We start from the raw sequence: 57,671 nt of genomic DNA on the forward strand, positions 1-57,671 counted from the left end.
CCACAAGTGCGCATTATGTACGTTATGTTAAATTTGTTTTGGTGTTTATAAGGCAGGTATCTTTGTGCGATGCCCTGCCTTTTTATTGTGTCGATATTCTCTAATTTATACTGTGTATTTAACCATATTGGCTATTTACCATAAAATACCTAATAACCAGTGATAATAATCTTCGATTTTAACCCTGGTATTAGTTAGAGATTAGCCGCCAGAAAATTTAACTTTGTAGCCTTTCTTTTCAAGGTGAGCTTTGATCTTGTCGCGAGCGTCACCTTGAATTTCGATGTTGCCATCTTTGACTGAGCCGCCGCAGCCGCAAACTTTTTTGAGTTCTGCTGCCATTAGTTTTAATGGTGCGTCATCTAGGTCTAAGCCAGTTACGACAGAAACGCCTTTGCCTTTACGGCCTTTGGTTTCTTTTTGGATTCGAACGATACCATCGCCTTTAGGACGTTGGACTTTCTCTTCTTCAGGCTTAATGCGACCTGTTTCTGTTGAATATACTAGGCTCATAATTTACTTCTTTTGTTGCTCTGCTTTTTGTTTTGCGAGTAAGTAAGCTTCTATATGGCGTTGGATTGCAACCTTGCCGCCTTTAATTAAGCGACCGTTAAACATGCAATACCACGCATTAGGCTCACCGGTGTCATTCTTGATTTGGTAGCCGTTGAAGTTTTCAGTCGAGCCACCAGTTCCTCTCGACTTATTTAATGACGTGAATTCTTTTGGATCAATAATAGATGCGGTTTCAATCCACCAATCAATACTCTTTTTCACGGCAGCTAGGTTGCCCTGAATAACGTTGTTTTTTAACTTAGCACGCCAAACTGTGTTATTAGCATCTATCGATTGAAGATGGACGCTTCGGTAAATTGAATTAGCCATATCTATTAATCATCTTTTTGTTTTCACTACATTAATCATAAGTATACTTATAATGATATCAAGCATAATATGGTAAAAACACCTGTCGAGGTATGGTAATTTGAGAAAAAAAGTCCCTATTTTAACCGACTCTGTGATAATTAATTCATTTGTTGAAAAATTAAACAGGCACGCGACAATTGAAATTATAGATGAGTTGACAGGATTTCAATACTCTCACAATTCACTGTTGGGCATTTACAGTGATTGGAATCGCTATCATGCGTTCTGTACCAAACATCGTATTAACACACTACCCGCATCTATAACTGCTGTTCGTCGTTTTCTTGAAACTGAGTCTAACGATAGAAAATACGCATCCTTAAAACGTTACACTGCAACGCTTAGCATGTTACACACTGTGTTGAGCTTTGCTAACCCGATCAAGCACAGGCAAGTTCGCTTTACCCTGCTCCACTTACAATCTCATATGGCTGGTGACGCTAAACAAACTAATGCTATGACATCTATGCATCTCACTGATTTAAATACGTTGCTTTCCCATGATAAAGCAAACCTGAAAGAGATCAGAGACATCGCTATTTATAACGTGATGTTCGAGTGTGCTTTAAAGCGCTCGGAGCTCAAGGTGTTATCGATGAGTGATGTTGAGTACGTTGAAGATCATTACCAAGTAACAGTCAAAGATTCGGCTTATCAGTTATCACCAATAGCCAGTGTTGCACTTCAACGTTGGCTTTCGTTTACTGGTATACAAGATGAGTTGTCAGTATTTCGAGCGATAGACAAGCATGAAAATATTGGTTTGCAGCCTTTAGATGATTCGTCCATCTATAGGATATTGAGAAGAGCTAGCGACTTACTTCAATTGCCAGAAAATCACCATTTCTCTGGAAACTCGATTCGTGTTGGTGCTGCACAAGAGTTGTCGAAACAAGGTCTTAAGGTTAGAGAGATTCAGGATTTTGGCCGTTGGCTCAGCCCTGCAATGCCAGCGCAATATGTAGGTTTCACGGGAACGGCTGAGAGTGAGAAGATGAAGTTTAAGGCATTAATACCTTGGCAATGACGGGTCGTAGATTACTGGGATATTACTATTTTGATATAAGTTGTGGTTAAAACGATCGATTTTTAAAATAGCTGGCTTTAAAAACAACAAGTGCCTTGGCAGAAAGCTCAAGGCACTTGTTGGTTCAGCTCTAAGTGAACGAAAATGAGTTAGAAAACCTAAGAAAGGCTCGTTCTCACGCAGTTCTCCAAGAACTGGCTGAATTTGTGGCCGTCATACTCAACCATTTTAGGGAACATGGAGATTGGCGTCATACCTGGGAAGGTGTTGACTTCGTTCAGGTAGATTTCGTTGTCTTGCGTTAAGAAGAAGTCGATACGAGACAAATGACGAAGCTTCATCTGAGTGAAGACTTTACGAGCGCTGTCTGCAATCAATTCACGCTGTTCGTCCGTTAAGTTACTTGCTTCAACTTCAGTGATCGAGTGACTGTCTGCACTGTACTTCTCTTCGTAAGAGTAAAATGCGCCATTAGGTGCAATCACCTCACCCGGCTTGCTGATATGCAGCTCGCCATCGATTTCATAAGCAGCAATTTCTAGCTCTCTAGGCACCACTGATTTCTCAACCAATACTTGGTCCGAGAAAGTGAACGCCTTGTTGATAGCCTCGCTTAAATCTTCTACTTGGTTAACTTGGTAACAACCTACAGAAGAACCTTGACGAGCCGCTTTCACAAACACTTTACCCCACTTTTCAAATGCTTGAGTTGCTTGTGAGTGAGCTTGATCATTGTTGTCTGATAAGAACAGGTACGGCGTGTTTGGAATGCCGAGTGCGTCGTACCAAAGCTTTGACGTGATTTTGTTAAAGCTGTTATTGCTAGCTTCTGAACCACAACCTAGGTATGGAATTTTAGCCATTTCAAACAGGGATTGAATGTCACCTGTTTCACCTGGGAAGCCGTGGATGCAAGGCACAATAAAATCGACTTTAGATGCTAAATTGTCACCGCGTAAGGTTTGGTCATTAATATCAAGATAAACCAATTCACCTGAATCAAGACACCAGCCTTCGTTTTTAATTTCAACTCTTACAACGTTAAAATCTGCAACGCTATTGAGCTGTTCAAAAAGGTAATTAGCTGAAACTAAAGATACTTCATGCTCTGAAGATCCACCGCCGCAAAGTAGAAGGATGTTTGTGGTGTTCATGGGTAAATTCGGTCCTTGAAACTAGGAGTACTGACTTCAATGATAAACAAAAGTCGAGATAGGTACAGTGTTTTGATTGTTAAAATTGCGTTCGAAAGATCGAGCGATTAACTATTAAACAAAACAGCGAGTCTTAAGACAAAAGAAGGAGCATTTGCCCCTTCTTTATGAATCAAAACTTAGTTCAACTTGTTAAGCGTTGGGTATTCAGAGTTCTTGATGTCATCAATGCTCTTAACGAACGGCTTCAAGTTTTGGAAAGTGTTCGGCAGTGTTGAGATTGCCTTTTTAGCTTCTAAGCGTGTTGCGTAGTCACCATAAAGTACCGTGAACCACTTAGTGCCGTTAACCATTTTGTAGTTTTCCCAAACTGGTTGAGAAGTCGTAGGTAGCATTTTCACGAAAGAATCGACTTTACTTTGGCTGCCAACAGCAACAACTTGAACTGTGTAACCAAAACGTTGGTTCATGTCTTGTTGTTTCTTGGTTGGGCCTGTCACTACTGCAACTGGCTTAGCTTTAGTTGTTTGAGTTACTTTCTGTTCAACAGGTTCGGTTCTGATAACGTTGACAACATTTTCTTCAACAACGCTTGTTTGCTCAGATTGAGATACAACTGGAGCTTCAACTTTTGCCGTTTTGTACTCTTCTTGATAACTATCTGAAGTGACATTGGTAACGTAGTCGTCAGATACACACGCAGCCAAGAGCAGTGGCAAAGTCACAATTGCAAATTTTTTCATGGAAAGCTCTATATCCTTAATAATAATTACTATAAATCATGCCGATACGTCGGTTTAGAATCAAGTTAACTTTGAGATTATACACCATTAGTGGGTGACCTATTTCACAAACTTTATGCAGTGTTTGCTTATTCATCTGAATTCGGTGAATTTGCCATCAACCCGTGAGTGCAAAGTAAGTTACGATGAACTTACGTGCATTGCTAGGATATGTCTATGAATCATCTTGATCCCCTACTTAAACCCCGTTCAATCGCTGTTGTTGGTGCTTCTCAACGAGAAACGCGCGCAGGATATATCGTTATGAACAATTTGTTGCACGGGGATTTTAAAGGTGCGGTGATGCCGGTTACGCCGAAATATGATTCAGTGGCCGGTGTGCTTTCTTATAAGAACATTTTGTCGTTACCGATTGTTCCTGATCTCGCAATCTTGTGTACCAATGCGACACGCAATGTCGCCATTTTTGAAGAGCTGTCTGAGAAAGGGATTGCGTCTGTCATTGTGCTTTCTTCCGACATGCAACAAGAAAGCGATAATGGCGAGACGTATGATGAAAGATGCCTAGCGATTGCCAAAAAACACAACATTCGAGTGTTGGGTTCTAATAGTTTGGGGGTAATTGTCCCTTGGTTAAATTTGAACGCCTCATTCTCTCCAGTGACAGCATTACCCGGTAAGATCGCTTTTGTTTCTCAGTCGGCAGCTGTGTGTACCACTATTCTCGATTGGGCTAATGACAAAGAGATCGGTTTTTCAGCGTTTATCTCTATAGGCAATGGTAGCGATATCGAATTCTCGGAGTTATTGGATTATCTCAGTACCGACTCTCACACCGAAGCGATATTGCTTTATGTAGACAGCATTACTGATGCGAGGCGCTTTATTTCTGCAGCGCGTGCGGCTTCGCGTAACCGACGAATTTTGGTGTTGAAAGGTGGTCGAACGGCGAAAGGCAGAGCCGCAGCAATGGCTCACACTGGCGGTGCCGACACATTAGATATTATTTATGATTCCGCAATCCGACGCAGCGGCATGCTACGAGTTAAGAACTTACATGAACTGTTTGCTGCGGTAGAAACACTGACTCATTCAGTCCCCTTGCGTGGCGAGCGTTTAGCTATTGTTACCAACGGTGGCGGTCCCGCGATTATGGCGGTGGATACCCTATTTGACCGCGGTGGTAAGCTCGCTGAATTCTCTGAAGATACGCTCGATAAACTCAGTAAGGTTTTGCCATCGAGTTGGTCTCACAGTAATCCTATCGATATTGTTGGCGACGCTGGTGATCAGCGTTATATCGACACCATAAACATCTTACTCGATGGCGACGAAGCGGACGCGATTCTTATCATGCACAGCCCTTCTGCGGTCGCACATTCAGCCAAAACGGCAGAGCGAATTATTGAAGCGATTAAAAAGCACCCTCGCCACAAGCGCTTTAACATCCTGACGAATTGGTCTGGTGAGTTAACAGCAAGGCCTGCACGAAAGCTGTTTACCGAAGCGGGTTTCCCTACCTATCGAACCCCTGAAAGCTCAGTGGTCGCATTCATGCACTTAGTCGAGTACAGACGTAACCAACGTCAGTTAATGGAAACGCCGACTACTGCAGAAAAAGTACACATTGAAGATCTAGCAGATGCGAAAAGTTGGATAGAAAGACAACTACTGGATAAAAATACAGTTAGCCTTGATACTCACCAAAACAGTCAGTTTTTCAAGAGCTTCAACCTCGATGTGTTACCAACTTGGATCGCTTCTGACCCAAGTGAAGCGGTACACATCGCTGAAACGATTGGTTATCCCGTCGCAGTAAAATTACGTTCGCCGGATATTGCACATAAGTCAGACGTACAAGGCGTGATGCTCAATTTGCGAAACAGCAGTGAAGTTGCCAATGCGGCTCAGGCAATTCTCGATCGTTCTCAATTATCCTTCCCTACAGCGCACATCCATGGCTTGTTAATTCAAGGAATGGCCAAGCTCGCGGGCGGCCAAGAACTGCGTATTAAGGTTACAACAGACGAAACCTTCGGCCCAATCATTTTACTTGGACAAGGTGGTTCAGAGTGGGATGAATCGATTGATGCTGCCGCTGCTTTTCCACCGCTCAACATGACACTGGCGCGTTACTTGATTATACGGGCGATAAAAAGTGGCAAGATTCGTCTACAAAAGCTTCCTAACCCGATTGATATAGAGGGCCTTTCTGAATTATTGGTACGTATATCGCAGATGGTGGTTGATTGCCCTGAAATACATGATTTGGATATTCATCCAGTACTCGCCAACGGAGACAAATTCACGATATTAGACGCTGATATCATATTGAAAGCCTACGAAGGAGATCCGCAAGAAAGGTTGGCCATTCGCCCTTACCCAGTCGAGCTTGAAGAGCGTATCCAGCTAAAAGATGGGACCGAAGTGTTGTTACGCCCTATTCTTCCCGAAGATGAACCGTTTCATGCTGACTTCATTAACCGTGTGTCTAAGGAAGATCTCTATAAACGGTTCTTCAGTGATGTAGGTGAATTCAATCATGAGGCGTTGGCGAATTTCACTCAGATTGATTTCGATAGAGAAATCGCCTTTGTGGTCGTTCGCGAGGAACAAGGCGTTCCAGCGATCATCGGCGTGTCCCGTGCGCTGATTAACCCTGAGAACACGGACGCCGAATTCGCAATATTGATTCGATCTGACCTTAAAGGTGTTGGTCTAGGTCGCATTCTGATGACTAAGGTTATCGATTACTGCCGAGCGAAGCAGACTAAACAGATGTCGGGTATGACGATGCCAACCAATAGAGGGATGCTGACACTAGCTCAAAAGCTCGGTTTTAAGCTAGATATCAGTTTTGAAGACGGTACTGCAGATATGGTGTTACCGTTACTTTAACGCCCATGTCTTTTTAAGATGTTGGATACACCAAGACTTGGCGTCGCCCATTTTGTTGCGTCGCCAAGCCATTACGATATCAATAGGCTGCGGCTCGGTACCGGAGATCTGCTGTAGAACGCCAGATTCGATCAAAGGTTTAGCAACACTATTCGGCAAAGTGCCAATCCCTAGTCCTGATGTCAAAGCCTCTACTTTTGCATGAAAACTTGTCACAGTTAATCGTGGCTGTTTTTCTAGAATATTGATACTTAGTGCAGGCTGATCGCGCGCGGTATCTGCAATAGCAATAACCCTGTAACTTTCTCTCGCCTTTTGGTCGAATTCACCAGAACGTTTGTGAACATAGTGGTTCGATGCCGCTACCCAAACCATTTCCATTTTACCGATAACGTCACTTTTCATGTCGTTTGGGATAGTGTCAACCTTTGGGCACACCAACAAATCGGCTCGGCCGTCTGAAAGGGATTCCCAGCACCCTGCTAAGATCTCTTCTTGCAAACGAACGCGTGTTTTACTGATTTTTCCTAGTTCATCTACCAGCGGGAAAAAGTTAGCAATCGGGATAATGCCATCAAAGGCGATGGTCAAATCGAGCTCCCAACCATTGGCTAGAATGCTTGCCTCGTTAACAAGGCGTTCTGTTGCTCCAAGAATTACCCTACCTTGCTCAAGTATCAACTGGCCCGCTTCTGTGAAGTTTGCACGATGTCCAGAGCGGTCAAAAATCATGATGTCCAGATCTTGTTCAAGCTTCTGGATTTGATAACTGAGTGATGAAGGTGCTCTGTCCATTTCATTGGCTGCAGCGGCGAAACTTCCACGTCGGTCGATGGCATCTAATATGTGTAATGCTTCAAGTGTTATTGGACTATGCATCAGTTTCCTACTTTATAAATGAGAGGTTAATCACAAAAATGGAAGCATTCACCAGATAAATGGAACCATTAAAGGTCTTTCAATACAATGAGTTATACGGTTTAGGCGTATTTTCAATGACAAAAGTACAAATAAATTGAAATGCAAATAATAGTAATTATCATTTAGATCCAATATTATCTTTCGCAAATCAAGATAATACTATGGAATTAAGGTAACTATCAGATGTATAAGCAATCCCTACTCTCTGCTTCAATCGTTTTAGCGCTTTCATCAACATCAGCCTTTGCTGAAGATTATGCCCTATTTGACGAGGTTGTTGTATCGGCAACTCGTACTGAACAAAGCAAAGCAGATGTTTCAAGCTCTATTGAATCAGTATCTTCGGAAGATATTGATAATCAAATGTCTAACGACATAAAGCAAGCCCTTCAGTACACACCTGGCGTAGAAGCTCAAGGCAGTGGCCGTTTTGGTATTTCGGGCTTCAACATTCGTGGTGTTGAAGGTGACCGTGTTAAGTTGATGGTCGATGGTGTTCAACAACCTACACCGTACAACCCTGGTGCAACAGAGCAACGTAAATACTCTAATGCAATTGAAGTAGACACACTGAGTGTCATCGAGGTGAATAAAGGACCAGCTTCTACGCTTTATGGTTCTGACGCTATTGGTGGTGCTGTACTGCTAAGAACGAAGAACCCAGAGGATATGCTTAGAACAGACGGCGACGAAAACCGTTTTGGCATCAAATCTAGCTACACTTCTGCTGACGAACAGTTTAAGAACACGCTTTCTTGGGCTATGCGTAAAGACAAGCTAGAAACTATCGTAATGGCGACATACGCTCAAGGTCATGAAACTGAAACACACTCGTCAGGAAGTGATATCGAAGGCCCTGACCGTGGTGCAGCTAACCCTGCCGATACCGAACTAAGCAACTTTTTAGCAAAAGCATTTTATAATGTATCGGATTCAAACAAGATCGGCTTAACCGTAGAACATTATCAGCGTCAATATGATGAAGACGAGTTAAATTACAACGGTTATACGCTTATGCCGGGCTTTGTATACACGGATAACTACAATGAAGACACCAACAAACGCTTCCGTGCAACATTGGAGCAGCAGCTTAAACTGAACTCTTCTATTGCAGATTCTTTGGACTGGTCTTTAAGCTACCAAGATTCAAGTACTCTGAATAAAAACTACGATACAACAGGCTTTAACGGCCGTCGACTTCGTGAGCGTGATGCATCAGATGTGAACATGCAAGTCGATACACAGCTTACTAAGTTGGTGAACATTAGTGGCGCTGACCATGAGTTTACGTATGGTTTCACTTACCTGCAAAATGATTTTGAGTTAGACAACACCGATCATAAGTTCGACCAAGGCACAGTTACTCCAGGTAGTACGGGTATCCCTGACGCAAAAATTACGCAATGGGGTGTTTTCCTTCAAGATCAAGCATTCTTCATGGATGACAAACTCATAGTAACTGGTGGTCTACGTTATGACTCGTTTGTTGCTGACCCATCAACTGATGAAGGTTACACAACTGAATATGACAAGAATGAAGATGACGCGTTCACAGCCAAGTTAGGTTCGGTTTACCATATCAACGATAGCTTGTCTGTGTTTGGTCAGATTGGTCAAGGCTTCAAAGCTCCTTCTGTTTATGACCTTTACTACTTCTATAACCAAGGCGCTATCGTAGAGGCAAACCCTAACCTGAAAGCAGAAAGAAGCCTTTCTTATGAGCTAGGTCTGCGTGGTAGCAACCAATATGCTCGCTTCGAATTAAGCACGTTCTACACTGACTACACTGATTTCATCAACGAAACGAAAACAGGTGAGCAAGGTGGCAAAGACGTATTTACGAAAGAAAACTTAGATGAAGTAACTATTTATGGTGCTGAATTCTCGTCAACCATTAACCTTGATACTCTGTTTGACGCACCTTACGGCACTTACACTCGCCTAGCAGTTGCTTACGCAGATGGCGAAGACAAGTCGACTGGTAAGCCAATTGATTCAGTTGCACCTCTAACGAGTACAATCGGGTTAGGTATTGAACGTGATAACTTCGGTTCAGCGTTGAATGTCAAAATGGTTGCTTCGAAGGATGATTGGAACTCTGACGACAATGTCGATGTATCTGGATACACAGTTGTTGATTTGACTGCTTATTACCGCCCTATTACAGATTTAACTCTGCGAGCTGGTCTATTTAACGCTCTAGATAAGAAGTACTGGTTGTACAGCGACATGTCTGGTAGCGCACACGATTCTCAATTCAATACAGACATTAAGTCTCAACCTGGTCGCAACTGGGGCTTATCTGCAAACTACGAATTCTAATTCGTTAAAAACCTGAATTGCAGATACTAAAAAGCCAGCTAAATGCTGGCTTTTATTATTTCACTAAAAATTGTATCAAAAAGGGATAAAGTGAAATTACTTCTCTGCCATTTCTTTCTTAACCATTACTGCTGCAGCAATGATGAAAGTGATGATTAGGCCTAGTTCCATGATTAACTCCAAAGAAAATTAACATTAAACATATAATTCGCGTGCATAGTAACACAACGAATACAGAATGATACTTTTTAACCACTAATTTACTTTTTATTCGATTTAGATCAAAAAAGATGCCCTAAAGCATCTTTTTGTAAGTTAACTATTCATGAAACAACTAGATCAACCAGGGAAACCATCAGGATTGGTTGACTGCCAGCGCCATGTATCCTCAGTCATTTCAGTCAGTGTACGTGTTGCATTCCAACCAAGCTCTTTCTGAGCTTTAGCAGGATCTGCCCAACATTCTGCGATGTCACCCGGGCGACGCTCGACAAGCTTATAAGGGATATCTTTACCGCTCGCTTTCTCAAACGCTTTAACCATGTCTAATACACTTGAACCGTTACCAGTGCCAAGGTTGTAGATGTGAAGACCGTCTTTGCGCCCTACTTTTTCAAGCGCTGCGATGTGGCCATCAGACAGATCCATTACGTGGATGTAATCGCGAACGCCAGTACCATCTTTTGTTGGATAATCGCTACCAAATACAGATAGGAATTCACGGCGGCCTACTGCTACTTGAGAGACAAATGGCATTAGGTTATTTGGGATACCTTGCGGATCTTCACCTAACTCACCACTTGGATGTGAACCTACAGGGTTAAAGTAACGCAGCAGTGTAATGCTCCAATCCGGATTGGCTTTTTGGAAATCGGTTAAACACTCTTCAACCATTAGTTTACTACGACCATATGGGTTGGTTGCGCTTGTTGGGAAGTCTTCAGTGATTGGCACACTTGCAGGATCACCGTATACCGTTGCTGAAGAGCTAAATACCAAGGTTTTTACACCCGCATCACGCATTGCATCAACAAGAACTAAAGTGCCGTTTACGTTGTTGTCGTAGTATTCAAGAGGCTTTTCCACAGACTCTCCGACGGCTTTGAGACCAGCAAAATGGATAACCGCTTCGATGTTGTGTTGCTTCATGGTTTCAGTCAAAAGCGCTTTATCACGAACGTCACCTTCAATGAAGTTGGGACGAACGCCCGAGACTTTTTCGATACGCTCTAGAACGCTTGGTTTGCTGTTGTACAAGCTATCAAAAAGTACAGGTGTCATACCTGCGTTGATCATCTGGATACTTGTATGGCTACCAATGTAACCCATGCCACCTGTAACTAAAACATTCATGCTTAGCAGACCTTTTAATTAAAAATATTCAACCTATCACTTATGATACAACAACTTAGGGTGAGCTAACAAACACCGGTGCCTATTTACCCTCACGAGAGAACACAAACTGACCTTTTCCTTTGCGTTTCGCTTGGTACATAGCCTCATCAGCAACTTTTAGAATAACGTCAATATCACGCTCTGAGCCATCAACTAAATGGATACCTAAGCTCGCTCCAACATGAAGTGAACGTTGTTTGTAGTTTACTTGTTGCCCGATCAGGTCCAACAATCGCTCGGCTAACTTAGCTAACAAGACTTTGTTTGTCTGTTTAATAATAAGAACAAATTCATCACCCGACAAACGTGCAACCAAATCTCCCGCTCTTACCTGAGATAACAATCGGTTGGACACTTCTTTAAGGATTTCGTCACCTGCATCGTGTCCATAGTTATCATTCACTTCTTTGAAGCCATCCAAATCCAAGTAGATAACCGCAAAATGCTGATTTGAATAGTGGCTCGACGTGACAACATCATCCATAATCTTATACAGCTGTGCTCTATTCGCTAACCCGGTTAATGCATCGTGATGAGCCAAGTGTTCGAGTCTTTCCATCTCTTTAACGTTGGATAAATCAGACAGCGTTAATACCATATCAAACTCGTCTTTCTCGTTGTCTGAGGCAACTCGATTCACTTTGACAAACATTGGAACTAACGTACCAGACGCACTCTTCTCCCACACTTCGCCTTGCCATTGCCCATAATTGTCTAACGAACTGCGAATTGTCGGCATCAATGATGAAAATTGCTGCCACGAAAATACTTCAAATGGTGTTTTGCCCACCAGCAGATCAGAGTGATAACCGAGAAGTTGTGTGATCGCCGGGTTAACCATGGTTATCACATTGGACGAGTTGAGCACGATCAAGCCGTCTTTACTGTTTTCGAAAACACCCGCTGCAATACGTTGGCGACTCATGGCCGTTTCTATGTCGGTGACATCTTGGATTGCATAAAGAATACGACCATCTTTTGTCAAAGAACGACTGCTCACACGAAGCCAGCGTTTTGATTGAAAGAGATCGGTGGTTTCCAGCAATTCGTCATTAAGTTCAATATTGGCATCAATAACATCTTGTAAGTAACCAGTTTGCTTGGTCGCGATCAACTCTTGGATCCACAAGTTCTCAAGAAAGGCTTCCGAGCATTTAAAAATATCCCGAGTAGCTGCGTTCGCATGAAGAATGAGCCCTTTTTCATCCACCACCAACAAAGAGTGCTGAACGGTTTCAATGACCTCATTTGCGAATGATTTTTCTTCTTGTAACTTGTCTAACGTAAAATTGATTTGGTTATCGCGATGTTGAAGCCTTTCTAACATGGTATTGAAAGCTCGAACCAGGTCACCGATTTCATCGCGGTTCGTTACGACTAATTTAGGCTGCTTCGAACGACGCTCAACAAAGGCTTGCATCGCCTCATTGAGGTCAAACATCGGTTCGATAATCAAGCGTTGCACCAATTTGACCAGTACTCCGCCTAACATCACCAAAAACAACAGGTAGACGACCGCAACCTTGAAAATATTCGTTAAGATCGAATTAAACGTCTCTTTCGATATTGTTACTCTCAAATTCGCGATCACAGCGCCATCCAGCGTCACTGGAACGAGCAAGAAGATGAAATGCTCAGAGATGGCAAATTGATGATCGGCGATATCGTCTAATTCTTCTGCGTTTGGCCTTGGAACCAGAGTGTTGCTCACCTGATAGCTGGCAAAAAGCTGTTCGTTGATGTCATAGAGCTTCACTCTAACAATATCTTTATCTGCGACGAAAGCTGACAAGATTTCCTGAGCCGATGACTTGTCTTCAAATAAAATCGCGGCTTGCAAGTTATAAGCAACACCTTGTGCCAGCACTTTAACACGCTGAATAAGACTCTCTTTCTCCCTCTCAAACGTGACAGTGTAATTTACCGATTGAATCGTAACAAAAGTGACTGCGATGAAGATGATAATGGGTAATATCAATTTGTTTTTAATCGATATGTTATTAATGAAAGACAACATTATTGGCCCTCCACTATAGCGATTCGTAACAAGTTTGATCCAATAACGTAGTCACCGCGCCTTGCGTTCTCTAGATTGATCTTAGGTTTGAGCTTATTATCGATGTGCGTGAGCTCAATAACTCCACCTAGGTCCGTAAAGTTAGAGATATCACTGATTGTCACTGTGTGTGGCGAGTGCTCTTGACTACGGAATTGGTTATTTTCACGGTCAGACAAATACGTAATATTGCACTTAGAAGTAATCGACTGTTGAACCTGGATATCGAGTGAACGAATAGATTTCCCCTCTGTAATTGACGTTAGCACTTGGCTTACCTTTTCATCGCCAATCACACAAAAGTTCACAGCGTTCATAGAGCTTTCATCATTCCAACGTATAAAATTCGCAATTCTAAAAAGGTACACCGCTTTCACTTCATAAGGTTTGAAGCTAGCCGCTGAGGTGTTCAACGGCACAATAAGCATCGTTAAAGCAGCTAAGCCTAGTTTAGAGAAGCCGAGCTTAATACGGTGCTTAAGCCATTTAGAATTCATGAGAGATCCTCACATACACCGATTCTTGATTGACGCTTTTCTGAGATGTGAATTCAGCTTGATAGCCGTCACTCTTACCTATGTTTTCAACAACCACTTCAATTAAAGGTGCTGCGGACGATTTTTTCCATGCGATACGCGCATCAAAGGTTATTTCATGTGGGTAAGACTGCCATTCATATTGAGTGCCATCGCCTGCTACCCAATAGTCTGGGTAATTCACATTAATGTACTGGCCTATCACATCGAATTGCCAACTTTCGGTGATATTCCACATCAACTGTGCCGTGGCTAAATGTTCATTATCAATATCGTAATAAACACTCGTTTGAGGGCTAGATTTAGGGTCATCACCTTTATTCTCACCTTCTAACGTCGTATAGGCGTAACTCAGGTAACTGGCTAGATCTGGGGTGAGTTGGTAACTCGCGCCTAACTCTAAGCCATAAGTTTTTGCTTTATAATCATCAGACAGCGCACCGACATAGACATGATTCGCGGGGATATCATTCGGGTCATAGCTGTGAAAGCGAAGGTTGTCATGTTCACTCAGGTAAATCGTTGCATCGAGTTCGAAATTTGAATTGTTTGAGTAGCGATAACCCATTTCCGCCGTTACGACGTTCTCTGTTTCAAGACTCGAGCTTGATTTATATACATCTAGGTAGCTGTTGTTTGAGTCAGCATTGTAACTATTGAAATAATAGGTGGAATTGGAATCCATATAAGATGGTGCAACAACTGCACGGCTAAGCCCCGCCCATACGGAATGACGTTGAGTTAACTTATATAAACCGCGCAATTGAGGTGAAAGCTCAGTTGAATCATTCTGTGTAAAGTGTTCAACCTTGGCACCAAGAGTAATAGACAGCGCTTCCGTCATTTGAATTTGAGACTGTATAAAAGCGTTCGCAATATAATCGTTGGCAGATTGGATATTGTAGGCTCGACCGTAGTAATCAGGGTTGTACCAATCCACCTCCGAAACTTGGCTTGAGGAGAAATCAAGATACATATATCGCAGGCCACCACCGAGTGTTAGCTGATGGCTTTCCGATAGTTGGTTGATATAAGTAGAGTCAAAATCAAGGGTCGAATAGCTTCCCGGAGCGTCTGGCGCATTATCCTCATTATATTCACCCCATAACGAATATGAGAGTGTCGAACTTTCATCAAAATGGCGAGAGTCGTTGAATTGGACGTAAACAGATTGACTCTTGTTATCGAAATCATTGGCTTGTGACCCAACAAACGACCCTGAGTTATCATATTGGAACGTATACAACTCCGACTCATAAAAGCTTTTCTCACCACCAATACGTAATGACCAATTTTCTTCGGCATTACTTGGCTGAAAAACCATCCCTGCAGTTTGTGCTTTCCATTTTTCAGATTCATTTGTGCGATACGTGGGTTCTTCTCGGTACTTATAAAAGGCACGAGCATTCACACTGTCGTTTAGGCTTAATCCCTGACGAACACTAAATTCATAGTTATCAGTATTAGACGCGACACCGGAGAGATAAGTCCCCTGCGTATCATTGGCAGACTTGGTAATGATATTGACTACACCATTAACTGCGTTACCTCCCCAAATTGTTCCGCCGGGGCCTTTTAGTACTTCGATGCGTTCGATGTCGGCAAGCACATAATCAACGTCGCTCCAATACGTACCGCCATAGACTGGGCTAAACAAGCTTCGTCCATCCATCATCACGAGCATCTTGTTATATAGCCCATCATGAAAGCCGCGTGTCGAAACAAACCATGAGGTTTCATTGAATTTGGTGACTTTGAGTCCGGGTACAAGCGTTAGGACTTCAGCAATGGTTTTCGCCCCACTACGCTGAATTCGCTCATTAGAAAGCACATACACCGACGAAGGAATGTCAGTGAGTTTTTGTGTCACTTTCGAAGCCGTTTCCATTTCGACATCTAACATAGACAACTCTTCAAGGCTCATCGACATGAGCTGGTCTAGAGAGTTTTCTTGAGCAGAGACAAAAACAGATGTCGTTAATGCTAGTCCTAAGCAAACCTGGCGGGATATCATGTGCTCACCTAATATACAGATAGATATTAATCCTTTAATCAATAGTTCAACTATATATGAAATGCCATACTGGTAAATCTACGGTGTCGAAAGTTTGAGTTAGGTCACTGTTTATTTATGGTATTTATAAGACCGTCATTACTTACCTCAACGTAAAGGATTAGCACCACGTGACAACGAAGATTTTGCTTAATTGCGACATGGGAGAAAGTTTCGGCAATTGGAAGATGGGCGATGACGAGTCGGTCATGGAATGGGTCGATATGGCAAACATCGCTTGTGGCTTCCACGCGTCTGATCCGCACGTTATGTCCAAGACGATAAAACTGGCGCAGCACTATCACACCCAAATTGGTGCTCATCCCGGTTATCAAGATCTCGTTGGTTTTGGTCGCCGTTCTATTCCACACACCATGGACGAGATCAGTGAACTGGTGTGCTATCAAGTCGGGGCATTAAAAGCCCTTTGCCGCTTTCACCATACCTCTGTTGGCTATGTGAAACCTCATGGCGCCCTTTACAACGATATGATGGCGAACATTGATGTGTTTAATGCGGTAGCCCAAGCCGTCGCTGAATTTAACATCCCCTTGATGATACTCTCTTCATCAAACAATCAACAGTATTTGGATATTGCTGACGATCATGACTTGCCTCTCTTGTTTGAAGCGTTTGCCGACCGTGCTTATTTAAATAACGGACAATTAGCGCCACGTACTCAAAAAGGCTCGGTTTACGTCAATCAAGACGATATCTATAACCAAGTTATGCAAATCATTAACTATGGCTCGGTTACGACTTCAGAGGGCGAAAGACTGCCTATTGAAGCCGATACCATCTGTGTTCATGGTGATAACCCTCAATCCATCGCATTAATTAGAAAAATCAGACAAGACCTCAACGCTTTTAATTAGTATGAAGCGTTTGATTGGTATGACGCATGGCCTTATCACTCGCCTAACCGAGCATCTAACCAATTGCTCGTAAGGCCTAATCGCTTTGTATTGGTTTAGACACAGATGTTAAAAACGCCAAATACGCAAATAAAAGGCAGTAAGTAATCAAAGGCAAACAAACGTATGGAAACGAAATGACGACGAATAAGATTGAATTCAATATAGTGCCAGTCGCGGAATGCAGCGTTTTGGTGACCTTGACACTATCGCCTTCAAATAATCAATCTAGCGCCGAATATGCACAGTACATGGCTCACTTTTCCGATGCCATTCGCCAAAATTTAGCATCGGTGTTGATGAATGTCACACCGGCTTACCACACAATATTGGTCGACTACCTCCCTTATCGAATATCGGAACAGCAGCTCATTGAACGGCTCAATAATTTGTTGAGTCACGCTCTATCGACCTTTTCTAGTATTAGTAAAACTCGCGATACGATTGAGCTTCCTGCCTATTACTCACCAGAAACGGCGCTCGATTTAGACCGATATCAAGACAAAGGCTTATCTCTGGACGATATTATTCAACATCACACCTCACAAACATACAGCGTCAGTGCGATTGGGTTTACGCCTGGCTTTGCGTTTATGTCTGATGTGGTCAACGAGCTTGCTTTGCCTCGTCATTCAACCCCACGCTTAAGTGTGCCGAAAGGCAGCATCGCCATCGCGGATACGAAAACGGCGGTGTATCCTTCGGACTCACCGGGCGGTTGGAATATTATTGGCAATTGCCCATTCGCACTGTTTGATCACAGCCAATTAAAGAATGCTGATACCACGCAAACGCCGCTGTCTCTACTTAATGTCGGTGACACAGTCCGTTTCATCGCGATTTCAAAACAAGAATTTGTAGAGCTTAGGCTTATGGAGGTTAGTGGAGATGTCGCTCATGGTTAATACAATAGCTAAACCAACACTAACAGTGATTAAACCTGGCCCGTTGAGTTTGATTCAAGACTTCGGACGATTTGGTGTCGCCCATCTCGGGTTGACACAAGGTGGCCCTGTTGATGATTACTCGTATAGCTGGGCCAATCACCTGCTCGGAAACCCAGTCAACCGAGCGGCTTTGGAAATCACGCTTGGGCAATGTGCGTTACGAATCGATTTTGATTGTGAGATGGCGCTATGCGGGGGTGATTTACAAGCGAAGCTCGATGGTAAACCACAGGCTAACTGGCGCACTTTTCAAGCTTTTAAAGGGCAAGTCCTCTCATTTGGTTTGCCTAAAAATGGTCTAAGGGCGTATTTAGCTATTAAAGGCGGTTTCGATGTTCCATCAACTCTTGATAGCTGCTCTACAGTCACTCGTGAAAAGATTGGAGGGTTAACGCAAGATGGAGAGCCATGCCAGCAAGGGCAACAAATAGCTTTTACCCAACACCAACTATCACATCCATTTAAAGCGGTAAGTGTTACCTTCCGATACACGCCTGATTATAATCTACCCGTGAACCTACGAGTGATTGAAGGCTATCAAAGCGAGCTATTCTCCGAGTCAGCAAGAGAGACTTTGTATAACGCTGAATATCACGTTGACCAAAACTCTAATCGGATGGGTTATCGACTCAGTGGCGAGCCCGTAGACTCGCCTGACATTTCGCTATTGTCAGAAGGCATTGCCCTAGGTGCGATTCAAATCCCCCAAGACGGACAACCTATCGTGCTGCTTAATGACAGACAGACCATAGGTGGTTTTCCGAAGATTGGATGTGTCGCAAGAATCGATTTACCACGCTTGGCACAAGCAAAACCTGGACATGCGATATCGTTCAGCAAGGGTGATCGCATAGGCTTACAAGATGTTTGGTGCCAATGGGCTCAGTTTTTCGGCTATTAGTTTTTGCGATGTGTTATGTACTAATTGCTATGTAGCTAAGAATAATCAACTAGGAATAATTAGCTAGGAATATGTCGTTTGGATGAGTTCGGTATCTAAGCAGATGTTTGAATGAAAATTCGGCTTACCTATTACAGTAAGCCGAATTGAAGAAGTTAAGCGCAGTCGATAATGATTGGCTATTAAGCGTGATCTTGACCTGACACCTTTGCAAGCGCTTCTGGGTATCCACGTTCTTGCGTCAAATCTATCGCTCTGTTTTCAATATCATTTAGATTAAGTGACATTGTCACTGAGTGCGTATCTTCAATAGATACGGCCTCTGATACATCAAACCATTGCTCAGCGACCTTTTGTGCTGCTTCTAATGTTGAAGAAGCTTTTACTACTTCAAGTCGAGCATAGCGTTCACCACAAAATGAAACGTCCGAAGCTCTTAAGCTTGGATCGGTTCCCGGAATCTGTTGTGCACCAAACAAAGGTTTACCACCGACCAATGCAGAACTGAAACTTGGGATGAACTGAGACATATGCGTTATTGCAGCGCGAGTTCTTAATTCAAGCTGCTCTTCACTCCAACCCGATACGATTTTCTTAAGAAGCTTCGAAGGCAACTGTGGTTGTGATGAATCTGTTGATGATGAAACGAGCCCACCCTCGAACAGAGTAATCCCTTCTGTCATACCGTGAAGTTGGAACACACCATCAGCATATGGCGTTAATTGCGCCATGCCTTGCGGTGTGCCTCTCGGGCCATGAAAGATAACCTCAGGCCACTCTTCCTTACATTCTTGCGAATATGGCCACTCTGTAACGTATGCAGCTTTAAATTCAACAAGTCTTTGCTGCTTAGAGCCAACAAAGTCGTCCACGATACCCGTTTCAAACCCACTCGCATTGATCAAGTAATCGGTCGTTAGTTGGCAGCTTTGGTTTTCGGCATCGGTATAAGTCAAAGACCAGCCTTGGCCAGTCGACTCAACAGATTGTAAACGGCTGTTGGTTAACACGGTACAGTTAGCTTGTTGCCCCAAAGAGAGTTGCGCGGTCGCAGAAAGTCGGAATACGCTCCAACCATATTCTTGAACCATCGCAACAGGATACTTAAGAGTCTCTAAGTCCGTGTGTTTCGCAAAAGGAATACACCAATCATCAAGCGATGTTGGTTTCAGAGGCTGTGTTTTCGCAGAAAGCGCTAGTAAATCTTCTTTGCTGTACAGCTTGTAATACTCTTCCGGATCACCGAGCACTTGGTTGCTTTTATCTTGTTTAACAAGATCGGCATAAGCGCTTTTGATTATCTTGAGACGAGGAAGCAGATCTAACGGCTCTCCACCATCACTGTGCGGAACGGCGATGATTGTCGGACGAATATTGATCGTATGAGGGAATAAGCGGACGGTATCAATTGACTGTGTGAGCAATTGAAGACACTGCTCTACAGAAATATCTCGATACAAATTGCCGCCAGCGTGCAGGTGGCAAATTGGTGGACCATTAACCAAACTCGGCCCTTTTTCTAAGATAGTGACCTTAAAACCCAACTCACTAAAGTGAATCGCGCTTGTTGTTCCGGCAATACCACCACCAACAATGGCAATAGAAGGTTGATTTGTATCCGTTTTGTTGTGGTTCATCGTGTTCTGTAGAATAAGATTAACTACCTCTATTCTACTTTTGTTCTGCGATGAATTAAAACACATTTTTATCAAGGTCTTAGATAGGCGGGATTTAATATCTATGTAAAAAATATAAATAATCTCTTGACTCAATAACTCCAGATAGAGTTTGAAAGGTTATTCTAACAGTCAAATTTGTCCTAAGTGACGCCACATAAAGGCTGCCTCAGTACTCTTAAAACATAGCGGTTAACTTATCCCTAAAGTTATCCACCGTTTTTGTGGATAACTGTTGATAACGTTCTTGCTAAGTTGCGCAAACCCTTTGTTTACAGGGACTAACCGCTGTTCATTAAATCGGCATTATTGGGCTATTAGTTTTAAAAAATGCTAAAAAGAGTGGAATATAAGGTGCGATATTTTTTACTTATGCTACCGGTTGGTCAAATAAAAAACGGTCTAAAGCGACGTATTATAAATAGTGCATGACTAAGTATAAATAATCTCACTTTTAGACCGTTTTAAGCGCTTGGCTAGATCGTGCTAGCGACTAACCAAAATCCTTGTTTACTGGTGCCAACAAACGTTTGATTAAGCTATTCACTACCGCGGCCAATGTGATGAACGTCAGCACCGGTAGCGCTATCCACAACATCGGGTGAAGTGAAGGTTGTAATTCAAAACCAAAGTTCATCACGCCTGCCACGCTGAGTTCAGAACCAAGTGCTGCAATTGAGCCTGCGACTAACGCCATTAACCCGTACTCACACCAAATAGTATTGAGAATTCGCTTCTTACTCGCGCCTAAGGTTCGGTACAAGCGTATCTCTTGTTGTCTTTGAGATAAGCTCAATCGCAATAGAGTGAAGATAAGCAACAGCCCCGCCACCACACCTAACGCCGCAAGTACGGTAATCGACCAAACAATCTGTTTGAGCAGCTCTTGGATCTTGCTACCCATCTTGCGAATATCCATCAAACTCACGGTTGGGTGATTCCGAGAGAGTTGGCTGAGCATTTGATTGTGTTGTTCTTCTAATCTGAAGCTCACTAACCAAGTAGAAGGAATTGAGCTCAAGACATCTGGAGTAAAAATGAAGTAGAAGTTCGGCTTCATTTCACGCCACTCCACTTTGCGGATGCTATTCACCTTGGCCGAGACATTCTGGCTGTTGATTGTGAATGACAGCTCATCGCCAATCTTTAGATCCAGTTGCTCCGCGACATCCGATTCCACAGATACGCCCTGCTCTTTTGTCCAGCTGCCTTCTAACACTTCATTGTACTCAGGTAAGCTATCTCCCCAAGTGAAGTTGATCTCACGGCTTAGTGCGTCTGTTTCTCCAGAGGTACCACTGTATTCCGATGCTTCAACACCGTTTATCGTCGTCAGTCTTCCTCGGATAATTGGAAACGCTTGAGTACGCTCTACTTCGTTTGCATCAATCGTCTCGAGATAACTGTCTTTCTCATAACTTGCTATGTTAAGTGCAAACGCATTTGGTGCGTTCTCTGGTAAGGTCTGCTGCCAATCTGACAGTAAATCACTTCTTACCAACCAGATGATAGACAGTAACATCAGTGAAAGCGCTAAAGAGCCAAATTGAATCCCAGTTGCTAATGGTGTGCGATTAATTCGGCTCAATGCTAAACGCATAGAAGTCGATGTCGGCAACTTACCAACCAAACGCAGAACAAGCGTACTAACGACCGCAAGCACTAAGAACAGGCAAGCGATACCCGCTAGAACTATCCATACCAATAGATTGTCGCCATACATCAGCATCATTGGAATAATCGGTACCAGTAACAACAAATATTTCTTGTAGCTTTCATTGGACTGGTGACTTGATTGGATAACGCTGATTGCCGAGGTGTTGACCAAGCCAATTAACGGGATACCAAGAGCAGGAACACCAATTAAGATGCTTGATAAAATCGCCAAGATAGCCGGTTCAATACCATAGCTAGGAAGTGGCGTTGGTAATAAGTCGCCCAAAGGTATACGAAGCAAAAACTCTAAGCCGATACCGATGGTTATTCCCAGTACTGCACCGATAACCACTAATAGAGATACCTGTACAGACAACCATTTAACGATCCACTGCTTGCTTGCACCTAAACTCTTAAGCATCGCGATGGTTTTGCGACGACTCGCAACATAATGTTGGCACGTGAGTACCAAAGTGGTCGCAGCCATGATCACAACAATAGCCACAGTTAACGACAGATATTGAGTCGTGCTCTCGAACATATCATTAGTGCGACTTGCAGAATCTTGAGTACGCCAGCGATCACTTGGCGTTAATTCTACGCTGTCTTGCGCGGCTTGCAGTTTTGTATCATCACCGTTTAGAAACAGCCTAAAACTAACACGACTGCCCGGTTGAATCGCTCCCGTGGCATCGATATCGCTTGTATGAATCAGCACGGCTGGCATCTGTTGGAATGGGTTAAAGCTTAAGCCTGGTTCTTGAGTGATTCGTCCAGTTATCGCTAGATCGGCATCGCCAATAGTGACATTGTCACCAATCTCAACCTCTAACTGTGCGAATATGCGCTCGTCTAGCCAAAGTTCACCCGGCTTAACATGGTTACTTGATGCTTTGTCAGCGCGCTCTAAGATCATTTCACCGCGTAACGGGTAATTACTTTCAACCGCTTTCACCGTCACTAACTGCATCGAGTTGTCACTGAATGCCATGGTTGAAAAACGAGTCAACTGAGAGCTTTCTAATTGTTCAACTTGAGTGAGGTCTAACAAGGATTGTGGAACTGGGTTTGCTGAGATAAACACGCTATCGGCAGTAAGCGCATCTTTGCCCTGCTTAACAATTACCTGCTCCATACGTTCGGCCAACGCCGACAATGCAAATACACAAGCAATAATAAGCGTTAAAGCGATTGAAACTGGCCACAATTGACCGTGTCGAATCTCTTCGATACTCCATGAAAACAGGCGTTTATTCAGTCCGTTTGATGAATTCAATTTAGACTTCCTCTATCTGACCGACATGCATCTTAAGCGTTCTTTGGCAACGTTGTGCAAGCTTAGGATCGTGTGTCACCAAAACTAACGTTGTGCCGTGTGATGCGTTCAATTCAAACAACAACTCAACAATTTTGGCTGCCGTTTGTTGGTCTAGGTTGCCCGTGGGCTCATCAGCAAAAAGGATTTTTGGCTTAATCATAAATGCGCGCGCCAAGGCGACCCTTTGTTGCTCACCACCCGATAGCTGCGACGGCAAGTGATCAAGCCTGTCTTTCAAGCCTACTGATTCAAGCAGAGCCGTCGCGCGTTCGATGTCTTCGTCTTCTCCCTTCAACAAACAAGGCAACGTGACATTTTGTAGCGCAGAAAGGCTTGGAATTAATAAGAAGCTTTGAAATACAAACCCTACCGATTCACTGCGAATCTTAGCCCTTGCCTCATCATCAAGTTGTGAAAGTGGCTGTCCTAATAAACTGATTTCGCCTTTCGTTGGTACATCAAGACCAGCAAGCAGCGTCATTAGGGTCGACTTACCCGCGCCAGACGTGCCGACAATCGCGACAGTTTCGCCTTCACGAATATCGATATCGACGTGCTCTAGGATTGTTAAATGTTCTTGATTAGTAGACACTGTCTTCGAAACAGCTTCTGCTTTAATGATGGATGTATGCATGACTCGACTAATTTCCTTTTTATTCTTTATTTTATTTTCAACCGCTTCTTTGGCTCAAGATACCGAGTTAGATTCTAAGTTACTGGTCCTTGGTGATAGCTTGAGTGCTGGTTACAACATGGACATTAAACAAAGTTGGCCAAGCCTGTTACCAGTCGCGTTAGCAAAGCATGACAAAACGGTAACCGTGGTTAACGGAAGTATTTCTGGTGATACAACGGGCAATGGTTTAGCTCGCTTACCACAATTGCTTGAAGAACATGCTCCAGACACCGTTCTTATTGAACTTGGTGCGAATGATGGACTTCGTGGGTTCCCACCTAAGCTGATGTCTGCGAATCTTGATCAAATCATTGAGCAGATAAAAGCTGCGGGCGCCAAACCTATAATGATGCAGATTAAAATCCCACCGAATTACGGAAAGCGTTATAACCAACAGTTTGAATACGTTTTTGCAGCGCTTGCTGATCAACAAAACGTACCACTTTTGCCGTTTTTCCTAGAGCATATCATCCTCAAACCTGAGTGGATGATGAACGATGGACTGCATCCAAAACCAGAAGCTCAACCTTGGATTGCTGAATTTGTCGCCGAAGAATTATATCAGTATCTTTAAGTTTTAATGGTCTAGCTCAATAAATTTTACACAGCTTTACGTTAGCCTGAGTGCATATCATCGTTAACTGTAAGGTTATTTATGCTTGTCGAACCTGTTATCAAGGGTGTGGTAGCCAAAAGCGCTCACCCTCTTGGCTGTCAAGAAGCCGTAAAGCAACAAATCAAGTTTGTTAAGAGTGCGCCGCAAATCAAAGTTGGCCCTAAACGAGTACTGATTATCGGCGCTTCCTCAGGCTTTGGCCTTGCCGCTCGTATTGCCCTTACTTTTGGCGGCGCAAAAGCTGACACTATCGGCGTCTCATTCGAGCGCGGTCCAAACGAAAAATCCCTAGGTAGTGCTGGTTGGTACAACAACATCTACTTCAAAAAAGAAGCCGAACGAGAGCAACGCACTGCTATTAACATCGTTGGCGACGCATTTTCGCAAGAAACACGTTCACAAGTTGTCGAAGCCATTGAAACCTATTTCGAAGGTGAAGTGGATCTAATTATCTATAGCTTAGCTGCAGGCGTTCGTCCTAAACCAGATTCCGATGAGTTTTGGCGCTCTGCCATCAAACCTATTGGTGAAAGCGTAACTGGCGCAACCATTTCTCTGGAACACGACAACTGGGTCACCAACACGCTTGAAGCCGCGACGGAAGAAGAAGCCGAAAGCACACTCAAAGTGATGGGAGGCGAAGATTGGGAACAATGGATAGATGAACTCATCAACGCTGAATCTATTGCTCCGGGTTGCAAAACCATTGCTTTTTCTTACGTTGGTCCAGAAGTCACGCACCCTATCTACTTAGACGGTACTTTGGGCCGCGCTAAAATAGACCTTCATCAAACCAGCCACGCACTTAACCTTGAACTAGCAAACTTTGGCGGTAATGCTTACGCGACCGTGTGTAAAGCATTAGTGACCAAAGCGAGTGTGTTCATTCCGGGACTCAGCCCTTACCTGCTTGCTTTGTATAAAGTGATGAAAGAGAAAGAGACCCACGAAGGTTGTATCCAGCAAATGCAGCGTCTGTTTAGCAGTAAACTCTATGGTCAATCAAAAGTACCACTTGATGGTGAGCGATTGATCCGTATGGATGATTGGGAATTAGACCCAGAAACCCAAACGCACGTAACTGAATTACTAGAAAAGATGGATGAAAACAACTTCCAAACTTTAGGTGATTACCAAGGGTTTAAAGAGGAATTTCTGCAATTAAATGGGTTTGCTCAACCATCGGTAGACTATAGGCAGAAACTTAACACAGAATATTTTATAAAGTTAAAGCCTTAATCGAAACTTATCTCATTACTGAGACCCGGATTCACATTTGAAAACCTCTGTAAAATTGCGGAGGTTTTTTTGTGCAACATTTCTTATACTTAATTAACGTAAGTTTCACAGTTTATTTAGTTCATCTTAATTAACACAGGATGTGTTGATGCATTTAGCATAATTGACTCGGAGTCATATGAAGAAGATAAAAACAGTAGACTTAGATATCCCAGACGATATGGTTTCTGGTTGGCAAAATATTGTCGACCTCTTAGCTCAAATCACTCAAGTGCCCGCCGCACTTATCATGCGTGTTCACGCCAATTATATTGAAGTATTCTCGACCAGCCGAAGTGAAAATAACCCTTACAACAAAGGTGACTCTGAAACCCTAGGCAATGGGCTTTACTGTGAGACGGTGATGGATTCCCAGCAGCAACTTGTGGTACCCAATGCGCTTGCCGATGTTGATTGGGAAAACAACCCAGACATAAAGCTCGGTTTAGTCTCCTATTGTGGCATTCCGCTGCTTTGGCCGAATGGTGAATTATTTGGCACTATCTGCATTTTAGACTCGAAAGAAAACCACTACACCCCCACCTATATAAAGCTTTTACAGAGCTTTCGCACCTCGATAGAGTCCCAGCTTAAAACCCTGTTTCAGCATGCTAAGCTCACTCAAATGAATAGAGACTTAAAAAACCGTGTTTACACTCGGACTAAAGATCTTGCGAGTCTTAATTATTCATTAAATCAAGAGATTGATAAGCGAAAAGCTGCAGAACAAAAGATTAATTTCCAAAAGAATCACGATCTCGGCACCGGCTTTTTAAACCGAAACGCATTTGAATCTCGCTTAAACCACAAGCTACTGTCACAACGAAGGCTGACAGACAGCTCATTTGCAGTTGTTCATATTGGTTTTACCAACGGCAGACGCATACAGGCACGATACGGCTATAACGCGTTAGACCAAGTGCTTGTTGAATACCGAAAACGTATCGACAGTATTTCTGATATCGATGTATTAACTGCCCGCCCTACTTCGGTAGATCTCGTATTGGCGTTTAGCGTTAAAGATTTGCACCAGCGCTTAGAAGAACTTTGCCAGACGCTCGTTAAAGTTGGTCATTCAGAATTCGATATCGAAAGTGACAAAGTGCATCTACATGCCTTTATAGGGATTGCAATTACGAACGGCGAAGATGACGCGGAAAGCATTCTGCAGAAATCTTCTGAAGCGATGTTAGCGTGTAAAGATTCAGGACAAAAGTTCGCTTACTACTCTCAATCCCATACCGAAGAACAAACTCACATTAATAAGATCGAAGGCTATTTGCTTCAAGCCGTTCGTAATGATGACCTTATGCTCTACTTTCAACCCAAAGTTAGCCCGTTGACGCATCGCTGGGTCGGTGCTGAAGCTTTGCTTCGTTGGCGACATCCTGTTTTGGGTGACATCTCTAACGAAACCCTGATCCACATGGCTGAACAAAACGGTTTGATTTTCGAAGTGGGCAGCTTTGTTTTACGCAATGCGATTGAAAAAGCCAAAGAGTGGTCCGAATACGTCGACGATTTCAAAATGGCCGTGAATGTATCTGCCATTCAACTCAAGAACGTACACTTTGCGGAACAAGTGGTTCACCTACTCGAAACCTATCATTTAGAGCCTCGTTTCTTAGAACTTGAAGTTACGGAGAGTGGACTGATTGCAGATGAAGTGGTTGCCAAGAATACTTTGGGATCTTTGCACGATATAGGCGTTACATTGTCACTAGATGACTTCGGTACGGGCTACGCCTCCTTCAGCTATCTGAAGAAGTTCCCATTCGACACCATTAAGATTGATAAGAGCTTTATCGACCAAATGCTCAACTCACACGAAGACTCGGAAATTGTTCGTTCTATTGTCCAAATTGCCAAAAAGCTCGACTTAAAAGTGACGATTGAAGGCATAGAAACCGAGGTTCAAGAGCAATTTATTATTAATGAAGGCTGTGATGTGGGCCAAGGTTACCTTTACGGAAGACCAATGCCGAGCCAAGAATTCGAACACAGCTTAATCAATCAAAACTATTTGGGGACAACTCGTTACGCTTAAAGCAAAAAAGAGCAGTTAGTTTTGGATTTAGGTCTACTTTCTCTTTACTCTAAAGGTGGTGATTTTTATAATCGCCGCCTTTCTGTTTTTATCTTTCCCCTTATATAGGCATTCCTCGTTATGGATCAGTTGACTGCAAAGCTTAAAAAGCTCGAAAAACAAAACTACCGTGCATATCAACAAATTAAAGGTCAATACGACTTTGCTGATTTTGAATTACACATCGACCACATCCAAGGTGACCCATACGCGTCAGCTTCTCGTTTTCGTGCAACGCGCGCGTGGTCTTTGACCGGGTTAGATTGGCTGAAAGAAAAATCTTACGAATACCAAGTAGCCGCTCGTGACTTTATCGCACGTAGCTTCTCTGAGTTCGCGAAACAAGAGTCGACCGTTTCTATCGCGCTGACGGGTCAAACCGTATTAGACAACACAGCGGTTGTATTCACAGACCACGGCATCGAAATTCGTTTCCGTATTAATTTACCAGCTGATGGTCGTAGCATTCTTGCTAAGAAAGCGAACAACATCATCACTTTCTACTTACCGAAGTTTATTCGTCGCGCGACGCTTGAGCGTGAGTTAAACATCGATGTAATGATCAAACATTGTGAAACGATTGAAGACCAAGAAGCGCTGCGTGCTCAATTGGATGAAAACAACCTAGCGGCATTCGTTGCAAACGGCAGTGTGTTACCTCGTATCGCAGGTAACTGCGACCTTCCAATGAAAGACGCGGTACCTTTCGCAGCTCCAGAATCGCTGAGTGTTACTTTAAACACTCCAAACCAAGGCGACGTGACAGGCTTAGGTATTCCAAAAGGCATAACGCTGATCGTTGGTGGTGGTTTCCATGGTAAATCGACGCTGTTGAACGCCGTTGAACGTTCTATCTACAACCATATTCCTGGTGACGGTCGCGAAGGCATTGTAACTGCAATTGATACGATGAAGATTCGCGCTGAAGATGGCCGATGTGTACACAGCTTGAACCTGTCAAACTACATCAACCATTTACCAATGCAGAAAGACACGTCTGATTTCAGCACACAAGATGCGTCAGGCTCTACGTCTCAAGCGGCTTGGTTACAAGAATCGATTGAAGCCGGCGTTCAAACTCTACTTATTGATGAAGATACGTCAGCGACTAACTTCATGATTCGTGACGAGCGTATGCAAGCACTAGTGTCAAAAGGCGATGAGCCAATCACACCACTTGTCGACCGCATTGGTCAGCTTCGTGAAGAGATGGACATCTCTACCATTGTTGTAATGGGCGGCTCTGGTGATTACCTAGATGTCGCGAACACTGTGATTCAAATGCACGACTACCAAGCGGTAGATGTGACTGAAAAAGCAAAGGACGTGATTGCTCAGCACCCTACTCAGCGTGCTAACGAATGTGAAACTGCTTTAGAAACGTTTGTCCCGCGTTCATTGAACCGTGCTTCACTCATGAACATTCTTACTGACGGTAAGTTCCGTGTTAACGCGAAGGGTAAAGAGTCACTGCGTTTTGGTAAGGAGTTTGCGGACCTTTCTGCGCTTGAGCAATTAGAATCGCCGTCTGAAGTGAACGCGATCGGTTGGGCTTGGTTCCAATTCGCGCAAACTCCAGGTTGGTCAAGCAACCCTGCGAAAGAGTTCAACGTTATTTTAGAAAACGAATGGCACGCTAACATGCCTAACTACGGTGACCTAGCGAAACCAAGAACATTAGATGTGATGGCTGCTCTGAACCGTATGCGTAAATCTCAGTTCAAGCCTTCGAACTGATTTCGTTAACTATCGGATTTATTGTGCTTCTAGGCTTTTGAAGTTCTAAGCTTTTAGTTTACTAAAGCTTCTAAGTCACTAGCTACTAACTAAGCAAATTAACTGTCTACGGCTCTCATTCTGAGGGCCGTAAATTTATCTAATCTCTATTTACCTAACCTCTATTGTTATCAAGACTCTCCAACGCTATAAATTCATAAAACCAATATTTACATCAATTACTTATCATCTTGTGCAATAATAGAATTAGACACGTTGTTTACCGCCACCTAATACTGTCGATCCCAAAAATCATGACATAGCTTTTACAAAACCCTAGTGATATTCAGATAAAGTCCCGATTCGACAAGTGTAACCAAATGTAACAATCTCTTGAGGCTTCAATGAACCATAAACGCGTTAAGATGCGTGACCATAAAATCGAAGTGAACCTATTCAAAAACCGCGTAATCGTCGCGTTTTGTGGGATCTTGATGTTCACTCTTGTCTTAGTCGGTAATCTATACCGACTTCAAGTTGAAAATTTTAAAAGCTATCAAACTCGTGCCGATGGCAACAGAATCAAAGTATTACCTATCGCCCCTACTCGTGGACTTATTTACGACCGTAACGGTGTGTTGCTTGCAGAAAACAAGCTTGTCTTTGATCTGACGATGATTCCAGAGCAAACCGATGATGTCGATGCAATGCTCGCCAAGCTAGACAAATATGTGCCCCGTGATGCTGAGCAGATCGCTCGTTTCAAAAAACGCTATCACAACACCCGCCGATTTAAATCTGTGACTATTCTAGAGAACTTAACAGAAGAAGAGATTGCTAAGTTCTCTGTGCATCAGTACCAGTTCCCCGGTTTATCTATCGATACCAGCTTAAAGCGTTTTTACCCAAATGGTGAGGTGCTTACCCATGTTCTTGGTTACGTGGCGCACATCAATGATAGCGATCTCAGAAAGCTTGAAGAACAAGGTATAGAAGCGAATTATCAAGCCACGACAATCATAGGAAAACTAGGGGTTGAACGTTATTACGAAGGTATTCTGCACGGCACCAAAGGTTATCAAGAAGTTGAAGTAAACAGCCGTGGCCGAATAGTCCGAACCATTGAGTACGTGCCGCCTGTAGCTGGCAAAGATATCGTGTTAAATATTGACCTTGAGCTGCAAACATACGTTTTTGAACAACTTGATCACCGCACCGGAAGCGCGATTATTCTCGATCCGAAAGACAACAGCGTGTTGGCAATGGCATCAAGCCCGAGTTACGACCCTAACCTATTTGTCGACGGCATTTCGAGTAATAACTATCAACGCTTATTGAATGACCCTGCTCACCCGTTGGTAAACCGCACGACTCTAGGCGTTTATCCTCCGGCATCAACCGTTAAACCATTTATGGCTGTGGCAGGACTACAAGAACATGTCATCTCTGAAGATACCATTCGTAACGACCACGGCGTTTGGAGAATTCCTGGCTCTAAACGAAACTCTAAATCGTGGCGTGACTGGAAACGTTGGGGTCACGGACCTGTGGATGTCACCCAAGCGATTGAAGAGTCGGTAGATTCATTCTTCTATCAAACCGCTTTTGATTTGGGTATTGACCGAATTTCAAGTTGGATGAACCGATTTGGGTTTGGTGAACCGACAGGCATCGATATCTATGAAGAAAGCACTGCCAACATGCCGACTCGAGAATGGAAGATGATGCGTTATCGCACTCCTTGGTATCAGGGTGACACCGTTCCGATTGGTATTGGCCAAGGTTATTGGACATCCACTCCAATGCAACTTGCTAAAGCAACGTCAGTATTGGTTAATCATGGTAAGGTGATGCCCCCACATATCTTGAGAGCCACCTTAGATCACGGCGAAGATTTCAGTACACAACAACTTGTCGAACCGGAGCCAATGCCCTCGATTACTGAAGTACCCGATAGAATTTGGGATGTGCCGATTAACGCGATGCGACTCGTGAACCACGGAAGTAGAGGCAGCGGCAGACGTGCATTTAAGGGAACTGACTATACGAGTGGCGGAAAATCAGGAACTGCACAAGTCTTTGATCTTGCGAAAGATCAGGTCTACAACTCGAAGAAACTCGCTCGACATTTACTTGACCATGCGCTTTACACGGCTTTCGCACCGTATGAGCACCCTGAATATGTCGCAACTGTGGTCATTGAACACGGTAACGGCGGTTCAAAAGTCGGTGCGCCTTATATCCGTAAAGTACTCGACTATGCCTTTGAACATAAAAGTGGCGAGAGCAAAGATCACTCCTAACACCAATAACTTAAGTCGCTACAGCACATAGCGTAATGACGACAAAGCCCCACTTGTGTCACTCACAATGTGGGGCTTTCTGTTTTAGGGTTCTAAGCAATTAGACAGCTAAAAATGCCTGTCGATTATGAGCTTCTTAATACATGCCATGCTTCACAGAGCGTCTGAAATTTTGCGGTGTTGCCTTCGTCTCTGTCCGGATGCCATCTCAATGCCAGTTGTCGCCAACGTTTTCTAATTTCATGGTGTGTCGCGTCTAAAGGTAGCTCAAACAAGTTTAACGCTCGGCTTCGGTCCATATCAAGCTCATCACCACCCACAAACTTTCTGTACCGAGTCCAAAATTCGTTCAACAGCCTTTTGACTTCGCCTTGATCCGCTTCATAGTTAACCCAATTAATGTAGTACTCTCGAAGTGGGTCTTGATGATCGATACTGTGACTGCTTCCGTGATAACGACCATTCATCAATTCGATGTCCATCGCTTGGACTTGGAGCCAACCATCAGGGTGTAAGGTTTCTTGAAGCTGATAAAGCGCATTCATGATAAGGAAGTTCTTCTTAAACAACTCTTTCTCAGGCACTGCATCTAACACTGGCACGAACCCAAGGTCGTTCAGATGAGCCGCCAATGTATGAACTTTCCATCCACTTGGCTTTTGCTTAAGCACTTCCATTATCGGCCAAAGCAATGGGTTTTCCATATGGCAATGAAAGTTGGCTCTCACGTCTTGATGATTCGACATAGTTGACTCAGTTAGCTTCTCTGAATTAATGGATTTTTAGAACTGCGGATATTATAAGTAACCGGTTTCTCATCCGTTGCGTATCTTCTTTAATTGAAAGCGATTTACTACGATTTGTCGAGCTTAAGGACAAACAACTTTCTAACGTTTGGCTTAAAAACACCTTTCATCGTCAAAAACCGAGTACCATTTCGTTGAATACAACCATTAGGGCGTGTTGACCTTTCGCGGTTAAATTTTGTTCGAGATAAAAGCGTTTTAATCGCGGCGAGGGAGAAGTAGCCTAGTCATTCTAAGCAAATCTCCCTCAACAAAGAGTAAAACGCTTTTAGTCGAACCCTTCGGGCAGCGTTTGCTGGTCATTTCTACTACGTTATCGGCTTCTCATGTAGGCTAGCTACACATCGATGCCTCTGCCTTGTATAAATACCCAGCAACTCGCTGCAAAAATCAGCTCGAAAGATCAACACGCCCTAGTAATAAAGCCGCTCTTTTTGGTCCAAATACAAAAAAGGTCAGCGATTTAGCTGACCTTTCACATCTATCCCAATTTTAGGGACGAAGCATTGAACTCACTAGATAACGCCAAGCTCTCTCAGACGTTCCATTAGGTATTCGTTTGCTGTGTACTTTTCAGACAGCACTACTTCTGGTTTCGGGTGAAGGAATAGAGGCAAAGAGATACGAGACTTCTCTTGGCGTTCACCTGATGGGTTGATTACACGGTGAGTTGTCGATGGGAAGTAACCACCTGACGCTTCTTGAAGCATGTCACCGATGTTGATGATCATGTTACCGAAGTCACATGGAACATCTAACCACTCGTTATTTTGCGCTTTAACTTGAAGGCCCGGTTCGTTTGCAGCAGGAAGAACTGTCAGTAAGTTGATGTCTTCGTGTGCCGCAGCGCGGATTGCACCTGGCTCTTCATCACCTTGCATTGGTGGGTAGTGAAGAACACGAAGCAGAGTCTGTTCACTGCCGTTGATCATTTCTGATAACGCAATAGAGAATTTCTCTTGTACTTCTTTAGGAGCATGAGCTTCAACCCAACCTAACAGCTCTTGAGCAAAAGCATTCGCACGTTGGTAGTAATCTAGAATCTGTTCTTTCAGCTGCTCAGGGATTTGGCCCCAAGGGTATACGTGAAAGTACTCTTTGATGTCTTTTACAGTGTGGCCCTTAGCAACTTCAGACACTGAAGGTGGAAAATATCCATCTTGTGTTTCAACATTAAAGTGGAAGTTCTCTTTTTCTTCAGAGATGAAGAATTGGTACCAGTTTTCGTAAATTGACTCAACAAGCTCTTTCGGGATTGGGTGGTTCTTAAGCACACCAAAACCAGTTTCACGTAGAGAGCGAACAAATTGTTCTGCTGCGTCGTCAGCAAGGTAATCGACAGTTTCCAGTTTCATGACTTTCTTTCTTGTTATGTAGTAATAAGGCGATTTTAAGGATCGCTTTGTTGTAAATCAAACTTTTGTGAAACTCTAGCAACCGTTTGTCTAGATACTGGGCGATAACGCTACTTTTCAACAAAACTGGTGATTAAAGCATAATTGAACACTGTTCATTATTGTGTAACACTAATAAAAACTTCGACGAGAGATCTTGATATGACAATCACGCCACTTGCTCAAAATCGACCATTACTGTCATTGACGACGCTGTATCTGATTGTGTTTCTATTTTCAGCGTTTGCTCCCTCTTCAAGAGCGGTATGGATTGCCGAAATTGTCCCAGCGCTTGCGATATTGGTGGGAATCTGGTGGTTATCAACAAAGCTCACCTTCACTAAGACAGCTTACGTTTTAATGTTTATCTGGCTAATTTTGCATACGATAGGCGCGAAATATACCTTCGCAGAAGTGCCATTTGATTGGTTCAACAACATGATAGGTTCTGAGCGTAATAACTTTGATCGTGTCGCGCATTTCTCAATTGGCCTTTATGCTTATCCACTCGCTGAGTACTTGATTCGTAAAAAACTGACTCAACCGGTGCTGGCATGTTTCTTTGCGCTATTTGCGATCATGAGCGTTGCTGCGGGTTATGAAATTATCGAGTGGTGGTACGCGGAGATCGCAGGTGGTGATGAAGGTATCGCATTCCTTGGTTCACAAGGCGATATTTGGGATGCACAGAAAGATATGCTGTGTGATACCACGGGCGCAATTGTTTCGCTATTACTTCTTAAGCTTCAAGGGCGTGTCAAAGCTTACTAAGCTCAATTATTTACTCTGAGTATCAAAAGCAACGTTGAAATGCCACACACAAACCGTGCTGTGGCATTTTTTGTTTCACCGTGACGGGTTATTTCATCGTTACCTTGCCGCCAACAAACTTGTAGGCTGGTGTACCTCGAACCAAAGTGTCTCGCGCAAATTCAATCCCGCATTCAGGGCACACACATGGTTTTGTTGTGAAATCTTCAACGATACGCTCCTTAAAACATTTCACGAGTGCACCTTTGCCACCTTTCCGATACTTAAAAAGCTGCGTTTTACATTTGGCACAGAAAATCTGAACCGTCTTGGTCGGTTGTTTCTTGTTTGGTTTAGCCATAGAAGTTAATGATTGAACTCTTTATTTCTTAAGTTTAGGGGCGACAAGAACCAAGCTTATCCCAAGAAGTATAACGGTTGATGAGACTATAAATTGCATGGTGACAGGTTCAGATAAAAGTAATACACCACCAAGTGTCGCGATAACTGGAACAGAAAGCTGTGCAATAGACGCCACCACGGTATTCAGTTTTTTCACTACGTAATACCACAAACTATAACCCACACCAGAAGCCACAGAGCCCGATATAACCGCGTAAATCAAACCTTGTTCAGTGATAGACACTTGCGTTAACGCATTAGGAATCAAAACTAACAAGCTTAATGCCAAAAGGATAACTAGCGAACTGAATCCAAAGTTAGCGGTGGTCGATTGCAGTGCGTTTGACGATTTCTTTCCTGCCAATGTGTAAATGCCCCACCCGACTCCGGCCAGAGACATCAAGATAATAGAAACTAAGTCGGGTGCTTGAGTCGATTCCGTTGGCATTAACAAGTAAACAAGCCCTGCCACAGACAACAAACATCCGCACCACTCAATGAGTGACATTCTGTTTCCAGAAAACAAGTGCGCGGCAATCATCGTAAATTGCACTGCGACAAACAACACCAGCGCACCAAGACCTGCGCCGAGCTCTAAGTAAGCAAACGAAAAACCAAACATATACACGAGCAGTGACAATATTGATGTTAATTGAAACTGTGATTTGAGCTTTGTGTATAGCGATGTGTTGTTTGTTAACTCACGTTTAGACTTAGATTGGGAAGATAACGTTAATAAAATCAGAAGCGTAAGCGCACCAGATAAGATGCGCACGATCGAAAAGCTCAAAGGATCAATCGTTTGATCCATTAAGGCCCAGCGACACAAAACTGAATTAGCAGCAAACGCCACCAGCGTAATAAATGTAACCAACAGAGTTTGCATCGTTTTTTCCTAATTGAGTTTTGTTGGATTTCAATCAACGTCAGGCTTCACCCAAACTTGGCTAAAGTCGAACCAACCTAATGCATTACATTTCGCGTTTTGCAACGTACCACATTGATCTTTATTAACGCCTAGCCAGCAATGGAACATTGGAATTAATTGATTGCTTTGGACCAGTTGTTTACCTAACTGTCGTGCTGGAAATTGCTCGAATTCCCCCGAACGCCAACGGTCAATCATGTGACACCATTGGTCGAAGTCTTCAGCCGGGCTAGATTCATCAAGAAAACTGTAGTCCATTAGCCAACCGGCTAAAGCGTCGTCTCTGTTATTGGCTATACCCATAGGGTTAATCCAAACATCAACATCATCGGCGTGCGGAGGATCGGTTTCGTAACCGTAAAGATCAACATCGACGTTGTATTGCTTCAGCACCGTGACAATCGCCTTGGCAAGCGTTGGAAACATTGGATGTTGGCATTGATACGCCAATCTTATGGTTGGTTTGGTATTTGCTGGTGGACAAACTGGCACCTTTAACTTTATGTCATACCAACCGGGTTTTATCCCATAAGCGTGCAGCACGCCCAAATCGATAACGGTCTCTTTTGGAATATGAACAAACAGATCCGCCGCATTCAACGCGTTAGATAAAAACTGTGCCCATGCAGGATCTTGTGCAATACCTTTCTTTCTATTGAGCAGTAAATACGTACAGCCTGGATCGAGTTCTACTTCATCGCTATCGCCACGGTCGGCCATGACAGGCTTAGAAAGACTTGGGTAAACCATTGAAGAATAAGCCTCATCCACCACCCAAACTTCAACGCGATCAATTAACGGTCTAAAACCAAAGTACCCATTAAAAGCGGTTAACACGAGTTGTTTCTCGTCGTTCTTTTCAATGCGATAAGGTCCCGTTCCAATCGGTCGAATATCGTAATCTTCACCACGTAAAGTGATCGGTAACGTGACTTTAGCGACCGACTCCGTTAGTGCGAGCGGAAAATACTTGTCTGGACGTGTGAGAAAGACATCTACGACACAATTTGCAGGTGAAGAGACATCTTTGATATGCGAAAACATGTTGAGAGGCTCGAGTGCAAGCAGTGTATCCACAACATGATTGGTTAACAGAGGTTCCCCGTTATGGAAACGAACACCTGGCCTCAAAAAGAACCGCCATTGATGATCGCTGATTTTTTGCCATGAATGAGCAAGATCGGGTTGAAGTTGGTCATTCTCATCTAGACGAGTCAACCCACTGAATACCTGACAAGCGATATGTTGCTCTGAACGACGCATCGATTTGGTTGGGTTAAGCATTGAAAGCGGTCGGTAATAAGGCAAACGAATAACTTGTTCGCCTTCTTGATACTGTACACCCAAGTAGTTTTGAATAACTTGGGTGAGTTTGGCAGCATTGTGATCAAGCACTGACAGCGCCTGTCCAATTTTTCCTTCCTGCAAGTAGCGTCTTGCTAGGTTCTCGCTGACATCACAACGATTCTGTTTAAAGATAAGTTGAGATAACTTCCCTCGACCAGCTGCTGGTAACCACTCTACCCACCCTTCTTCTTCAAGCTTGTTGAGTACCATTCGGGCATTACGACGGGTACAACAAAGCACATCCGTGATGTCGTCGAGTTGAACATCAGAATCTTTACCATCGAAGTATTCAAACAGGGTTTCAAATTGAACGCGAAGTCTTGGGCTGCTCATAAAGAGGAAAACTTATTCAAAGGACATTGAATTCAGTTTCCCTATTTTATGGCGTAAAATCAATATTACTGACACGATTTTATTGTGAATTATTGAGTACGACATCCTAAGATGTTATTCAATCTAAAGGGTTAAGTGCTTTTACCGTAAAGGATTACGTTACATCGCAGCCAATTTCATTGGCGATTTCACGAAGCTGCTGTTCATCGTCTAATTTTATCGACCATTTACACTCAGAACCGTTAGCGGAAATGACATTTGCCCCTTTTCCGATCAATTGAATTGCATCAACTTGAGCTTGCAAAGTGACTCTATGCTCACCATCTAAACGAACAACCAATTCATGTGCGGTTGCGATGACTTTTCCACTTTTAAACGTTATGACCATGGGCTTCTCGGGTTACTTCTTTAAATACTGATTGCTTGTTCTAAGTACTGATTACTTCTTCTAAAGACAAAACCAGCGTACGACTGCCTACTCTGTTATCGCTTATGTTTCTTCACGGCAATGGTTAAGCGGCTGGTACAAACTAAGCGTTGACGCTCATCAGTGATATTGATCTGCCATACTTGAGTAGAGACGCCCAAGTGAATAGGCTCAGCAGTACCGATGACGTGCCCTTCGCGCATTGACCTTACGTGGTTCGCATTGATATCGAGCCCAACGCAATAATAGCCTTCTGGTACGCAGAAGTTTGCTGCCAATGAGCCAAGCGTTTCTGCTAGCACAACTGATGCTCCGCCATGAAGCATACCCAGTGGTTGGTGCGTAAAATGACAAACCGGCATGGTTGCCACCAAAGAGTTGTCATTTACTTCGGTGTAAACAATGTTGAGGTGTTCAATTAAGGTATTTTTTGAGGTCGCGTTGAAGGTATCTAGGTCAACGGGCTTTTTCCAAATACTCATGTGGGTTCCTTAATTATTGATCTTGTTATCGCGTGCATAGCTTTTTTCTATATTACTGGCTGTTAGTTATCTTACAGCCCTTAGTTATTACGCAAGTTGATGTTAACATGCATAAAAACCGAATACACAGAGGATATTGTATGACGTCATGGATGAAGTTTGCCTCGCTTCTCACACTTGCAGGCCTAACCGCGTGTAGCGCTTCTCCGACAGGCAGAAACCAATTGCTGCTTTTTTCAGATAAAGATATGTCTCAGCTTGGAGCACAGTCTTTTGAACAAATGAAGAAAGAACAACCCATCAGCAAAAATGCCAAAACTAACGCTTATGTACAGTGCGTAGCGAACAGCATCACTCAATATATTCCTAAACAAGGTTTTAGTGAATGGGAAGTTGTTGTGTTTGATAGTGACCAAGTGAATGCATTCGCCCTACCTGGCGGAAAAATCGGTGTATACACAGGGTTACTTAAGGTTGCAGTCAATCAAGACCAACTCGCAACGGTTATTGGTCACGAAGTGGCACACGTTTTAGCTGACCACAGTAATGAGCGCCTGTCTCAGTCTCAAATCGCTAATACTGGTTTATCTATTACTAACGTCGCGTTAGGCGCATCAGAATACAAACAGTATCAAGGTATGACGATGGCCGCGTTAGGATTAGGCGTTCAATATGGCGTTATTCTCCCGTATGGGCGAACTCAAGAGTCTGAAGCCGATGTTGTTGGTTTAGAGTATATGGCTCAAGCAGGGTTCGATCCAAACCAAAGTGTCAACTTGTGGCAAAACATGGCCAAAGCATCAGGCGGAAATCAACCGCCAGAATTGCTTTCTACGCACCCTTCCCACAGTACGCGTATTAAAGATCTACAAGCAACGATAAAAACGCTTCCTCAATCAGGTTCACCAAGGCCAAATTGCAAAGCGTAGTCTAAGTTAGTATCGCCTAGCTGGTGTAAATACAAAAATGCCCTATCCATATTGGTTAGGGCATTTTTAGTTTCTTGCTTGCTAACAGTTCAAGTGCGCTAAGCAGCTGGATAATTCCAATAACAGAAAGTCACTGGTTAAGTACCAAGAATTTGTAATGGTAGGCTTAATAGCTGATCACCAGTCGATGCAAAATACCAGATAACACCGATCAAACTACTTACTAAACCTACATACCAAACGAACGACACGACTTGACCGTATTTGTCTAACGGCAACAAATGACTGTGATGACGCCCTTTCCATTCGAACAGTATTTCAACACTGCCCATAATCAATAAGAAACCAAACAGGGTTAAATTCAACTGATAACTCAATACCACGCCAGCAACAGCAGCCGCGACACACAATACAATACCAAGCACACTGTTCATCGAGAAGCTGATACTTTTAAGAACATGTCCGCCATCGAGAGGCAAAATCGGCAATAGATTGAACAGGTTTAATAGAGCATTAAATACCGCAAGGCCGGCAAAGAACATTTCTCCAGTCGCCCAATACAGCACCATAAATACTAACGACAATATCAGGCCGAACAATGGCCCCATTATTGAGATAACCACATCTTGCCAGCGCGTATTAATCTTTTCATCGGATAACGCTAAACCACCAAGGAATGGTATCAAATAAATGCCTTTGGTCTTCATGCCGAAGTATTTCATCGCTCTAATATGACCGTACTCATGGAACATTAAACAAGCGATTAAGGCCAAAGCGAACTGAATTGAAAACAACCATGAATAGGCCGCTAAACTCGCAGAAGCAAGTACGACCTTGATTAGCTTGGCGCTTTTTAGCGCTTTCATACCAAGCGACACCAACCCAATTAGGCTAAAACGCTTCTCTGGTTTAGGAGTGACAACAGGGGTTTGTTGCTCGATATCTTTGGTGTTTCGATTGCCTTCGGAAATGGTTTGGCCATTGACCAATGCTTTATATGTCATCTCAAACGGTTGCCACTGAACCGTCGACTCAACGTGACACTGCAACGTTTCTTCGCCAGCGCGTAGTGTAAATTCGTGTTTTCGTGCGTCTTCTTGGTCTGTGGTCGCATCTAATTGAGATACCAAAGTGTTATCCCAATACAATTGTTGCCACCCTGCCATTGACCCCTCTAAACGAAGCGGTTTACCAAGAAACTCTATCGCGAGTAATTCCAAACTTTAATTCCAATTTAATGACTTCTAACGAGTGTCGATATTATGCCGATTTAGCGATCGGCGGTAAACATAAACAAAGTTGTTACATATTGAGCAATTGAACACTATTTGTACCAATAGCTGGCATAAACATTCTGGTCACACCTCCAACCACAAATAAACTATTGATTATAATTATATTATTGATGTTAAAGTGCCGCCCCTAAAAAATATAACCTCACAAAATAACAACTATTTCTTTGACTTTATATAAAACATGAATTTAACATGTTGTTTACATTAGAGCTTCAACACCAACAATGCTCAGTGTGTTTTCAAACAATAATAATGAAATTCGATGCCCTAGGAGGGTCAAGGATGAAAACAATACAACGCTCTCTCGTTTCGCTTTCTGTGCTATTTGCGTGCAATTCACTTGCGGCTGGCTTCCAAGTTGCTGAGCATTCTGCCTCAGGTCTTGGTCGCGCATTCTCAGGTGAAGGCGCTGTAGCCGATAACGCGAGTGTACTAGCGAGAAACCCCGCCGCAATGACCCTATTTGATACAGCCCAATTTTCAGGCGCGGTTTCTATCGTTGATCCAGAGGTTAACGTTTACGACGTTGACGCTAACGAGCATTCAAAAGATGTTGCTCCATTACAAGTCGTGCCAGCCGCATATTACATCAGCCCAATCAACGAAAAATGGGCTTGGGGTATCGGTATGTTCACCAATTATGGTGTTGCCACGGATTACCCTGATGACATCTCGGCAGGTGATATGGCTGGTGATACGTCGCTCTTATCTGTAAATCTAAATCCAAATATTGCGTATCGCGTGAATGAATCATTTAGCGTTGGTGCAGGTTTAAACCTTGTGTATGCGGAAGCTGAACTTACCCGCCATAAAGGCGAGCTCGCTAACTTTGTTGGTGGAAATCCATCTGACAAACTTATAGGCATGACCGGTGAAACATTTGCCTATGGTTGGAATGTTGGCGCGATGTATGAGCTAAACGAAAACAATCGCTTTAGTATCGCTTACCGCTCTTCTGTTGATCTTGATTTCGATGACGGTGAATTTACCAGCTACGATTCAGGTAGAGCAACATCTCCCAAGGTTGATGGTCGTCTTCAAATCGAGCTTCCTTCTATTCTGGAGCTTTCAGCATTTCACCAACTTAACGAACAATGGGCAATTCACTACGGTTGGCAACAAACTGATTGGAGTACTTTTAAGGAGTTAAAAGCAACAAGTCCAGATTGTACTGACAACGGTGTAGCAGGTCAGTGCTTCTACAAACCTGAAAAATATGAAGACAACAATCGATATTCACTAGGCGCGACGTACCAACTAAACAGTAAGTGGACATTAAGAGCGGGTTACGCTTACGACGAACAAGCTGGTGAAGCAACTTTAAGTATTCCTGATAGTGATCGTATGTGGTACAGCGCTGGCTTCACTTATGTTTGGAGCGAAAATATGACTGTCGATGCCGGATTCGCACTTGTTGTAAGTGATGACGGTGAGTTCACTGAGACAAATGGCGCCCAGCAAGAAAGGACTTTCGAAGCAGAAGGTACCGCTTACCTTTCTTCAGTTCAGCTTAACTACACTTTTAACTAAATCAGGATCGTATCATGAAACGTAACTTTAAGATCTCTCTATTATGTTCAGCGATCCTGCTAGCAGGTTGTGGCGACAACACTGAAAGTTCGGGAACAAGTAACCAACAACTTGAAGCCTATCTAGAAACGTCTTTGGCAAGAGCGACAACGCAAAAAATGTTGTTGCAAGGCAGTAACGCGACTGTTCCTTTAAGCAATAATCTATTATTTGACTCTACCGATGGTACTTTGGCTATCCCAACAGGTGGCGACGACAGCATTTCGAACCCAAAAGCAGCATTAAATTATGCCGACGGTTTCTCAACCAGCATGCCAATTTACATCGAGTTTGAAGGCGACGGTTTTGGTGATACCCCTGGAGTTGTTACTTCCGGAGTGACATTGTTGAAGCTTTCTAAAAAGCTAACAGACACATCCACAGCGGCTCAAATACCAACACCTGTTGCCAGTTCGGAATACACAGTTTACAAAGTAGGTTCAAACCTAGTAGTTACCCCAAATACTCCGTTTGACGAAAAATCTGAATATTTGCTTGTCATTACTGATGACGTTACCGATGTAAATGGTAATCCAGTAGGCACATCTCAAAGCTATGCCGGTCTAAAAACAGACACGAAAACTTATTCAACCGGTGACTTAGCTAATGCGCAGACTTTAATAAAGGGTCAAGAAGCTATAGCTGCGGCTGTTGGTGTCGATGCGAAAAAGATTGTTTATTCAGCTTGGTTTACTACAACTTCCGTTGGCGATGTACTTGCCTCTACAGCATCGTTGATTGGTGGAATGATTGTTGGTGGAGCCCCACTTTCTACCTATTGGAATGGTAGCGCAAACCCAAATAATGTCGATCTGACAAACGCTTACCATCTTAGTTTAGACTCCTCATCAACAGCACCATTTGCCACAGCAATCGCTGCAGATGCTGACTTTAAAAAATATCTTGGCGATGACGATGCAACAGAAACTGCCACTTTGATTGGAGGGATAAATCTCCTTTACTCTAACGCGGGTATCAGCACTACGTCAGTAAACGTGACTAAAGGTACTGTTCAACTCCCATATTTCTTGGAAACCGATCCAACTAAGTTTTCTACAACGCCATTTGCATCAGGATTAGACAGTTTAGCGGTTATCAAAAGTGCACTAACTGATAGCTCTACAAGCTCTCACGTTGGTGCTGAACTAGTAGCATTAGGCTTAGATCCAGCAAACCTCAGTGCTGCAGACGTAACTACATTGATGGGAAAAACACTTACAAAGGATTCGAAAGGAACAGCCCTAGATAGTGAACGTATTGTCACTCAGTATTCACCAATACCACAAGTTAAATCACTCGAAGCTGTTGATGTACTTTTATTCACACCAACAACAGGGACTCCTTCAGGTGTAGTTATTTATCAGCACGGTATTACCACTGTAAAAGAGAATGCGTATGCGTTTGCTGCTAATTTAACAGCCGAGGGTCTTGCAGTAATAGCAATTGATCACCCTATTCATGGCTCTCGATCACTTGCTGGCGGTGCTATATCAACTAACGATAATGCTCTGTACTACTTGAATCTAAGTGCTTTGCCTGTTGCCCGTGACAATATCCGTCAAAGTGCGCTTGATGTAATAGGTCTTCGTATGGCTCTTGAAAAAGTGGGGAATGACTTCACCGGGACACCACTAGAAAACGTCAATGCAAGTGATACAAATGTTAAATTTATGGGGCATTCGTTGGGCGGTATTACTGGATTTACTTCAGTAGCTACGTCAGAAATTGCTGGCACACATAAATTTAGCTCGGCGGTATATGCTAATTCAGGTGGTCACATAGCTGAATTATTGTTTGCTTCTGAAACGTTTGGCCCAGAAATTAAACATAATTTAGCTAAGCAGCTGAATACGACTTACAAGGATTCAGTCGCTACAGCTTGCGCGACCAACAACATTGAAGATGGTGACTGTTACACCGCTTTTGCTAAGGGAAATCCAACTAGCGCTGCAGCAATTGAAACTGAGTTAGTTGCATTTAAAGTCGCCGCTCAAACCCTTATTGATACTGTTGATCCACATTCACTGTCCAATACTGAAGATTTGTCATCATTTAGCTCTAACTATCCAACGTTGTTGATCCAATCGCAAAATGACAAAACAGTTCCTAATACCGGAATTGCCACGTCTTTTACGGCTTCATTTGTCGGTTCTGAAGGGTTAGGTACAACGTTAGGATTGAGCGACTCTACAAAAGCGAGTCCTACAATTGGTAACCGTTTGTTCATTCAGTATAACGAAACAGCTAAGCACTCTACGATTATTGGACCACAAGCCGATCTATCTGATAAAGACCACACATTATCAATGCGATCACAAGTAGCTGACTTCTTAGATACTGATAGCGTAACCAACGCAGTGACTGACACATCTTTACTTGAATAATCAACTGGCCGCTTACCAAGGACTATACCAAATGCCAGCCTAACCGCTGGCATTTTTGTTTCTATGACTGACTAACCTTCCCCAGTTAACCGTTTGCATAAAACTTTAAAACACAAATGGTTGATCTCAGCTAAAATTAATCAAGACAGAATACCGTACGACCTCTTTCTTTATTGTAAATAAAGTGGATAATAGCCCCGTAATTTAATACCTAATAAATGTGAGTCCATTATGTCTTCTGAAGCTACTATGCTAGAACGCTGCCAATCTAAATGTGAACTATGTGGTTCTGATTCTTCTCTTACTGCATACGCAGTGCCGCCACACAGCCACGTAACAGTGGATCACGGCATCATGGTATGTGACAAATGTCTTGGTGAGATTGACGATCCTAAAGATATCAACCACTGGCGTTGTCTGACTGACAGCATGTGGAGTCAAGAAGCGCCAGTTCAAGTAACTGCATGGCGTCAACTTACTCGTCTGAACACAGAAAGCTGGGCTCAAGACTCGCTAGACATGATGTACCTTGAAGAAGAAACGTCAGTTTGGGCACAAATCGGTATGTCTGCTGATGACAAACCTCTTGACGTGAACGGCGTTGAACTTAAGAAAGGTGACGACGTAACAGTAATCAAAGACCTGCCAATCAAAGGTACTAACCAAGTGATTAAGCAAGGTACTGTTATCCGTGGTATCAGCGTTGGTGACGATCCTAAGCTTGTTTCTGGTAAAACAAACGGCGGTCAATCAATGTACGTAATCGCTGAGTTCTGCCGCAAGAAGTAATTCTTCTTTAAGCTGAACAAAATCTAAAAAGGCGCTAATGAATAATTAGCGCCTTTTTAATATCTCAAATTTTCACGGCTTAAGACTATGAATAAGTTGCTCACGGTACTCCTTAATGACAGACACCAAAGAGCCTTTGATACCACTGACTTGTTTTGAGTGCGGGCACCACAATGCAAATCCAAATTTGAATCCTTCCACCATTTGCGCAGAGTGAATGGGCTCTATTGAATATTTTGAAAATTCAGAGGCGGTAAAAAATGCCTTAGGAAGAAGTGCCCACCCAAAACCCTCTTCAAGCATTTTGAGCATTAACGAAAGCTGATCAATCTCTTCATAGTCAGAGCTCACGATAATCTTTTCAGACATACCTTCGTCAATCAGAGACTTCAATACGAACTGTTTAGAGTTCCTTAGTGCGACTAATACTTCGTCTTTATCGATATGTGAGAGTTCTCCCCCTTTCTGTCCGAATGGGTAGAACTCAAAATGCCCAAGGAAAGTAGAATCAAAACTATGCATCGCCCGGCTATTGTGAGCATTCACAAGTCCAAAGTGATATTCCCCACTTTGTATTCCTTGTTTAATTTCGTTCTTATTCCTAACCAGAAAGTTCACTCACATCATTGGGAAATCGTGCTTGAGTCGTTTACGTATATCGACCAACACACGTTGAGGAACGAAACTAGAATACGCGATTGTTATTTTCTCTAACCCACCATAAGAAAGGCTCAACGCCACTTTGTCAAAAGTACGAGCTTGCTCAATCGTCTGTTTTGCGTAGTGATAAAGGAGGTGCCCGTCCTCCGTTGGTTCAACAGAGCGCCCGACCCTTTCAAAAAGATTCACTGCAAGGTGATCTTCCAAGTTTGTAATCACCTGACCCACGGTCGTTCTGTGCTTGTTAAGCTTTACCGCCGCCTTGCTAAATGACCGCTGCTCATAGACAGTCACAAACGCGAGAAGTTGTTCAATACTAAAGTTCATTTTGATGTACTTACTTTCTTGGTCATGCATACGAGATAGAAAAACATCTACTGCATCAGGATAATAATGATAAAAAGACAGAGCAAAAGTGACTACTGATTTGTACCTTTGCTGCCTATCCTTCCTAGTATATACCTAAACCTGTCTGGATTTGATGGATCTGATCCTCTATATACGATTATTAACATTGCCATAGTTCCTTTATCGTTAGCTTCTTAAAACGATAGAGACAGACCCATGAACACAATGCCACATGAACTCGTGTGGGGTGAGATCTACTTCCCTCCTTTGCTATTGGTTATCGCGTTAGCTTATGTATTGACGATATTGACTGGCTCAATCGCGACAAAACTTGGGCTACATAAATATGTCGCTTTTCCTGCAATTGCCGAATTAAGCCTAATCGTGATTTTCGTCGGCGTTATCGGTCAATTCATTACCATCTTCTGAGGCATTCACCTTGATTAAACGTTATCTCATCACGCTACTACTGGTCATTGCCGCAAGCTCTGTGGTTTATAGCTATTACCAATCTTATTCGAGTAATCCCTGGACTAGAGATGGTCAGGTCAGCGCTTACATTGTTTCAATTACTCCCCGAGTTACAGGGCAAGTGACTAAAGTCCATATTGAGGACAACTCACAGGTGGCTAAAGGCGACTTGCTGTTTGAGATCGACCCAAGCATTTACCAAGCGGCCTACAATAAAGCGTTGGCGACACAGAAACAGGCTCGCGCGCTCTTAGCAAAAGCTAAAAACGAAGAGCAACGCGCATTGAACTTAGAAAAGAGAACACCTGGCGCTATGCCAGTGCTGACATTGAATAACCTGAATAACGCGGTTGAGACAAATGCAGCGAACGTTGCACTAGCAAAAGCCAACGTTGAAGAAGCGCATTTAAATCTTGAATACACCAAAGTGTACGCGCCAACAAACGGTTACATCACGAATTTAAACCTACGAGAAGGCTCTCAAGTCGTCGCTAATACACCGGTAGTTGCGCTGATCGATGAAGACAGTTTCTGGATCGAAGGCTATTTCAAAGAAACTGATCTGGTGAATGTTGACCCTAACGACAAAGCGCTTGTCACTCTTATGATGCACAACAATATTCAATTAGAAGGCCATATCAAAAGCATTGGCTTTGGTATTGCAACACAAGACGGCAGCACAGGTAATGACCTTCTTCCTAACGTGAACCCAAACTTTCAATGGATTCGTCTTGCTCAACGTATACCAGTCAAAGTAGAGCTTGATAACGTGCCTGAAGACTTACAACTTCGTGTTGGCATGACAGCTTCACTCAAAATAATCAAATAGTTGGATGGCTTTTATGTTCAGTGCATCAACCAAAGAAGCTATTAAAGCGGCTCTCGCTATTGTTATCTCTATCTGTGTTGCGTTGTGGTTTCAATGGGAGAAACCTTATTGGGCGGCAATTGCGGTTGCGGTCATGGCACTGAACGAGAGCTTTGCTCATTCAATAAACAAAGGCCACAACCGATTAATGGGCACCTTATTAGGGACTGGTTATGCCTTTTTCTTGATTGCGATGTTTTCTCAGGACCGCTTTCTGTTTTTGATGTTTTTCACTTTATTTCTCGGTACATGCATCTTCATGTCGAGTGATGAGAAATACGGTTATGTCTTTTCTATAGGCTTTGCAGTTTGCTCCATCATCTCTTGTATGGGCGGATTCGATAACCAAATTACATTCTATTTTGCAGTGCTTCGAATACAAGAAACTCTATTAGGTGTTATCACCTTCTCGATTGTTTATCGTCTGATCTGGCCTGTAAACACTGAGCAGAACTTTGTACAACGATTTGAAACAAGCAGAGAAACGCTGATAACAGCAATGAGCGATACCAACAACCTTGATATAGAAGCTTTAGAGTCCAATACCGCTAATATTGAAAAGCTCTATCAACTGTTGGATTTGCCGCTCGCTGGCAGTTATCACCTAAAAGAAAATATTCACGCATGGCGTTTACGAATCAACGAAATGGCGCATATTCAAGAGCGTTTGCTTGAGATCGCCTCGGGTGAACTGACTCAAGCTATTGATTGGGTCGCTCTCACCCAAAAAATGGAAAAACTGGAGTTAATGGCGCCAAACACGTCACTAATTGATGATGTGCCATTTGTGATGAGTGAGAAGAATAACGTTTCTTGGCACCATGAGCACCGTACGTTTGTTCAACACCTTAATGAAGATGGGAGAAAAGTCTTACAAGGTGTCTCGATGTTCGTCACGTCGTTATTGGTTTGGATATACCTGCCTGTACCGGGTGGTTTTATTTTCCCGATGATTGCTGGCATATTTTCTTCAATGCTTCCAACTATGCCGCCAAGTGTTATTAAGGATGCATTTTTTGGTGTTATTGGAACGGGCACAGTTATCTTGCTTCAATATATCTTTATCATGCCGATGATGACTGAATTGTGGCAATTGGCGTTGTTCTATTTCATCAACAGCATTGTGATATGGAAAGTGTTTGCGACACCTAAACTTATGGTGCATCGAATACTTGGCATAAACCTGCTGGTCGTACTGACATCTGGCGCGCTTAATCTAACACCGGTTTATCAGATTCAAACACCATTGCTAATGTTAACCACACTGCTCATCATTTTGATGATAGGAAAATTATTCACCGACCTTTTTAGAGTCAAAAGTATCGCTTAGTCTCGTTACGCGGATTCGTTTAACTTGGGATAAGAAAAACAAAAAAGGCGCAATTAAGCGCCTTTTGAATGTCTATTGCTTACTGATTTATATGGCTTGCTGACTCATATAGTTTACTGACTCAAGATCAGTTGTTGTTTAGCCACACATCTTGGTTTTGTGGAGCTTTCTTCTTCTTTTTCTTCTTGCCTGTACCAGCCGGTGGCGCAACAGGTTTTAGTGCTGCGATCAGTTCAGCTGTCGCTTCTTCATCCACTTCAAAGCCTACAATTTGCTCACGCTCAAGACGAATCTTGTTCTTCTTCTCGATGATTTTGAAGTGGTGGTAATCTTCGTGATCGATCAGAGATAACGCAAGACCAACCTCACCTGCACGACCACTTCGGCCGATACGGTGCATGTAGTCTGACGGGCTACGCGGTAGATCAAAGTTGATTACTACTGGAAGCTTCTCAATATCCAGACCACGTGCCGCGATGTCTGTCGCGATAAGAACATCAATCTCGCCAGATTTGAAATCTTCTAGGATACGAGTACGTGAACCTTGCCCTTTATCGCCGTGGAATACTTCTGCGATGATACCGCGCTTGTAAAGCTTGTCTGCTAAGTGTTCACAGCTGTTCTTCGCATTAACGAAGATCAGAGCTTGGCGCCATTCGTGTTGTTGAATTAGGTGTGCGAGTAACGCTGTCTTGCGACCTTTTTCTACTTCGAATACACGTTGAACCAGTGTGCTCGCATTGGCACTTTGAAGTTGAACTTCAATTGGATCGCTTAGAAGTTCGTGAGTCAGCGTTTTAACTTGCTCTGGGAAAGTTGCAGAGAACAACAAGGTTTGTTTCTTGTTCGGCAAGAGCTTCAAGATTGCATCAAGTTCTTCGGTAAAACCTAGGCTTAGCATTCGGTCAGCTTCATCAAGCACTAACGTTTTTACTTTGTCTAGCTTTATAGCGTTGCTTGAAATAAGGTCAAGCAGACGACCCGGTGTTGCCACCAAGATATCAGTGCCGCCACGTAGCGCCTGCATCTGAGTGTTTACCGATACACCACCAAACACACAAACCGTTTTAATCGCGCCATTGAAATGCACAGCGTAAGATTTAACGCTGTCTGCTACTTGCTTAGCAAGTTCACGAGTAGGAACCAAGATAAGGCCAGAAACAAAGTTACCTTTGCCTGAACGACGGTCCAGAGGGGCGTCTTCATGAATCTTTTGTAACAGTGGAAGTGCAAATGCTGCGGTTTTACCTGAACCGGTATTTGCGCCTGCAATTAAATCGCGTCCTGCTAACACACTTGGAATAACTTGCGCTTGGATAGGCGTTGGCTGTTGGTATTCAAGCTCAGATAAACGAGCCATCAAAGGAGAGATTAAGCCAAGATCAGAGAAGTTGGTTGGTGTAGTGGTGTTAGTCATTAATTGCAGGAACTCAAAGCTAAAATAATAGCGCGCTATATTAACGTATTTCAGCAGTATTACGTAACTAAATCGCCCTTTCGCTTCTATTTCACTGATTAATATCCGTCAAAAGCGAAGTTATCGATGTGAGAACCTCGATACTCGCCGTACCAACTTCGTCTAAGAGTATTCCAGCTACACAATTGTCGTGGGTTGCAGTTAGTTCAACCACCCTGCTACCGTTTGTTCCGGTGCATACGAATTCGGCTCGGTTAACCAAACGGCTACTGCGTCTGGTGTAGCGACGAGAGGCTCGAAATTGATGTTAAATTGCCATTCAGACTCACCACGTTGGTAACCATCGTAAACCACAACAAAATCATGCTCGAGTTTCTTACCCCTGTTCTCACCCGCCTTAACACTGGTGACTTCGTTCATCGCCAGTAAAGCTATATGAGCAACATAATCACCTTTGCCTTCGTAACTTACGCTGAACGTATCGCCTTTATGGTTGACCGTTAGCTTGGGGTTATTTTGTTGTTTAAGCGAAGGTAACGTTCTGTCTAACCAGTTAAAGTAACCGCGCCACTCTTTTCCATCGACAACAAAGCCCGGCGTGTAAACCCCACTTGTTACGCCATAAGCTTTATACAGTCGTTGCTTCTGACTGAACGCCTTGCTCGCGAACTTATCGCCCCAACCTAGGTAATCCCAATAATCGACGTGATAGGCAAGCGGAATAACTTGTGTCCAAAGTTTTGGATGGTCTTCAAAAGTACTGAGGTAGGCATCAGCAGGCGGACAACTTGAACAACCTTCAGAGGTGAAGAGCTCGATAACCTGTGCGGGCTGGCCTTGATTACTCCAGGTTTGTGCAAGCGACACTGAGGAATAGAAGCCGATCGGTAAGGCAAATAAACAAAGTTTGATCAATGATGAATTGCGTTTGGCGTGTGACATACCGAGATCCTTGTACAAAACGAATTGAATGACGCTCAAATACAGACCGTGATGCCTAGGTTTTTCTTTCAGGTGCTTAATTTGCGAAGAAATAGAGTTTATTTCAGATACAAAAACGCCAGCTTTAGAAGCTGGCGTTTTCTTAAAGTTCTATATTTACATGTTAACGCTGAGATTAACGGTTGATACCGATATCGCGTTGCATGTGACCAGATAGGTCGCTTGCGTAGTAACTACGTGGAGAGTTGTCTACGAAAAGAATATCGAAAATGTGTGCAATCAATCCTTTGAAGTTAACCGAGTAGGTCTTCTTATCCATAGAGTTAGGAACAGCGATAGTATTCATTTGTACTGCTTGAGCCATGATTGCCTCTCTATAAATTTATTAATGTGTTTCGTTCTGATGACAAGAATAATAGGTGATCTTTTGCAGGTTAAAAAATGACTAAAATTAGATTTTGGGATTAGTTTTTCTAATAAAACAAACCATTAACAATGCCGCGAAATAGATATGCAGACCATGTGAGTATAAATTCAACATAGTGTTTAAATCATGCATTTAGTACAAATACCCCGCAAACAACAGTGGCCAATGTCACAGAAAATTTACATAAATAAATTTTCCACTTCATCAGCCACGTGTTCATTATCGACTTTTCGATAAGTTATATTTGTTTTTAATTTACTTGTTCAATGCCTGGCTTCTTCGCATAAACCGACGCTATAACCGCAATCGTCATAGTCGAAATCAGCACAGCAAGCGACCAATAAGTTGGGATAGCCCACTCACTGTCAACCAATAGCATTTTCACACCGATGAACACCATGATGAATGCCAGTGCCGGTTTCAAGTAGATGAACTTGTCCATCATACCTTGCAGTACAAAATACAACGAACGAAGGCCAAGTAACGCAAATACGTTTGCCGCTAATACCAAGAACGGTTCTTGTGTTACCGCAAAGATCGCAGGGATAGAGTCCAATGCAAACATCACGTCCATCACTGCAATCGCACCGATAACCAACATCATTGGAGTGAATGCCCATTTAGCACCCTGTTTAACCAATAATGCAGGACCATGGAAATCTTCAGTTACCGGCATCACTTTACGAAGTAGCTTTTCAGGCAGTGTATTCACACTCTCCTCTTCGCCCTTGTCCAATGCCAGCTTAATACCTGTACCAATCAAGAACGCAGCGAACACGTAAAGTACCCAGTGGTATTCCGCCAATAGCTGTGCGCCTAGTGCGATCATAATTGCACGAAGCACCAATGCACCAATTACCCCCCAAAGAAGCGCACGAGGTCTTAGATGCTCAGGAACTTGGTATTGAGCAAAGATCATCGCAAAAACAAACAAGTTGTCTACGCTAAGTGATTTTTCTAACAAGTAACCCGTAATGAATGACACGGTTGCTTTTTGCGCTGTGTAGTCACTGTTCGGCGCATAAATGTCCCAAAACAAGTAAATAGAGCCAGCAAACAAAAACGCAAGTACAAACCAGAAGACACTCCAGATTGCCGCTTTCTTGATAGTAACGTTACCGCCACGAGTCTGATAGATATCAATAGAGACGAGAATAACCGTCAGCAGGAAAAAGCCCGCATAAGTCGTCATGATTGGCGATGAAAAAAAGGATTCACTATTTGTAGATAATAGAGATTGAGTTGAGTTCATTATTCCTCCGGGCGGAAGAACTGTACAAAGACCTTCCGCAAACAAAGCATATCAAGCTCCATTACGGATCTTGACTGTGATTGCGTTGGTCTCGTTGAAGTGAAATATGGGATTTCACCTTTACATACCGGATAGACTCTTGGCCTAACGAGATGACGATATGTAAACTTGCGCTAACTACTCCCCAAACGCGTGGATAATAATCCTCTGATTGTGTTTCGTCTATATAAATTTGCACGGAAAAAGCAAAAAAGGAGCAATCTGCTCCTTTTTTATTTCTTTCACTTACGCTTGGTATAGCGTGTATTGATAATAAGAATACTGCGACTGTTCAAAAGCTAGTCTTATCCAGTGCGCAGAACCATTACAAACCTGTAGTGGGCACCAAATACACTAACGCTGACCAAACTGATACCCAACCGACAACCGCTACCGCATCTAACCAATCTTTCTTATCCATGCATATCTCCACAAGAAGGCGACCTGCAGAGATGAAGCATAAACAATGCCAATTTTATAAATGACCCAAAGTAATAACACTAAGTATCAGCGTCATCTGTGGTTATCTAAAACACTCCATGCAATTCAACGGTTCATTGTGTTGAAGCGACTCTGGGTGGTCTTGCAGAAACTCAATGAAGCAGTCTGCCATAGAGTCAGTGGTGACCGTGCCATCACCTATCATGTCCAACACAGCGTTATAACCCTCTTTCCCTTTCATTGTGTAGGCAGACGACGCACCACGGTAAATACGGTTGCGAGAAACAGCCTGCCAACCTGAATCATCAGAGTGGATTTCTAGATGGTGAATCCTGTGCCCTAAAGGCGCTTCTTTGTGGTAACAAAACCTCAGGTTATGCGTATAAGGGAAGCTGCCTGAACCTGTACCCACAACGCCATTATCCAGCGCGTTATTGATTGCACCTTCAAGCATGCCAGCGATCGTTTCACCTTTTACTTCATACACACCAATGGGTACGGCAAACGGTAGTAGTTTTCCGGCAATATCGGCAACAGAAACATCGCCGCTATTGAGTGAATTTCTAACACCACCTGCGTTGTGAATGGCAAAATCAACCTGATGCCCTTTCTTGTTCATTAGATGGTGAAATGATTGAGCAACCAAAGGCGCGAGTTGACTCGGGCCTTTATCATCTGGAATACGTACATGGCGAAGTTTAGTGTCAGCATGAGCAATCACTTGTTGCTGAAGCTTTCGAACTCGCGGCTGGTATTTATCCGTCAGAATGCTCTGCAGCTCAGGATCTTTCTTACACACTGCAATATTAGGGTGATTGTTTAAAAACTCACACGCCATATCGTGGGCATCGTCTTGCCCTACTTCACTCAGTTTCGCATCTATAAAGAGTCGACGGCCTAATAACAGTTCGTTCTTACCATTGAAGTGCGTCACTTTACCTTGAGAATCGAACTCGACTTCGCAGTGTCCTAAGCTCATGGCGTGGAAACCCGCTTGCACAACATAGGTATCGCCAATTTTCACACCGTATTCATCATCTTTAACTAAGCCGATATCAGAGAAATCACCTTGTAAGCGATGACTATGACCACCAACGATGACACCAATACCTGTTACGTTGGCTGCTAACTCTAAATCAGCTTCGTAACCAAGATGGCTAAGTAACACAATCTTGTTGATGCCTGCTTGATGAATTTGCTCTATGGTCGCTTTTGCTGTTTCCAAAGCATTTTCAAACGGTGTATCGATATCTGGGTTAGCGATGCCTGCCATCTTGTCGATGCTTAAGCCGAATATTGCGACCTTCTCGCCGTCAAATTCTTTCGTTATAAAAGAAGCACTTCGTGTTTCAAGCAGATAAGGCTTAACAATGTCGTTGTCCGCTAGCGTATGAGTTTTTTTGATATCCTCATTCGATAGATTCCAGTTACCGGCCAACAGTGGGAATTTGATTCTTTTCGCGAAAATCGCAACGGGCTCATTACCCATGTCTAACTCGTGATTACCGAGCGTCATGGCATCTATATTAAGGGCGTTCAACAAATCGGCGTTGGCTTTTCCCTTGAATAAAGAAAAGTACAACGTGCCCTGGAAGCAGTCTCCAGCGTGCAGGAACAAGGTTCCAACCTTCTGACGCTGGGCATCTTGTTCTATTTGTTTGAAACGTGTTGAAATTCGAGCAAAGCCACCAGCACTGACATAAGGTTCAATGATGTGGTTGTTCATTTTAAGTGATAGCTGTAACGAGGTTGGTTCAAAGTATGAGTGGGTGTCGTTGATGTGTGCCAACACTATTTTTGTCGGCTTATTCTTTTTAGTCATATTTTCTTCTCTCTTTGTCCCTTCATACTAGGTCGAGAATCATGACAGAATCGTGAATTTTATGAAACTGCACTGCAAAAAAATACTCGAGATAGATCAAAAATCTCATTTTGCACCGTATTAATAAACAACGGGTTTTGTGACAGGTGAGCATACCGGATTTGGATTTTTCGATTATGATTAAAGATATCTGTTAGCTTTCAAATAATTAGCAGAGCCTTCCGTTAGGAGTAAGCCTATGCAACTAGAAAGAATCGAGATTTCTGGCTTTCGAGGTATCAAGCGCATGTCACTCGCGTTTGACGAGCTAACCACGCTTATTGGTGAAAATACTTGGGGTAAGTCTTCATTATTGGATGCCCTTTCCGTCGTTCTGCCCTCAGACGGTGTGCCATATCACTTTGAAATGACCGATTTTCATGTCGATTACTCAGTTTCACATCCACAATCTCAACACCTTCAAATTGTTCTCGCATTAAAAGCTAACGATAAGAGCGAGCTTAACGCAGGTCGTTATCGCAAACTCAAACCTATTTGGGTTCAAGATGAGTTTGGCGTATTCCGCATCTACTATCGAATCAGCGCGACGTTAGAGCAGTATGAGACAACCACACATTATGCATTTCTTGGTTTGGACGGTAATCCGCTCAAGCTTCATCATTCAGAAAAGCTCGCTCAAGAATTAATGACCTTACATCCCGTCATCCGTTTGCGTGATGCAAGGCACTTTGATCGTCCTTTCAACGGCAAGTCCCTTAACCACAATGCTCACCTGCCTAGTAATGGGCACGCTAATCATGCAAATTCAAACGGGAATCATCACACGAGCAATGGCACAAACGGAAACGGCGCCAATAACAGTAATGGTCGCCAAGCAAGAATAGAAAAACGAATCGACAATACCTGCCGTCGTCTAATGGCGATTCCCGGTCATGTTAATAAAGGTGAAATGCGTAGTAGCCTAGAGTCGATGCAAAGTTTGATTGAGCACTATTTTTCTTTCAAAAGTACTTCTCGTCGTAACCCTAGAAAACAGCGAGACGGATTGCTTTATTCTGCGGGTGCCAATGATCAGAGTATTCATCAACTTGTCGAAGAGACCAAAAACAAACAAACCCGCTTATTATTCATGGGGTTACTTAACGCTTATCTACAAGCTAAAGGGCCAAACGACTTAAGGCGATGTGCGCGTCCTCTTTTGATCCTTGAAGATCCAGAAGGCCGATTACACCCAACACACTTGGCAAGGGCTTGGAGCTTGATGCAGAAGTTGCCCATGCAGAAAATCCTCACCACCAACAGTGGCGACCTACTCGCAGCAGTTCCACTTCAATCGATTCGTCGCTTGGTTCGTCAGTCAGATAAAACCATCGCCAATCAACTCAACATGAACCACTTCAGTAAGGATGAACTTCGTCGAATTGGTTTTCATATCCGCTTCCACCGCTCTGGGGCGCTGTTTGCTCGCTGTTGGCTATTAGTAGAAGGTGAAACCGAGGTTTGGTTGTTCAATGAACTTGCCAACCAATGTGGCTATAACCTAGCAGCGGAAGGTGTGCAGATTATTGAGTTCGCCCAATCAGGACTTAAGGCGCTGATTAAGGTCGCGCAAGAGTTTGGCATTGATTGGCATGTAGTGACTGACGGCGATGCCGCGGGTAAAAAGTATGCAGCGACAGTGTTATCGAAACTCGGTAATG

Annotated in this window: 45 protein-coding genes and 1 pseudogene (1 of these 46 running past the window's edge); 20 read left to right on the forward strand and 26 right to left on the reverse strand. The window is 43.2% G+C overall.

Annotated elements, in window-relative coordinates; genetic code table 11:
• Positions 1 to 201: 201 nt before the first annotated feature.
• Together yciH and AB4484_RS15645 are read right to left on the reverse strand one after the other, a co-directional pair.
• Positions 202 to 513, reverse strand: coding sequence for a stress response translation initiation inhibitor YciH (gene yciH, locus AB4484_RS15640; protein ID WP_050649524.1), 312 nt, complete (start codon positions 511 to 513; stop codon positions 202 to 204).
• Positions 514 to 516: 3 nt separating this feature from the next.
• The gene (locus AB4484_RS15645; protein WP_048613610.1) at positions 517 to 885 is read right to left on the reverse strand and encodes a DUF3319 domain-containing protein; all 369 of its coding nucleotides are present in this window, start codon (positions 883 to 885) and stop codon (positions 517 to 519) included.
• Between the two features lie 100 nt (positions 886 to 985).
• Between AB4484_RS15645 and AB4484_RS15650 the strand changes: the two genes are divergently transcribed.
• Positions 986 to 1,954 carry a tyrosine-type recombinase/integrase gene (locus AB4484_RS15650; protein ID WP_372079110.1) on the forward strand — a complete coding sequence of 323 codons (969 nt, stop codon included), beginning with the start codon at positions 986 to 988 and terminating at the stop codon, positions 1,952 to 1,954.
• Positions 1,955 to 2,112: 158 nt separating this feature from the next.
• Here AB4484_RS15650 and AB4484_RS15655 read toward each other — a convergent pair whose 3' ends face one another.
• Positions 2,113 to 3,108, reverse strand: coding sequence for a D-alanine--D-alanine ligase (locus AB4484_RS15655; protein WP_372079112.1), 996 nt, complete (start codon positions 3,106 to 3,108; stop codon positions 2,113 to 2,115).
• Positions 3,109 to 3,287: 179 nt separating this feature from the next.
• Positions 3,288 to 3,851 (reverse strand): SPOR domain-containing protein, encoded by a 564-nt coding sequence (locus AB4484_RS15660; protein WP_372079114.1) that lies wholly within the window; start codon positions 3,849 to 3,851, stop codon positions 3,288 to 3,290.
• A 216-nt stretch (positions 3,852 to 4,067) separates the two neighbouring features.
• Here AB4484_RS15660 and AB4484_RS15665 point away from each other — a divergent pair, with 216 nt between their 5' ends.
• Complete coding sequence (locus tag AB4484_RS15665; RefSeq protein WP_372079116.1) at positions 4,068 to 6,749, forward strand: GNAT family N-acetyltransferase; 2,682 nt, start codon at positions 4,068 to 4,070, stop codon at positions 6,747 to 6,749.
• On the opposite strand, the gene AB4484_RS15670 is transcribed toward AB4484_RS15665, so the two are convergent.
• On the reverse strand, positions 6,741 to 7,628 hold the full coding sequence (locus tag AB4484_RS15670; RefSeq protein ID WP_372079119.1) for a LysR family transcriptional regulator: 888 nt from the start codon (positions 7,626 to 7,628) through the stop codon (positions 6,741 to 6,743). The genes AB4484_RS15665 and AB4484_RS15670 overlap by 9 nt on opposite strands.
• Before the next feature lie 225 nt (positions 7,629 to 7,853).
• On the opposite strand from AB4484_RS15670, the gene AB4484_RS15675 reads away from it, so the two are divergent.
• Positions 7,854 to 9,992 (forward strand): TonB-dependent hemoglobin/transferrin/lactoferrin family receptor, encoded by a 2,139-nt coding sequence (locus AB4484_RS15675; protein ID WP_372079120.1) that lies wholly within the window; start codon positions 7,854 to 7,856, stop codon positions 9,990 to 9,992.
• Positions 9,993 to 10,331: 339 nt separating this feature from the next.
• Here AB4484_RS15675 and galE read toward each other — a convergent pair whose 3' ends face one another.
• From galE to AB4484_RS15695, 4 genes are all read right to left on the reverse strand, one after another.
• Positions 10,332 to 11,345 carry a UDP-glucose 4-epimerase GalE gene (gene galE, locus AB4484_RS15680; protein ID WP_048608318.1) on the reverse strand — a complete coding sequence of 338 codons (1,014 nt, stop codon included), beginning with the start codon at positions 11,343 to 11,345 and terminating at the stop codon, positions 10,332 to 10,334.
• Between the two features lie 82 nt (positions 11,346 to 11,427).
• Complete coding sequence (locus AB4484_RS15685; protein ID WP_372079122.1) at positions 11,428 to 13,404, reverse strand: diguanylate cyclase domain-containing protein; 1,977 nt, start codon at positions 13,402 to 13,404, stop codon at positions 11,428 to 11,430.
• The gene (locus AB4484_RS15690) at positions 13,404 to 13,940 is read right to left on the reverse strand and encodes a YfiR family protein (RefSeq protein ID WP_372079124.1); all 537 of its coding nucleotides are present in this window, start codon (positions 13,938 to 13,940) and stop codon (positions 13,404 to 13,406) included. Before AB4484_RS15690 ends, AB4484_RS15685 begins: the two co-directional genes overlap by 1 nt.
• A complete protein-coding gene (locus AB4484_RS15695; protein ID WP_372079126.1) occupies positions 13,930 to 15,993 on the reverse strand; it encodes a TonB-dependent receptor plug domain-containing protein in 2,064 nt (687 codons plus the stop codon). Before AB4484_RS15695 ends, AB4484_RS15690 begins: the two co-directional genes overlap by 11 nt.
• A gap of 170 nt (positions 15,994 to 16,163) precedes the next feature.
• Between AB4484_RS15695 and AB4484_RS15700 the strand changes: the two genes are divergently transcribed.
• From AB4484_RS15700 to AB4484_RS15710, 3 genes are all read left to right on the forward strand, one after another.
• Complete coding sequence (locus AB4484_RS15700; protein WP_372079128.1) at positions 16,164 to 16,907, forward strand: 5-oxoprolinase subunit PxpA; 744 nt, start codon at positions 16,164 to 16,166, stop codon at positions 16,905 to 16,907.
• Positions 16,908 to 17,083: 176 nt separating this feature from the next.
• Positions 17,084 to 17,851, forward strand: coding sequence for an allophanate hydrolase subunit 1 (locus AB4484_RS15705; protein ID WP_372079130.1), 768 nt, complete (start codon positions 17,084 to 17,086; stop codon positions 17,849 to 17,851).
• Positions 17,844 to 18,794, forward strand: a complete 951-nt coding sequence (locus AB4484_RS15710; protein ID WP_372079132.1) for a biotin-dependent carboxyltransferase family protein — start codon at positions 17,844 to 17,846, stop codon at positions 18,792 to 18,794. The genes AB4484_RS15705 and AB4484_RS15710 overlap by 8 nt, the downstream gene beginning before the upstream one ends.
• A 182-nt stretch (positions 18,795 to 18,976) precedes the next feature.
• Here AB4484_RS15710 and AB4484_RS15715 read toward each other — a convergent pair whose 3' ends face one another.
• The 3 genes from AB4484_RS15715 to AB4484_RS15725 form a co-directional block, all read right to left on the reverse strand.
• Positions 18,977 to 20,431 carry an FAD-dependent oxidoreductase gene (locus AB4484_RS15715; protein ID WP_372079134.1) on the reverse strand — a complete coding sequence of 485 codons (1,455 nt, stop codon included), beginning with the start codon at positions 20,429 to 20,431 and terminating at the stop codon, positions 18,977 to 18,979.
• A 532-nt stretch (positions 20,432 to 20,963) separates the two neighbouring features.
• Complete coding sequence (locus AB4484_RS15720; RefSeq protein ID WP_372079136.1) at positions 20,964 to 23,402, reverse strand: ABC transporter permease; 2,439 nt, start codon at positions 23,400 to 23,402, stop codon at positions 20,964 to 20,966.
• A gap of 1 nt (position 23,403) precedes the next feature.
• On the reverse strand, positions 23,404 to 24,078 hold the full coding sequence (locus AB4484_RS15725) for an ABC transporter ATP-binding protein (RefSeq protein WP_019826604.1): 675 nt from the start codon (positions 24,076 to 24,078) through the stop codon (positions 23,404 to 23,406).
• Here AB4484_RS15725 and AB4484_RS15730 point away from each other — a divergent pair.
• The 5 genes from AB4484_RS15730 (at position 24,077) to mrdA (ending at position 32,119) form a co-directional block, all read left to right on the forward strand.
• A complete protein-coding gene (locus AB4484_RS15730) occupies positions 24,077 to 24,694 on the forward strand; it encodes an arylesterase (RefSeq protein WP_081229991.1) in 618 nt (205 codons plus the stop codon). The two genes, AB4484_RS15725 and AB4484_RS15730, sit on opposite strands and share 2 nt — an antisense overlap.
• An 81-nt stretch (positions 24,695 to 24,775) precedes the next feature.
• Positions 24,776 to 25,975, forward strand: a complete 1,200-nt coding sequence (fabV, locus tag AB4484_RS15735) for an enoyl-ACP reductase FabV (protein WP_372079138.1) — start codon at positions 24,776 to 24,778, stop codon at positions 25,973 to 25,975.
• 178 nt (positions 25,976 to 26,153) lie between these two features.
• Positions 26,154 to 28,061, forward strand: a complete 1,908-nt coding sequence (locus AB4484_RS15740) for an EAL domain-containing protein (protein ID WP_372079140.1) — start codon at positions 26,154 to 26,156, stop codon at positions 28,059 to 28,061.
• Positions 28,062 to 28,181: 120 nt separating this feature from the next.
• Complete coding sequence (locus tag AB4484_RS15745) at positions 28,182 to 29,837, forward strand: P-loop domain-containing protein (protein ID WP_372079142.1); 1,656 nt, start codon at positions 28,182 to 28,184, stop codon at positions 29,835 to 29,837.
• Between the two features lie 383 nt (positions 29,838 to 30,220).
• Positions 30,221 to 32,119 carry a penicillin-binding protein 2 gene (gene mrdA / locus AB4484_RS15750; protein ID WP_372079144.1) on the forward strand — a complete coding sequence of 633 codons (1,899 nt, stop codon included), beginning with the start codon at positions 30,221 to 30,223 and terminating at the stop codon, positions 32,117 to 32,119.
• 125 nt (positions 32,120 to 32,244) lie between these two features.
• Here the strand turns inward: mrdA and AB4484_RS15755 are convergent, their stop codons facing one another.
• A complete protein-coding gene (locus AB4484_RS15755; protein ID WP_372079146.1) occupies positions 32,245 to 32,865 on the reverse strand; it encodes a DNA-J related domain-containing protein in 621 nt (206 codons plus the stop codon).
• A 575-nt stretch (positions 32,866 to 33,440) separates the two neighbouring features.
• Complete coding sequence (locus AB4484_RS15760; RefSeq protein WP_139685091.1) at positions 33,441 to 34,280, reverse strand: isopenicillin N synthase family oxygenase; 840 nt, start codon at positions 34,278 to 34,280, stop codon at positions 33,441 to 33,443.
• Positions 34,281 to 34,481: 201 nt separating this feature from the next.
• Here AB4484_RS15760 and AB4484_RS15765 point away from each other — a divergent pair, with 201 nt between their 5' ends.
• Complete coding sequence (locus AB4484_RS15765; protein WP_372079148.1) at positions 34,482 to 35,090, forward strand: DUF2238 domain-containing protein; 609 nt, start codon at positions 34,482 to 34,484, stop codon at positions 35,088 to 35,090.
• Positions 35,091 to 35,178: 88 nt separating this feature from the next.
• Here the strand turns inward: AB4484_RS15765 and AB4484_RS15770 are convergent, their stop codons facing one another.
• The 5 genes from AB4484_RS15770 to AB4484_RS15790 all read right to left on the reverse strand — a co-directional run bounded on the left by AB4484_RS15770 (position 35,179) and on the right by AB4484_RS15790 (position 38,988).
• Positions 35,179 to 35,430, reverse strand: a complete 252-nt coding sequence (locus AB4484_RS15770) for a hypothetical protein (RefSeq protein WP_017060071.1) — start codon at positions 35,428 to 35,430, stop codon at positions 35,179 to 35,181.
• A 21-nt stretch (positions 35,431 to 35,451) separates the two neighbouring features.
• Positions 35,452 to 36,357, reverse strand: a complete 906-nt coding sequence (locus tag AB4484_RS15775; protein WP_372079150.1) for a DMT family transporter — start codon at positions 36,355 to 36,357, stop codon at positions 35,452 to 35,454.
• 30 nt (positions 36,358 to 36,387) lie between these two features.
• A complete protein-coding gene (locus tag AB4484_RS15780) occupies positions 36,388 to 38,079 on the reverse strand; it encodes an SgrR family transcriptional regulator (RefSeq protein WP_061038286.1) in 1,692 nt (563 codons plus the stop codon).
• A gap of 154 nt (positions 38,080 to 38,233) precedes the next feature.
• Entirely contained in the window at positions 38,234 to 38,467 is a 234-nt protein-coding gene (locus AB4484_RS15785) for a DUF3389 domain-containing protein (protein WP_248339004.1), read from the reverse strand.
• A 95-nt stretch (positions 38,468 to 38,562) separates the two neighbouring features.
• Positions 38,563 to 38,988: a hotdog fold thioesterase gene (locus AB4484_RS15790; protein WP_004730936.1), complete on the reverse strand. Its 426-nt coding sequence runs from the start codon at positions 38,986 to 38,988 to the stop codon at positions 38,563 to 38,565.
• 140 nt (positions 38,989 to 39,128) lie between these two features.
• Here AB4484_RS15790 and AB4484_RS15795 point away from each other — a divergent pair, with 140 nt between their 5' ends.
• Positions 39,129 to 39,917 (forward strand): M48 family metallopeptidase, encoded by a 789-nt coding sequence (locus tag AB4484_RS15795; RefSeq protein WP_372079152.1) that lies wholly within the window; start codon positions 39,129 to 39,131, stop codon positions 39,915 to 39,917.
• Between the two features lie 137 nt (positions 39,918 to 40,054).
• Here the strand turns inward: AB4484_RS15795 and AB4484_RS15800 are convergent, their stop codons facing one another.
• A complete protein-coding gene (locus tag AB4484_RS15800; protein ID WP_372079154.1) occupies positions 40,055 to 41,137 on the reverse strand; it encodes a site-2 protease family protein in 1,083 nt (360 codons plus the stop codon).
• A gap of 357 nt (positions 41,138 to 41,494) precedes the next feature.
• Here AB4484_RS15800 and AB4484_RS15805 point away from each other — a divergent pair, with 357 nt between their 5' ends.
• The 3 genes from AB4484_RS15805 to AB4484_RS15815 all read left to right on the forward strand — a co-directional run bounded on the left by AB4484_RS15805 (position 41,495) and on the right by AB4484_RS15815 (position 45,954).
• Positions 41,495 to 42,742, forward strand: a complete 1,248-nt coding sequence (locus AB4484_RS15805) for a porin (RefSeq protein ID WP_050654485.1) — start codon at positions 41,495 to 41,497, stop codon at positions 42,740 to 42,742.
• A 14-nt stretch (positions 42,743 to 42,756) separates the two neighbouring features.
• The gene (locus AB4484_RS15810; RefSeq protein WP_372079156.1) at positions 42,757 to 45,165 is read left to right on the forward strand and encodes a VolA/Pla-1 family phospholipase; all 2,409 of its coding nucleotides are present in this window, start codon (positions 42,757 to 42,759) and stop codon (positions 45,163 to 45,165) included.
• A 231-nt stretch (positions 45,166 to 45,396) separates the two neighbouring features.
• Positions 45,397 to 45,954, forward strand: coding sequence for a PhnA domain-containing protein (locus AB4484_RS15815; protein ID WP_372079158.1), 558 nt, complete (start codon positions 45,397 to 45,399; stop codon positions 45,952 to 45,954).
• A gap of 72 nt (positions 45,955 to 46,026) precedes the next feature.
• Here the strand turns inward: AB4484_RS15815 and AB4484_RS15820 are convergent.
• Positions 46,027 to 46,941: pseudogene (locus tag AB4484_RS15820) on the reverse strand (LysR family transcriptional regulator).
• A gap of 237 nt (positions 46,942 to 47,178) precedes the next feature.
• Here AB4484_RS15820 and AB4484_RS15825 point away from each other — a divergent pair.
• From AB4484_RS15825 to AB4484_RS15835, 3 genes are read left to right on the forward strand one after another with little or no spacing between them, the layout of a single operon-like run.
• The gene (locus tag AB4484_RS15825) at positions 47,179 to 47,391 is read left to right on the forward strand and encodes a DUF1656 domain-containing protein (protein WP_004730923.1); all 213 of its coding nucleotides are present in this window, start codon (positions 47,179 to 47,181) and stop codon (positions 47,389 to 47,391) included.
• Positions 47,392 to 47,401: 10 nt separating this feature from the next.
• On the forward strand, positions 47,402 to 48,262 hold the full coding sequence (locus tag AB4484_RS15830; RefSeq protein WP_372079160.1) for an HlyD family secretion protein: 861 nt from the start codon (positions 47,402 to 47,404) through the stop codon (positions 48,260 to 48,262).
• A gap of 13 nt (positions 48,263 to 48,275) precedes the next feature.
• Positions 48,276 to 49,631 (forward strand): FUSC family protein, encoded by a 1,356-nt coding sequence (locus tag AB4484_RS15835; protein ID WP_172379034.1) that lies wholly within the window; start codon positions 48,276 to 48,278, stop codon positions 49,629 to 49,631.
• 127 nt (positions 49,632 to 49,758) lie between these two features.
• Here the strand turns inward: AB4484_RS15835 and AB4484_RS15840 are convergent, their stop codons facing one another.
• The 5 genes from AB4484_RS15840 to AB4484_RS15860 form a co-directional block, all read right to left on the reverse strand.
• Positions 49,759 to 51,048, reverse strand: a complete 1,290-nt coding sequence (locus AB4484_RS15840; protein ID WP_372079162.1) for a DEAD/DEAH box helicase — start codon at positions 51,046 to 51,048, stop codon at positions 49,759 to 49,761.
• Positions 51,049 to 51,249: 201 nt separating this feature from the next.
• Positions 51,250 to 51,990, reverse strand: coding sequence for a DUF1223 domain-containing protein (locus AB4484_RS15845; RefSeq protein WP_372079164.1), 741 nt, complete (start codon positions 51,988 to 51,990; stop codon positions 51,250 to 51,252).
• Between the two features lie 175 nt (positions 51,991 to 52,165).
• Positions 52,166 to 52,354, reverse strand: a complete 189-nt coding sequence (locus AB4484_RS15850) for a hypothetical protein (protein WP_017059812.1) — start codon at positions 52,352 to 52,354, stop codon at positions 52,166 to 52,168.
• Between the two features lie 313 nt (positions 52,355 to 52,667).
• Positions 52,668 to 53,669: a TerC/Alx family metal homeostasis membrane protein gene (locus AB4484_RS15855; RefSeq protein WP_048613684.1), complete on the reverse strand. Its 1,002-nt coding sequence runs from the start codon at positions 53,667 to 53,669 to the stop codon at positions 52,668 to 52,670.
• A gap of 562 nt (positions 53,670 to 54,231) precedes the next feature.
• Complete coding sequence (locus tag AB4484_RS15860; protein WP_372079166.1) at positions 54,232 to 55,971, reverse strand: bifunctional UDP-sugar hydrolase/5'-nucleotidase; 1,740 nt, start codon at positions 55,969 to 55,971, stop codon at positions 54,232 to 54,234.
• A gap of 238 nt (positions 55,972 to 56,209) precedes the next feature.
• On the opposite strand from AB4484_RS15860, the gene AB4484_RS15865 reads away from it, so the two are divergent.
• Positions 56,210 to 57,671, forward strand: partial view of an ATP-dependent endonuclease gene (locus AB4484_RS15865; protein ID WP_372079168.1) — the 5' portion only. Its footprint extends 281 nt past the window's final position; 1,462 of the gene's 1,743 nt are visible here — the first part of the coding sequence; its start codon is at positions 56,210 to 56,212; its stop codon lies beyond the right edge, outside the window.

This window comes from Vibrio sp. 10N.261.46.A3 (assembly GCF_041472995.1).
Lineage (GTDB): Bacteria > Pseudomonadota > Gammaproteobacteria > Enterobacterales > Vibrionaceae > Vibrio > Vibrio coralliirubri.

What these genes read in the sequence shown, in the direction of transcription:
- yciH (WP_050649524.1), bottom strand. Translation starts at nt 513, where the DNA reads ATGAGCCTAGTATATTCAACAGAAACAGGTCGCATTAAGCCTGAAGAA.
- AB4484_RS15645 (WP_048613610.1), bottom strand. Translation starts at nt 885, where the DNA reads ATGGCTAATTCAATTTACCGAAGCGTCCATCTTCAATCGATAGATGCT.
- AB4484_RS15655 (WP_372079112.1), bottom strand. Translation starts at nt 3,108, where the DNA reads ATGAACACCACAAACATCCTTCTACTTTGCGGCGGTGGATCTTCAGAG.
- AB4484_RS15660 (WP_372079114.1), bottom strand. Translation starts at nt 3,851, where the DNA reads ATGAAAAAATTTGCAATTGTGACTTTGCCACTGCTCTTGGCTGCGTGT.
- AB4484_RS15665 (WP_372079116.1), top strand. Translation starts at nt 4,068, where the DNA reads ATGAATCATCTTGATCCCCTACTTAAACCCCGTTCAATCGCTGTTGTT.
- AB4484_RS15670 (WP_372079119.1), bottom strand. Translation starts at nt 7,628, where the DNA reads ATGCATAGTCCAATAACACTTGAAGCATTACACATATTAGATGCCATC.
- AB4484_RS15675 (WP_372079120.1), top strand. Translation starts at nt 7,854, where the DNA reads ATGTATAAGCAATCCCTACTCTCTGCTTCAATCGTTTTAGCGCTTTCA.
- galE (WP_048608318.1), bottom strand. Translation starts at nt 11,345, where the DNA reads ATGAATGTTTTAGTTACAGGTGGCATGGGTTACATTGGTAGCCATACA.
- AB4484_RS15685 (WP_372079122.1), bottom strand. Translation starts at nt 13,404, where the DNA reads ATGTTGTCTTTCATTAATAACATATCGATTAAAAACAAATTGATATTA.
- AB4484_RS15690 (WP_372079124.1), bottom strand. Translation starts at nt 13,940, where the DNA reads ATGAATTCTAAATGGCTTAAGCACCGTATTAAGCTCGGCTTCTCTAAA.
- AB4484_RS15695 (WP_372079126.1), bottom strand. Translation starts at nt 15,993, where the DNA reads ATGATATCCCGCCAGGTTTGCTTAGGACTAGCATTAACGACATCTGTT.
- AB4484_RS15705 (WP_372079130.1), top strand. Translation starts at nt 17,084, where the DNA reads ATGACGACGAATAAGATTGAATTCAATATAGTGCCAGTCGCGGAATGC.
- AB4484_RS15710 (WP_372079132.1), top strand. Translation starts at nt 17,844, where the DNA reads ATGGTTAATACAATAGCTAAACCAACACTAACAGTGATTAAACCTGGC.
- AB4484_RS15715 (WP_372079134.1), bottom strand. Translation starts at nt 20,431, where the DNA reads ATGAACCACAACAAAACGGATACAAATCAACCTTCTATTGCCATTGTT.
- AB4484_RS15730 (WP_081229991.1), top strand. Translation starts at nt 24,077, where the DNA reads ATGACTCGACTAATTTCCTTTTTATTCTTTATTTTATTTTCAACCGCT.
- AB4484_RS15725 (WP_019826604.1), bottom strand. Translation starts at nt 24,078, where the DNA reads ATGCATACATCCATCATTAAAGCAGAAGCTGTTTCGAAGACAGTGTCT.
- fabV (WP_372079138.1), top strand. Translation starts at nt 24,776, where the DNA reads ATGCTTGTCGAACCTGTTATCAAGGGTGTGGTAGCCAAAAGCGCTCAC.
- AB4484_RS15740 (WP_372079140.1), top strand. Translation starts at nt 26,154, where the DNA reads ATGAAGAAGATAAAAACAGTAGACTTAGATATCCCAGACGATATGGTT.
- AB4484_RS15745 (WP_372079142.1), top strand. Translation starts at nt 28,182, where the DNA reads ATGGATCAGTTGACTGCAAAGCTTAAAAAGCTCGAAAAACAAAACTAC.
- mrdA (WP_372079144.1), top strand. Translation starts at nt 30,221, where the DNA reads ATGAACCATAAACGCGTTAAGATGCGTGACCATAAAATCGAAGTGAAC.
- AB4484_RS15755 (WP_372079146.1), bottom strand. Translation starts at nt 32,865, where the DNA reads ATGTCGAATCATCAAGACGTGAGAGCCAACTTTCATTGCCATATGGAA.
- AB4484_RS15760 (WP_139685091.1), bottom strand. Translation starts at nt 34,280, where the DNA reads ATGAAACTGGAAACTGTCGATTACCTTGCTGACGACGCAGCAGAACAA.
- AB4484_RS15765 (WP_372079148.1), top strand. Translation starts at nt 34,482, where the DNA reads ATGACAATCACGCCACTTGCTCAAAATCGACCATTACTGTCATTGACG.
- AB4484_RS15770 (WP_017060071.1), bottom strand. Translation starts at nt 35,430, where the DNA reads ATGGCTAAACCAAACAAGAAACAACCGACCAAGACGGTTCAGATTTTC.
- AB4484_RS15775 (WP_372079150.1), bottom strand. Translation starts at nt 36,357, where the DNA reads ATGCAAACTCTGTTGGTTACATTTATTACGCTGGTGGCGTTTGCTGCT.
- AB4484_RS15780 (WP_061038286.1), bottom strand. Translation starts at nt 38,079, where the DNA reads ATGAGCAGCCCAAGACTTCGCGTTCAATTTGAAACCCTGTTTGAATAC.
- AB4484_RS15785 (WP_248339004.1), bottom strand. Translation starts at nt 38,467, where the DNA reads ATGGTCATAACGTTTAAAAGTGGAAAAGTCATCGCAACCGCACATGAA.
- AB4484_RS15790 (WP_004730936.1), bottom strand. Translation starts at nt 38,988, where the DNA reads ATGAGTATTTGGAAAAAGCCCGTTGACCTAGATACCTTCAACGCGACC.
- AB4484_RS15795 (WP_372079152.1), top strand. Translation starts at nt 39,129, where the DNA reads ATGACGTCATGGATGAAGTTTGCCTCGCTTCTCACACTTGCAGGCCTA.
- AB4484_RS15805 (WP_050654485.1), top strand. Translation starts at nt 41,495, where the DNA reads ATGAAAACAATACAACGCTCTCTCGTTTCGCTTTCTGTGCTATTTGCG.
- AB4484_RS15810 (WP_372079156.1), top strand. Translation starts at nt 42,757, where the DNA reads ATGAAACGTAACTTTAAGATCTCTCTATTATGTTCAGCGATCCTGCTA.
- AB4484_RS15815 (WP_372079158.1), top strand. Translation starts at nt 45,397, where the DNA reads ATGTCTTCTGAAGCTACTATGCTAGAACGCTGCCAATCTAAATGTGAA.
- AB4484_RS15825 (WP_004730923.1), top strand. Translation starts at nt 47,179, where the DNA reads ATGAACACAATGCCACATGAACTCGTGTGGGGTGAGATCTACTTCCCT.
- AB4484_RS15835 (WP_172379034.1), top strand. Translation starts at nt 48,276, where the DNA reads ATGTTCAGTGCATCAACCAAAGAAGCTATTAAAGCGGCTCTCGCTATT.
- AB4484_RS15840 (WP_372079162.1), bottom strand. Translation starts at nt 51,048, where the DNA reads ATGACTAACACCACTACACCAACCAACTTCTCTGATCTTGGCTTAATC.
- AB4484_RS15845 (WP_372079164.1), bottom strand. Translation starts at nt 51,990, where the DNA reads ATGTCACACGCCAAACGCAATTCATCATTGATCAAACTTTGTTTATTT.
- AB4484_RS15850 (WP_017059812.1), bottom strand. Translation starts at nt 52,354, where the DNA reads ATGGCTCAAGCAGTACAAATGAATACTATCGCTGTTCCTAACTCTATG.
- AB4484_RS15855 (WP_048613684.1), bottom strand. Translation starts at nt 53,669, where the DNA reads ATGAACTCAACTCAATCTCTATTATCTACAAATAGTGAATCCTTTTTT.
- AB4484_RS15860 (WP_372079166.1), bottom strand. Translation starts at nt 55,971, where the DNA reads ATGACTAAAAAGAATAAGCCGACAAAAATAGTGTTGGCACACATCAAC.